The 57671-nt window shown below is 29.6% G+C and carries 63 protein-coding genes (2 of these 63 only partly in view); 5 read left to right on the top strand and 58 right to left on the bottom strand.

Going from position 1 to position 57671, the window contains the following annotated elements; all coding sequences use genetic code 11:
* From B5X81_RS12650 to B5X81_RS12630, 5 genes are all read right to left on the bottom strand, one after another.
* Window positions 1-523, bottom strand: the 5' portion of a protein-coding gene (locus B5X81_RS12650) for an ABC transporter ATP-binding protein (RefSeq protein ID WP_079492156.1). Its footprint begins 347 nt before the window's first position; only the first 523 of its 870 coding nucleotides appear in the window; the start codon lies at window positions 521-523; its stop codon lies off the left edge, out of view.
* Window positions 524-525: 2 nt separating this feature from the next.
* Window positions 526-900, bottom strand: coding sequence for a GntR family transcriptional regulator (locus tag B5X81_RS12645; protein ID WP_079492155.1), 375 nt, complete (start codon window positions 898-900; stop codon window positions 526-528).
* A 320-nt stretch (window positions 901-1220) separates the two neighbouring features.
* The gene (locus B5X81_RS12640) at window positions 1221-2687 is read right to left on the bottom strand and encodes an ABC transporter ATP-binding protein (RefSeq protein WP_079492153.1); all 1467 of its coding nucleotides are present in this window, start codon (window positions 2685-2687) and stop codon (window positions 1221-1223) included.
* 12 nt (window positions 2688-2699) lie between these two features.
* The gene (locus tag B5X81_RS12635) at window positions 2700-3425 is read right to left on the bottom strand and encodes an energy-coupling factor transporter transmembrane component T (RefSeq protein WP_244282084.1); all 726 of its coding nucleotides are present in this window, start codon (window positions 3423-3425) and stop codon (window positions 2700-2702) included.
* On the bottom strand, window positions 3426-4022 hold the full coding sequence (locus B5X81_RS12630) for an MptD family putative ECF transporter S component (protein ID WP_079492152.1): 597 nt from the start codon (window positions 4020-4022) through the stop codon (window positions 3426-3428). It lies immediately after the preceding gene.
* Window positions 4023-4268: 246 nt separating this feature from the next.
* Here B5X81_RS12630 and B5X81_RS12625 point away from each other — a divergent pair, with 246 nt between their 5' ends.
* Both B5X81_RS12625 and B5X81_RS12620 read left to right on the top strand, forming a co-directional pair.
* Window positions 4269-4580, top strand: a complete 312-nt coding sequence (locus B5X81_RS12625) for a hypothetical protein (protein ID WP_079492150.1) — start codon at window positions 4269-4271, stop codon at window positions 4578-4580.
* A 92-nt stretch (window positions 4581-4672) separates the two neighbouring features.
* Complete coding sequence (locus tag B5X81_RS12620; protein ID WP_079492149.1) at window positions 4673-5254, top strand: helix-turn-helix transcriptional regulator; 582 nt, start codon at window positions 4673-4675, stop codon at window positions 5252-5254.
* 61 nt (window positions 5255-5315) lie between these two features.
* Here B5X81_RS12620 and B5X81_RS12615 read toward each other — a convergent pair whose 3' ends face one another.
* The 12 genes from B5X81_RS12615 to B5X81_RS27480 form a co-directional block, all read right to left on the bottom strand.
* Window positions 5316-6128 (bottom strand): class I SAM-dependent methyltransferase, encoded by an 813-nt coding sequence (locus B5X81_RS12615; RefSeq protein WP_079492147.1) that lies wholly within the window; start codon window positions 6126-6128, stop codon window positions 5316-5318.
* A 352-nt stretch (window positions 6129-6480) separates the two neighbouring features.
* Complete coding sequence (locus tag B5X81_RS12610; RefSeq protein ID WP_079492146.1) at window positions 6481-7650, bottom strand: phosphopentomutase; 1170 nt, start codon at window positions 7648-7650, stop codon at window positions 6481-6483.
* Between the two features lie 214 nt (window positions 7651-7864).
* Window positions 7865-8749, bottom strand: coding sequence for a site-specific tyrosine recombinase XerD (gene xerD, locus B5X81_RS12605; RefSeq protein WP_079492144.1), 885 nt, complete (start codon window positions 8747-8749; stop codon window positions 7865-7867).
* Between the two features lie 697 nt (window positions 8750-9446).
* Window positions 9447-10079 (bottom strand): stage II sporulation protein M, encoded by a 633-nt coding sequence (gene spoIIM, locus B5X81_RS12600; RefSeq protein WP_079492143.1) that lies wholly within the window; start codon window positions 10077-10079, stop codon window positions 9447-9449.
* Window positions 10080-10513: 434 nt separating this feature from the next.
* Window positions 10514-11047 carry an NUDIX hydrolase gene (locus B5X81_RS12595; protein WP_079492141.1) on the bottom strand — a complete coding sequence of 178 codons (534 nt, stop codon included), beginning with the start codon at window positions 11045-11047 and terminating at the stop codon, window positions 10514-10516.
* Window positions 11048-11220: 173 nt separating this feature from the next.
* Window positions 11221-12294 (bottom strand): DUF3866 family protein, encoded by a 1074-nt coding sequence (locus B5X81_RS12590; protein WP_079492140.1) that lies wholly within the window; start codon window positions 12292-12294, stop codon window positions 11221-11223.
* Between the two features lie 131 nt (window positions 12295-12425).
* Window positions 12426-13229 (bottom strand): MraY family glycosyltransferase, encoded by an 804-nt coding sequence (locus tag B5X81_RS12585; protein ID WP_079492138.1) that lies wholly within the window; start codon window positions 13227-13229, stop codon window positions 12426-12428.
* On the bottom strand, window positions 13226-13909 hold the full coding sequence (locus B5X81_RS12580) for a glycosyltransferase family 2 protein (RefSeq protein WP_079492137.1): 684 nt from the start codon (window positions 13907-13909) through the stop codon (window positions 13226-13228). The genes B5X81_RS12585 and B5X81_RS12580 overlap by 4 nt, the downstream gene beginning before the upstream one ends.
* Window positions 13910-14207: 298 nt before the next feature.
* On the bottom strand, window positions 14208-15104 hold the full coding sequence (locus tag B5X81_RS12575; protein WP_208985055.1) for a copper transporter: 897 nt from the start codon (window positions 15102-15104) through the stop codon (window positions 14208-14210).
* On the bottom strand, window positions 15104-16240 hold the full coding sequence (gene steA / locus B5X81_RS12570; protein ID WP_079492134.1) for a putative cytokinetic ring protein SteA: 1137 nt from the start codon (window positions 16238-16240) through the stop codon (window positions 15104-15106). Before steA ends, B5X81_RS12575 begins: the two co-directional genes overlap by 1 nt.
* A 385-nt stretch (window positions 16241-16625) precedes the next feature.
* The gene (locus B5X81_RS12565; RefSeq protein WP_170917404.1) at window positions 16626-17777 is read right to left on the bottom strand and encodes a leucine-rich repeat domain-containing protein; all 1152 of its coding nucleotides are present in this window, start codon (window positions 17775-17777) and stop codon (window positions 16626-16628) included.
* A gap of 193 nt (window positions 17778-17970) precedes the next feature.
* The gene (locus tag B5X81_RS27480) at window positions 17971-18147 is read right to left on the bottom strand and encodes a hypothetical protein (RefSeq protein WP_170917403.1); all 177 of its coding nucleotides are present in this window, start codon (window positions 18145-18147) and stop codon (window positions 17971-17973) included.
* 316 nt (window positions 18148-18463) lie between these two features.
* Here B5X81_RS27480 and B5X81_RS12560 point away from each other — a divergent pair, with 316 nt between their 5' ends.
* Both B5X81_RS12560 and B5X81_RS27475 read left to right on the top strand, forming a co-directional pair.
* Window positions 18464-18922 (top strand): YbaK/EbsC family protein, encoded by a 459-nt coding sequence (locus B5X81_RS12560; RefSeq protein WP_079492131.1) that lies wholly within the window; start codon window positions 18464-18466, stop codon window positions 18920-18922.
* A 277-nt stretch (window positions 18923-19199) separates the two neighbouring features.
* Window positions 19200-19355 (top strand): hypothetical protein, encoded by a 156-nt coding sequence (locus B5X81_RS27475; RefSeq protein ID WP_170917402.1) that lies wholly within the window; start codon window positions 19200-19202, stop codon window positions 19353-19355.
* A 238-nt stretch (window positions 19356-19593) separates the two neighbouring features.
* Here the strand turns inward: B5X81_RS27475 and spo0A are convergent, their stop codons facing one another.
* The 28 genes from spo0A to B5X81_RS12420 form a co-directional block, all read right to left on the bottom strand.
* Window positions 19594-20400, bottom strand: coding sequence for a sporulation transcription factor Spo0A (gene spo0A, locus B5X81_RS12555; RefSeq protein ID WP_079492129.1), 807 nt, complete (start codon window positions 20398-20400; stop codon window positions 19594-19596).
* Between the two features lie 236 nt (window positions 20401-20636).
* A complete protein-coding gene (gene spoIVB, locus B5X81_RS12550; RefSeq protein WP_079492128.1) occupies window positions 20637-21941 on the bottom strand; it encodes a SpoIVB peptidase in 1305 nt (434 codons plus the stop codon).
* Between the two features lie 480 nt (window positions 21942-22421).
* Window positions 22422-24140, bottom strand: a complete 1719-nt coding sequence (gene recN / locus B5X81_RS12545; protein ID WP_079492126.1) for a DNA repair protein RecN — start codon at window positions 24138-24140, stop codon at window positions 22422-22424.
* Window positions 24141-24159: 19 nt separating this feature from the next.
* Window positions 24160-24609: an arginine repressor gene (locus tag B5X81_RS12540; RefSeq protein ID WP_079492124.1), complete on the bottom strand. Its 450-nt coding sequence runs from the start codon at window positions 24607-24609 to the stop codon at window positions 24160-24162.
* A 144-nt stretch (window positions 24610-24753) separates the two neighbouring features.
* Window positions 24754-25563 (bottom strand): TlyA family RNA methyltransferase, encoded by an 810-nt coding sequence (locus B5X81_RS12535; protein WP_079492123.1) that lies wholly within the window; start codon window positions 25561-25563, stop codon window positions 24754-24756.
* Between the two features lie 10 nt (window positions 25564-25573).
* Complete coding sequence (gene dxs, locus B5X81_RS12530) at window positions 25574-27448, bottom strand: 1-deoxy-D-xylulose-5-phosphate synthase (RefSeq protein WP_079492121.1); 1875 nt, start codon at window positions 27446-27448, stop codon at window positions 25574-25576.
* Between the two features lie 44 nt (window positions 27449-27492).
* On the bottom strand, window positions 27493-28095 hold the full coding sequence (locus tag B5X81_RS12525; protein ID WP_208985054.1) for a hypothetical protein: 603 nt from the start codon (window positions 28093-28095) through the stop codon (window positions 27493-27495).
* A 97-nt stretch (window positions 28096-28192) separates the two neighbouring features.
* Entirely contained in the window at window positions 28193-28351 is a 159-nt protein-coding gene (locus tag B5X81_RS27845) for a hypothetical protein (RefSeq protein WP_208985053.1), read from the bottom strand.
* 576 nt (window positions 28352-28927) lie between these two features.
* Complete coding sequence (locus B5X81_RS12520) at window positions 28928-29371, bottom strand: divergent PAP2 family protein (RefSeq protein WP_079492120.1); 444 nt, start codon at window positions 29369-29371, stop codon at window positions 28928-28930.
* A 15-nt stretch (window positions 29372-29386) separates the two neighbouring features.
* Entirely contained in the window at window positions 29387-30277 is an 891-nt protein-coding gene (locus B5X81_RS12515) for a polyprenyl synthetase family protein (RefSeq protein WP_079492118.1), read from the bottom strand.
* A gap of 1 nt (window position 30278) precedes the next feature.
* On the bottom strand, window positions 30279-30530 hold the full coding sequence (locus B5X81_RS12510) for an exodeoxyribonuclease VII small subunit (protein WP_244282082.1): 252 nt from the start codon (window positions 30528-30530) through the stop codon (window positions 30279-30281).
* The gene (xseA, locus tag B5X81_RS12505) at window positions 30517-31746 is read right to left on the bottom strand and encodes an exodeoxyribonuclease VII large subunit (protein WP_079492117.1); all 1230 of its coding nucleotides are present in this window, start codon (window positions 31744-31746) and stop codon (window positions 30517-30519) included. The genes B5X81_RS12510 and xseA overlap by 14 nt, the downstream gene beginning before the upstream one ends.
* Window positions 31747-31777: 31 nt before the next feature.
* Window positions 31778-32716 carry a Kae1-like domain-containing protein gene (locus B5X81_RS12500; RefSeq protein ID WP_079492115.1) on the bottom strand — a complete coding sequence of 313 codons (939 nt, stop codon included), beginning with the start codon at window positions 32714-32716 and terminating at the stop codon, window positions 31778-31780.
* Entirely contained in the window at window positions 32709-33119 is a 411-nt protein-coding gene (nusB, locus tag B5X81_RS12495; RefSeq protein WP_079492114.1) for a transcription antitermination factor NusB, read from the bottom strand. The genes B5X81_RS12500 and nusB overlap by 8 nt, the downstream gene beginning before the upstream one ends.
* A 338-nt stretch (window positions 33120-33457) precedes the next feature.
* Window positions 33458-33847 (bottom strand): Asp23/Gls24 family envelope stress response protein, encoded by a 390-nt coding sequence (locus tag B5X81_RS12490; protein WP_079492112.1) that lies wholly within the window; start codon window positions 33845-33847, stop codon window positions 33458-33460.
* 103 nt (window positions 33848-33950) lie between these two features.
* Window positions 33951-34661, bottom strand: coding sequence for a SpoIIIAH-like family protein (locus tag B5X81_RS12485; RefSeq protein ID WP_079492111.1), 711 nt, complete (start codon window positions 34659-34661; stop codon window positions 33951-33953).
* Window positions 34662-34698: 37 nt separating this feature from the next.
* The gene (gene spoIIIAG, locus B5X81_RS12480) at window positions 34699-35301 is read right to left on the bottom strand and encodes a stage III sporulation protein AG (RefSeq protein WP_079492109.1); all 603 of its coding nucleotides are present in this window, start codon (window positions 35299-35301) and stop codon (window positions 34699-34701) included.
* A gap of 73 nt (window positions 35302-35374) precedes the next feature.
* Complete coding sequence (spoIIIAF, locus tag B5X81_RS12475; protein ID WP_208985052.1) at window positions 35375-35971, bottom strand: stage III sporulation protein AF; 597 nt, start codon at window positions 35969-35971, stop codon at window positions 35375-35377.
* 21 nt (window positions 35972-35992) lie between these two features.
* Window positions 35993-37189, bottom strand: coding sequence for a stage III sporulation protein AE (gene spoIIIAE, locus B5X81_RS12470; protein WP_079492106.1), 1197 nt, complete (start codon window positions 37187-37189; stop codon window positions 35993-35995).
* 11 nt (window positions 37190-37200) lie between these two features.
* Window positions 37201-37587 carry a stage III sporulation protein AD gene (gene spoIIIAD / locus B5X81_RS12465; protein ID WP_079492105.1) on the bottom strand — a complete coding sequence of 129 codons (387 nt, stop codon included), beginning with the start codon at window positions 37585-37587 and terminating at the stop codon, window positions 37201-37203.
* 11 nt (window positions 37588-37598) lie between these two features.
* Entirely contained in the window at window positions 37599-37802 is a 204-nt protein-coding gene (gene spoIIIAC / locus B5X81_RS12460) for a stage III sporulation protein AC (protein WP_330397376.1), read from the bottom strand.
* A 16-nt stretch (window positions 37803-37818) separates the two neighbouring features.
* A complete protein-coding gene (gene spoIIIAB / locus B5X81_RS12455; protein WP_280175280.1) occupies window positions 37819-38325 on the bottom strand; it encodes a stage III sporulation protein SpoIIIAB in 507 nt (168 codons plus the stop codon).
* 4 nt (window positions 38326-38329) lie between these two features.
* Window positions 38330-39388 (bottom strand): stage III sporulation protein AA, encoded by a 1059-nt coding sequence (gene spoIIIAA / locus B5X81_RS12450; protein ID WP_079492100.1) that lies wholly within the window; start codon window positions 39386-39388, stop codon window positions 38330-38332.
* A gap of 129 nt (window positions 39389-39517) precedes the next feature.
* A complete protein-coding gene (locus B5X81_RS12445; RefSeq protein ID WP_079492098.1) occupies window positions 39518-39943 on the bottom strand; it encodes a CD1247 N-terminal domain-containing protein in 426 nt (141 codons plus the stop codon).
* Window positions 39944-39985: 42 nt separating this feature from the next.
* A complete protein-coding gene (gene efp / locus B5X81_RS12440) occupies window positions 39986-40543 on the bottom strand; it encodes an elongation factor P (RefSeq protein ID WP_079492097.1) in 558 nt (185 codons plus the stop codon).
* Between the two features lie 156 nt (window positions 40544-40699).
* Window positions 40700-41761 carry a M24 family metallopeptidase gene (locus B5X81_RS12435; RefSeq protein WP_244282081.1) on the bottom strand — a complete coding sequence of 354 codons (1062 nt, stop codon included), beginning with the start codon at window positions 41759-41761 and terminating at the stop codon, window positions 40700-40702.
* A gap of 237 nt (window positions 41762-41998) precedes the next feature.
* On the bottom strand, window positions 41999-42262 hold the full coding sequence (locus B5X81_RS12430; RefSeq protein ID WP_079492094.1) for a late competence development ComFB family protein: 264 nt from the start codon (window positions 42260-42262) through the stop codon (window positions 41999-42001).
* Window positions 42263-42858: 596 nt separating this feature from the next.
* The gene (locus B5X81_RS12420; protein WP_079492091.1) at window positions 42859-43317 is read right to left on the bottom strand and encodes a D-Ala-D-Ala carboxypeptidase family metallohydrolase; all 459 of its coding nucleotides are present in this window, start codon (window positions 43315-43317) and stop codon (window positions 42859-42861) included.
* Between the two features lie 233 nt (window positions 43318-43550).
* Here B5X81_RS12420 and B5X81_RS12415 point away from each other — a divergent pair, with 233 nt between their 5' ends.
* On the top strand, window positions 43551-43721 hold the full coding sequence (locus B5X81_RS12415; RefSeq protein WP_079492090.1) for an aspartyl-phosphate phosphatase Spo0E family protein: 171 nt from the start codon (window positions 43551-43553) through the stop codon (window positions 43719-43721).
* A 36-nt stretch (window positions 43722-43757) separates the two neighbouring features.
* Here B5X81_RS12415 and B5X81_RS12410 read toward each other — a convergent pair whose 3' ends face one another.
* The 13 genes from B5X81_RS12410 to B5X81_RS12350 form a co-directional block, all read right to left on the bottom strand.
* Window positions 43758-45509: a stalk domain-containing protein gene (locus B5X81_RS12410; protein ID WP_079492089.1), complete on the bottom strand. Its 1752-nt coding sequence runs from the start codon at window positions 45507-45509 to the stop codon at window positions 43758-43760.
* A 386-nt stretch (window positions 45510-45895) separates the two neighbouring features.
* Window positions 45896-46093, bottom strand: coding sequence for a cold shock domain-containing protein (locus B5X81_RS12405; RefSeq protein WP_079492087.1), 198 nt, complete (start codon window positions 46091-46093; stop codon window positions 45896-45898).
* Window positions 46094-46489: 396 nt separating this feature from the next.
* Window positions 46490-47908: a sodium:solute symporter family protein gene (locus B5X81_RS12400; protein WP_079492086.1), complete on the bottom strand. Its 1419-nt coding sequence runs from the start codon at window positions 47906-47908 to the stop codon at window positions 46490-46492.
* 227 nt (window positions 47909-48135) lie between these two features.
* A complete protein-coding gene (locus B5X81_RS12395) occupies window positions 48136-49599 on the bottom strand; it encodes a Na+/H+ antiporter NhaC family protein (protein ID WP_170917401.1) in 1464 nt (487 codons plus the stop codon).
* Between the two features lie 154 nt (window positions 49600-49753).
* Window positions 49754-50740, bottom strand: a complete 987-nt coding sequence (locus B5X81_RS12390) for an ornithine cyclodeaminase family protein (protein ID WP_079492083.1) — start codon at window positions 50738-50740, stop codon at window positions 49754-49756.
* Between the two features lie 159 nt (window positions 50741-50899).
* Entirely contained in the window at window positions 50900-51559 is a 660-nt protein-coding gene (locus B5X81_RS12385) for a GntR family transcriptional regulator (RefSeq protein WP_079492081.1), read from the bottom strand.
* Between the two features lie 457 nt (window positions 51560-52016).
* Window positions 52017-52727, bottom strand: coding sequence for a glutamine amidotransferase (locus B5X81_RS12380; RefSeq protein ID WP_079492080.1), 711 nt, complete (start codon window positions 52725-52727; stop codon window positions 52017-52019).
* A 16-nt stretch (window positions 52728-52743) separates the two neighbouring features.
* Window positions 52744-53526 carry a CPBP family intramembrane glutamic endopeptidase gene (locus B5X81_RS12375; protein ID WP_170917400.1) on the bottom strand — a complete coding sequence of 261 codons (783 nt, stop codon included), beginning with the start codon at window positions 53524-53526 and terminating at the stop codon, window positions 52744-52746.
* A 30-nt stretch (window positions 53527-53556) separates the two neighbouring features.
* Complete coding sequence (locus tag B5X81_RS12370; protein ID WP_079492077.1) at window positions 53557-54249, bottom strand: aspartate/glutamate racemase family protein; 693 nt, start codon at window positions 54247-54249, stop codon at window positions 53557-53559.
* Between the two features lie 322 nt (window positions 54250-54571).
* Complete coding sequence (locus B5X81_RS12365) at window positions 54572-54883, bottom strand: DUF2087 domain-containing protein (RefSeq protein ID WP_079492075.1); 312 nt, start codon at window positions 54881-54883, stop codon at window positions 54572-54574.
* Window positions 54884-54900: 17 nt separating this feature from the next.
* Complete coding sequence (locus tag B5X81_RS12360) at window positions 54901-55245, bottom strand: GIY-YIG nuclease family protein (protein ID WP_079492074.1); 345 nt, start codon at window positions 55243-55245, stop codon at window positions 54901-54903.
* 48 nt (window positions 55246-55293) lie between these two features.
* The gene (locus B5X81_RS12355; protein ID WP_244282080.1) at window positions 55294-56079 is read right to left on the bottom strand and encodes a CGNR zinc finger domain-containing protein; all 786 of its coding nucleotides are present in this window, start codon (window positions 56077-56079) and stop codon (window positions 55294-55296) included.
* A 408-nt stretch (window positions 56080-56487) separates the two neighbouring features.
* On the bottom strand, window positions 56488-57671 hold the 3' portion of the coding sequence (locus B5X81_RS12350; protein WP_079492071.1) for a glycoside hydrolase family 10 protein. The gene runs 97 nt beyond the window's last position; only the last 1184 of its 1281 coding nucleotides appear in the window; its start codon lies beyond the right edge, outside the window; the stop codon is at window positions 56488-56490.

Genomic DNA, 57671 nt, shown 5'->3' with positions numbered 1-57671 from the left:
ATTCCATTAAAATGTCCAGTATCTCATTTCTAAAAATCGGGTCAATTCCTGATGTAGGCTCATCCATCATAATAAGCTCAGCATCATGGGATAAAGCAAGGGCTAAACTAAATTTCATCTGCATTCCCTTAGACAATTCTTTGATTTTTTTATTTTCCTTTAGATTAAAAATCTCCATATATTTATAAAACTGATTATCATTCCAATTAGTGTAAAAGTTAGAAATGATTTTTTTCATATTTTTTAATGTTATTTCATCATAAAAGTAATTCCTATCATATATAAAACCTATTCTTTGCTTAATTTCTTTTTCATGCTTTATATTATCTAATCCAAATACCTTTATTTCTCCACTATCTCTTTTTAAAAGGTTCATTATTAATTTTATAGTTGTACTTTTTCCAGCCCCATTTGGTCCTATAAATCCCATAATATAGCCTCTATCTAATTTAAATGATATATTATTCAATTTAAAATCATCATATTTCTTTGTAAGATTCTTTATTTCTAAAATGCTTTCCATCTTTACTCCTCCTTAAAAAGTATCTCAAGTATCCTTTGAAGCTCCTCCAGGCTTAAGCCTAGGGCTTTACTTTCCTCAACTGCTTCTAAAAGCTTGTCTTCTATTATTCTCATTCTTTTTTCCCTTAATAATTCCTTATTTTGACTGGCTACATAGGTTCCCTTTCCCGAAACGGTGTTAACAAAACCCTCCCGTTCCAGCTCTTCATAGGCCCTCTTGGTTGTAATAACACTTATTTGCAGTTCCCTTGCAAGGCCTCTGATAGAAGGGAGCATCTGACCTTCATTTAAATTTCCATTAATTATTTCGCTTTTTATTTGATTGATTATCTGCAAATATATAGGGTCTTTACTTGAATTAGAGATAATAATATTCATATTGCTCTCTCCTCTTGGAACAATTTTAAGTTAGGCTAATTTAAAACCATGTATATCGTATATACTGTATATATAATACATATACAGTATATACACACTTTTCTATATTGTCAACTTAAATATAAAAAAATACCTATTATATAAAATTCTAGACAAATCATATAATAGGTATTTTTTTATCCTATTCACAGCTAATTTACTCTATCCTTAAATTTCAATTATATAGATTTCCAATAGTAAAACTTAATTTATGCATATCAAAATATCCAGTTCTTTTAAGGATTTTTGAAATATATAAATTAACTGTTTTACTGGAATATCTATATAGTTTTCTCACCTATAAAAATTTCCTTAAGCTCTTCAAGTGGTTTTTCTATAATTTCAAAGTTTTCTCCTTTTCTATTATCATTAAAATACAAAGTCCTATTGCAGATCTTCATTATGAATTCATAATCATGGGTCACAACAAATATAATCTTTTGCCTTCTTGATAATTCTTTAATGAGTTTCCCAACCCTAAGCATACCATCTAAATCAAGTCCACTTGTAGGCTCATCAAATATAATTATTTTCTTACTGCACAGCATGCTAACAGCAACAGCAGTTCGCTGCTTCTGTCCCCCTGACAAGGACATGGGATGACGTTTACGGCATTCATAAAGGGAAAGTTCTTTTAAAGTATCTTCTATCCTCTCCTTATTTGGATTTTTACATCCCAAAAAGCACTCTTCTTCTACAGTTTCTGCAAAGAGCTGATAATTTACATCCTGCATAACCATATAAGAAAGCTTTAGTCTTTCCTTTGAACTTATTTTTCTCCCATTCCATAAAAATGTACCGTAATAATCTTTATGTAATCCACAAATTGTCTTTGAAAGGGTTGATTTACCAGCTCCGTTATTGCCTATAATTCCAATAATATCACCAGGAGCTGCATTAATATTTATATTCTTTCTAATAGTTTTTTTACCATACTTTAAGGATAAATTTTTAATTTCAAAAATGGGTTTTTCATTTATAAGTTCCTTATTTCCTACTTTAACATTTTTAAGGTCCATTGTTCTAAGTCCCTTTTTAACCTTTTCTTCTCTGCTGATTTTTAGAAATTCATTCATTCTATATGCCTTAGAAATTCTCCCTTTTTCCATATAAATTATCCTATCAACAATATCCTTAAGATAATAAAGCCTATGTTCAGCTATTACAAGTGTTTTTCCCTGTTTCTTTAATAGAAATAAGATTGATCGCAGTTCATCAATAGCATAAGCATCTAAATTAGACGAGGGCTCGTCGAGGACATATACATCGGGTGACAAAGCATATACCGAAGCAAAGGCCACTTTCTGCTTCTCTCCACCAGATAATTTAAAAATACTTTTCCCCATAAGATTTTGAATTTTTAAATCATAAATTGTTTTGTTAACACGATTAATAACTTCATGGGGAGGATAAGCCAAATTTTCAACTCCAAAGGCTATTTCACTATTGGTATCTACATTGAAAAATTGGGAACGGGGATTTTGAAATACAGAACCTACTTTTTCTGCAATTTTATACATAGGAGTATCTAATATATCCATATCTCCTATCGTGACATCTCCCTTTAATTCCCCTTTATAAAAGTGAGGAATTAAGCCATTTATAAGTCTAGTAAGGGTTGTTTTCCCACATCCGCTTTTACCACATAATAAAACAAATTCACCTTTATTTATTTTTAAATTTATATCTTTAATTCCTTCATTTCCACTACTGTTATAGATATAAGTAACTTCCTTAATGTCAATCAAAAAATCACCTCTTTATATAAAAAATCCAGCTATTAGCAGGGTTAAAAAAATAAGGGCCCATAGTAAATCTGCAAAGCCAAAGCTTATTCTTTGCATACATGTTCGAGGTCTTGGATTATCTATCCCCCTTGTAATAGCCGCAGCAGAAAGCTCATCGGCAATTTTTGAGGCAGAAATCATCATTGGTACATAAATATATTCTATAGTCATTATTGGATGTACTAAAAAACCTAAAAAGGATGAGGATATTCCCCTGATATTCATGGCATCTTTAATATGATTCCACTCTTCTCCTGCCATTGGAAAATATCTAAGGGTTACCGCCAGAGGAATTACAATCTTCTTTGGCATATGTAATTTATTCATAGCTGCCATAAATTCATTAACCCTTGTTGTTAAAATAATAATCCCCCCAAGCATGGCACAGGGAAAAATTTTTCTGACAAATACGGCAAAGGTCACTATTATAAGTCTTAAAATGCCATCTAAAAACAACGGCCCCAATATTTGTACTGCCACAAGGAATAAATATATTCCACTAATTTTAATAGAATATTTATATTGCCCATGAAAAATACCAAAAGCTACAATGATGGCAGCAAGAAAAAGCTCATAAATAAGGCTTGGAGCAATAAGAACTCCTATATTACCTGCCAAGAGAATAAAAAGCTTTGTTCTAGGGTCTAGATTAATAAATCCTTCTCTTTTTCTTTCTTCATATACCATAGATAAGCTCATTTAAACAATACCTGCTCTTTCAAAATGTTTCTTTAATAGTTTCTTTCCAACAAATCCCCCTAGTAAAGCTGAAAAAATAGTCCCTATAATCATAGCAGGTAAAACCCAATCCTGGGCAGTTTGAAGCATAGTTTCCATATAAGCAGTTTCTGTTCCCTTTGAAACTAAATAATCAATATATGCTTCTTTATTAATCCAAACCATAGCATAGGAGGCTATAGGATTGAGGGAAAATATAACAAAGCTCATCATATTCATTTTAAGGCTTTTATACTTTCCTATAGCTGCAATTTCACCGGCAATAATTCCTAAAACAATATAAGCCACTGACCAAAGCCAAAACATCCCCGTTACAAAAATCAAAATTCCCATGATTACACCTAATATAATGGTAGGTCCTCTTTTTGGAACCTTTGCGAGAAGGAGCATATACACAGTCCCTGTAAAAAATGCAACAACCACAGGTAATAAAAATGTAGTAACAGGATTAGGGGCAACAAACATACCCGATACCATTGTTACTATAAAAAATATAGCAGAAAATATCCCAGTAGTTATTAAATCCTTGGAATTTAATGATCTTTTTTCTGATAACATATTATTTCTCCTTTCTTAATCCCTATAATAATTTGATATTTTTCTAAATCAATGATAAACTATAATCATTCTATATGATATTAATTATCATTGTCAACTGTCTGCGAGAAGTAATATCTTAATCTTAAATATGCTCTATAATGGCTACATCAACAATTTACATAGATCTTTAAATTAACTTTTGCGTCCTGTTGGGCAAAAAATATGTCTTTTTGGAACTTAAATTATAAGAAAGGAAAGATTAAAATGCCTACTAATGAATATATTGAAGGTAGTGGCTTAATTGCATCCCAGCTTGGCTTTAAAAACAGCCTAATTGCAAGGGAAAATTATTATGAGCTGCCTCCAGAAAGGGGAAAGGGCTATATTTATCAGCTCCACTACAGCCAGGGCTTTTTTATTGCTTTAGGAGATTATATATTATATAAACCCTCTGAAAGATTTTATCATATTGAGGAAATGTTTATGGAAATATATTATTTCCAATCGGGAAATGTACTGAATATAGAAGAGGGAAAAAAACTCATAAAATTAAAACTGGAATTAATATTTATTTAAATAGAAAAAAACCAGGAAAAGTATACTATAAGGCAAATACACCAATTAAATATATTAGTATAATTCTTTTTGATAAATACCTTAAAAACTACATGAAAACTAAGTTTCCTAAGGTAAACTTTCATCAGTCCCAGGCTTTTGATTGGAAAAATGAAAATTATAATACTCATGAATTAACTCTTATATTTTTGCAATTACAGCACAGTCTTAAATCAAATAAAAAAAACTCCATGTATTATGAAAGTAAGATTGGAGAAATTCTTGCACTTATTATAGATAATCATAAAAATGGAAATCAAAAACAAAGGCAAGAAGAAAAGGCCCTTCTTTCTGACGACATTAAATACCTTCAGCTTGTTAAAAAAGAGCTGGATATAAATTTTTTAAATCCCCCTACCATGGAAAAACTTTGCAGTATTTCAAATATGGGAGCTACTAAATTAAAAAAATCCTTTAAAATTAATTTCGGTACAACTATTTACAATTATTTAAGAAATGTTAGAATGAAAAAAGCTATTTTCCTATTATCAGAAAATGAATTAAATATTTATAATATTGCACAGTCTGTGGGGTATAAAAGCTCAAGTAAATTTTCTAAGACCTTTAAAAAAATCTACGGTATGACCCCTAGTGAATACAGAAACAGTCTAAAATTTAATACATTACCAAAATAATGAGTATATATTTCTATATTCAAAGGTGAATAAAGGAGAAGACAAATAAGCCTTCTCCCTATTATTTCTCAAAATATATTAATGCATTTTTTCTTTCCATATTAATGGAAACCTTACCCCCTACTCCACGTTTTTCAATGGATTTTCTTAAGATAGACAATTCTTCTTTACTTGGATTTTGAGGAAAAATCCTGTTAACATATCTATATAGAGCTTCATCAATTGTCAGCTCCATCCTTTTCTTTTTATTCATTATCTTAACACTTGGATAAAATCCTTCTAAATAAAGAATATTATAGATATACCAAAATTTATCCCTACTAAACTCATATTCTTTTCCGTGGATTTCCCTATAAAGCTCAGCTAATAAATCTTCCTTCATATTAATATGGGTAGAACAAAATACACTTTTCCTTGATGCTGAAATAAGCTTTTGAATAGATTCATAGGAATCTAAGACAGGACTCATGGATGCAAAAACCAAATCAAATTTATTTCTCCAATTTAATTCATCGATATCAATTTCTTCCCAAGGAATATTAAAGAGTTCAATTTTTCCCATATCAATACCATTTTCTATACAATTGCTCTTAGCATATTCCATCATTTTATGGGATAATTCAACCCCCTTTAATTTTGCTCCTTGATTCCATAGAAGCACCAGATATTTACCAGCACCAAATCCAACATCTAAAACTGATTTTCCGTTAAGGTCCATAAATTGCTTTAAGAATTTAATTGTATTATCTTCTTTTTCCTTTATGTCCTTTGAATAGGAATAAAATTCCTCGGCCCTTTTGTCCCATCGAGCCTTTGATTCTTGTAAATCAATCTTTCTTTCCTCTAATTTTTTTATAAAATAATTTTTATCCATTTATATATATTCTCCTTTATGTAAGCAAATTGCATAATATATTGTATGACTCTGGAGGTTATAAAGCTTTGTTTTTAAAACAAATTTAAGAAAAGAAGATTATATCCTATATTTAAAAAGATATTTTTTAATAGCTTAAACCTTAAATTGTTAGTAAGATAAATTACTATAGAATTGACATTTATGATTATAACATGTTAGATAAGTAATATAGTATTAGTATTGATTATTAATAACAGCCAATCCTTCAGTTATATTTTAAGAAAAGATATATTAATTTGTTTTAAAGGATTGACTGTGATTGCTTTTTATTCTTCAAATATCTTAATTGCTTATACCAAAGATGCAGATTCTATATTATTAAATCTTTAAAGCTCTTGCCATATTGGGGTTTTTCTATATTTAATATATCTGATATAGTTGCAGCTATATCAGCAAAAGTTTCTCTTGTGCCAAGGTTTACTCCTGCCTTTATATTTTTTCCATAGACTAATATAGGAATATACTCCCTTGTATGGTCAGTTCCCTTGTAGGTTGGATCATTTCCATGGTCGGCAGTAACAATAAGCATATCATCATCCTTTAAGCTTTCAAGAATTTCCGGTATTCTTGAGTCAAGCTCTTCTAATGCTTCCTTATAGCCCTTAACATTTCTTCTATGTCCAAATTTTGCGTCAAAGTCAACTAAATTTGTAAAAATTATTCCCTTAGAATCCTTTTTCAAAAACTCTATTGTCTTATCTACGCCATCCATATTACTTTTAGTATGTACATCCTTTGATATACCTTTGCCATTAAAAATATCTACTATTTTACCTACTGCTATAACTTCATAGCCCCCTTCTATGGCCTTATCCAATACAGTTTTTCCAAATGGATCTAAAGAATAATCCCTCCTATTTGGTGTACGGGTAAAACTACCGGGGCTGCCAATAAAGGGTCTGGCTATTACCCGGGCAACTTGATCTTCACCCATTAAAATCTCTCTAGCTATCCTACACATTTCATATAATTCATCTAAAGGTATTACATCTTCATGGGCTGCAATTTGAAATACACTATCTGCTGAAGTATAGACAATGGGATTGCCAGTTTCCATATGTTCCTTCCCAAGTCTTTCTATTATTTCTGTCCCGGAAGCAGGTTTATTGCATAGAATTTTTCTTCCAGTACGTTCTTCAAATTTAGATATTATATGTTCTGGGAACCCATTAGGATAGGTCTTAAATGGCTCTTCTATATATAAACCTGCAATTTCCCAATGACCTGTTGTTGTATCTTTACCATTCGAAGTCTCCTTTGATTTTCCAAAGGAGCCTATTGGCTTTAAGCTTTTCTTTACACCTTCTATTTTATCAATATTTCCAAGGCCTAAATTTACTAAATTAGGTAAATTTATTCCACCCATTTCCTTTGAAATATTACCTAAAGTATTTACACCTACATCTCCAAACTTTTCAGAATCAGGTAGTTCACCTATTCCAACACTATCCATAACTAATATAGTTACTCTATTAATCATATTTTTCCTCCTTATAATTTCCTAAAGTTTAGACCTTTTTTACAAAAACTAATATTAAACTAAGAATTGTGTAACCGATAACATATATAAAATAACAACTTTCTATTTTAATACCCTAAAGTGGTCTTTATAACCACTCACCTTCAATAGCATTATATATTTATTATTTCTACTGATATAAAATTTATCATATAAATTTTATAAGAGCCTTTTTTCAGGCTCTTGGATGGGCTTTATTATAAACATCTTTAATTTTATTTTTTGTTAACTGCATATATATTTGAGTCGTAGAAATATCTGAATGTCCAAGCATCTCCTGAACAGATTTCAAATCAGCTCCATTTTGTATTAAATGGGTAGCAAAAGAATGCCTAAGTGTATGGGGAGTTATTTTTTTGTTTATCTTAGCTGCTTTAGTATATCTCTTTACTATTTTCCAAAATCCTTGTCTAGTTAATCTCTTTCCATAATAGTTAACAAACAAAGCTTTTTCATCGCCTTTAGCTAATTTATCTCTATATATAGACGAATAATTTTCAATTGCTTTTTTTGCCATAGATCCTAATGGAACAATTCTTTCTTTATCATGGTTTCCTCTACATTTTATGAAATCCATATCCAATTTTACATCTATTATATCCAGTCTAACTAACTCAGAAACGCGAATTCCAGTTGCATATAATAGCTCAAGCATAGCTTTATCCCTAGCCCCCATTGCACTGTCAGGATCTGGCTGATTAATTAGCCTTTCAACTTCACTTAAGCTCAATACACAAGGTAATTTTTTCTCAGATTTTGGAGACTCAAGATTTATAGTAGGATCATTTTCAATTATCCCATTATTTAGCAGATATTGATACAAAGCTCTTATTGAAGCCAAATTTCTAGAAATAGTAGATGTGGCTCGTCCTTTTTTTTGGAGATATAGAAGATAAGTTATAATAGTTGTCTTATTTACATCTGTATAAGATAACCTATTCCTTTCTTTTAAAAATTCTCCAAATTGTCTAAGATCTCTTCCATAGGATTCCAAAGTATTGCTAGATAGTTTTTTTTCATCTTTTAAGTATGTAACAAAATTTTCTACAATGTTATTCATTTCATTAACCCCTTTATTCTCTTTTGCTATAGAGATTCAAGTAAAACTATTAATTTATACAGAAGTAGACTTTGAGGTTTTTTTGTAGGCACTCTTCATAAAAATACAAAACCATAAACTTACCCGTTTTTAAAACAAATATAATTTCCGTTAGGTGCTTTAAAAAAGTCTATCTTCAAAAGTTTTAATGTCAATTATGTATATACGGTTCACATATTCTTAATAATTCAACATTTATAAATAAAATCCTTTTAATTTTTTATGAAAGTATATTATTTATTAAAATTATTTATAAAGATAAGAAAATTAAAACTTAAGAAAGTAAGTAGCCTCTAAGGTTTTCTCCCCCGCGATTTTTATAACACATAGGAAATTATAAACTTACTAATTCTTCAAATGAATATAATTTCCCTTATGTGTTTCAAAAAAGTCTACATTTAAAAACTTTATAAGAGACTTTTTTATAAACCTGTTTATCCTTTTGATTATTCAATCTAAAACTTATTTTTACATGAGCCAAAAGGATTCTCAGTGGCTACTGAAGTAAATTAAATTTCTTAATCACATATCTATATAGATTTCCCATAGTAAAACTTAATTTATACGTATCAAAATATCCAGTGTTTCTAAGGATTTTTGAGATGTATAAATTAACTATTTTACTGGAATATCTATATATTGAATTAATAGTGAAATCTTACATATATGTAGACAAATATTTAATGAAGAATGGCGAAATATATGCTTCTACTAAACATCCTACAGTTATAACAATATGAACTACAGCAATAACAGTACTATATAAAAAAAATTGATTAACTATATTATATTGCTTATTTTTCCTTGTCTTACTCCTAATTAACATAAGAGAAAAACTAATACCTAAAACTCCAATAAATATAGTCGCCGGAACTATCAATATATTTTGAGGTAGTATAGATACTAATGAAAAAATTACTCCCTTTAAGCCCATTTGTTTAACAAAAAAACCCACTGTAAATCCTATTATAAAGCCTCTTAAACCAATAAGCAATAAAATAAATGGAATACCAATAACTGTCACACCTAAAACCCAAATTATTATCCCAGTTTGAAAATTATTCAACAAGGATTGCTTTAATATTGAAAAATTATCAATGGCTTTGGAATCAACAATACTAAAAAAATCTCTTAGATAACCAATTAATTCCTTATTTTCGGTCTCTGTCAAAGCTTTAGACATAAAAGCACCTGCAGATATTCCAATCATGAAAAATAGTAATACAAAAAAATATGTCATTAGATTTCCCTGTATATGCTTTATAACTGTATCATTAATTCTTCTAATCAAAAAAATCCCCCCATCTTTAGATAAGCAAAATTAAAACTTAATATTAATTTCATAGAAAATAATTAAAGTTCTAAATTTTTCTTAGAAATTTATTAGCTTTAAAGTTATTTATCTTTAGTACATGCTATTAAATATTATGCATGAATTGGGGATTATATGTCTTTTTTATATTATAAAAAATTAGATAGGGCAAAGGAAATAGGGAATAAGTTATCTTAGGTAATCTATCAAGGTTTCTCATTTGACCTTTAAGATAATATCGATAACCTTTTTCCTTTTTCATTTACCCTATCTTTTATATTCTTATTATAATTACTTGAGGAAATTGCATAATTAAGATTTGGCAGAATTGCATAATATATATGGTACGATTTTGAAGATTTTAAAACTATATATAGTAGATGGTTTTTGCAGAAAGTAATTATGCAATTTGCTTACTTAAGCAAATTTTTTATGTATAATATACATGTAATAGTCTTTGCATCCTTTATTTCTTCTTTACTAATTTTTTCTACTAATTCATCAATTCCATATTTTTCAATTTCAATATATTCATCTTCGTCGGGCTGTGCCACATCTTTAATCAAATCCTTGGCAACAAATACACTTATTTCTTCATTGCAAAACCCGGGGGAAGTATAAAACTTAAATAGATACTCTAGGTTATCACTTTTATAGCCAGTTTCCTCTAAGAGTTCTCTTTTTGCACAATCTAAAGGCTCTTCACCAATTTCTAATTTGCCAGCTGGAACTTCTAAGAGACAATCTTCTACTGCTTTTCTAAATTGTTTTACCATAACAATCTTATTATCTTCAGCTATAGGAACTACAGCAACAGCTCCTGGGTGTTCAATTATTTCCCTCTTTGAGTATTTTTGATCCGGCAATTCTACTGTATCAATTCTCAAATTTATTATTTTACCCTGATAAACTTTATCGGATTTAATGGTTCTCTCTACGTTTTTCATCGTAACTCCCCTTTTTAAAAATTAAATCATTTAGTCTAAATACTATTTATCTAGCACATAGGACTCCAGTTCCTTCTCTTAAGTTGGAACTTAAATTTTATTTAGATAGAGTAAAATCTCTTCCATCTATAGCTTCAATATTCTGATTTAACAAAACGAGTTCACTTATAAATTTAAGATATAAAGTATGTAGCAACTTTAGCATTTACGCCTGCAGTTACAAAATAATCTGTATCATCTTCTAAAGTTCTTCCCATGGTTTTCATATTAATATCTGATTTTTTCAATATATTTATTATATCACTAAATTCAACAAATAACACATCATGTTTTTTATCAATACCATTTGTTTCTATTTGTTTTTTTATATAAGCTTCCCTTTCATTTTGAAACTTTGGAACTGCCACATAGGCCTTAGTTTTTGATATATCATTAAGCACTGTAATAGTATGGTGACTGATTCCATAATGCCTCTCTCTTTTATCCCTAAAACTTATTCTTGGTATGCAAATAGGAACTCCTCCCAAATCATTTACTGCATCTATAATATTTCCCTGTTCAATACCTGTAAAACCATATTTTGTTCCTGTTCCAACTATCCCTGGTCCCATTGCAACAATACATACATCACATTTTAATATTTCCTTGGCAGCTATCAATCCATTATATATATTTATACATTCATGGTCTCCTCCAAATGCATTTCCTATAGTTATGGTTCCCTTTATAATTCCTTTTTTCTTTAAATTATAAACTGTTTCACTGAAATCTATAGGTAAAGCTCCTCCATCAGTCATTATATATCCAATATTCAAATTACTATTTAAGCCTTTTAATACAACTGACAAAGGGGCTAACATACTATGAAGCCCTCCAATTAAAACAGGCATATTATTAAGAGTTGAAAAACTATTGAAAATATCATGGTATATACTTTTTTGTTCCTCAGCTGAATTTACTTTTACTTGTATTGGTGTATATCTAAGTTTCATAATATGACCATACCCATTACTTTGCTTATTAGAGTTACTTAAAACTGCCAGTACAAAATGAAATCCTCCACTGCCAAGCTTTAAATCCACAGCAGTTGTATTTAAGACGACTTTATTACCTTCTTTAATATCATTTGCAAGACTCATATATGCTATAGCCTTTTCTAAATTACCATCTATATTAACCAATACCTCAACAAAATTTCCTCTAATAGCTATTATTTTTTCAACTATTCCATTTTTTAAATTTAACATTTAAAGCCTCCCGTATAAAAGCGTTTTTGACGCTTTTATGGTTGTAAATTCAAGTTTTTAAATATATATAATCAATATTATAATTTAATATAAATTTTTCAAAAAATAATAAACACTTCTACACTTGATTATCATCTTCCAAATTCATCTAAAAAGTTTAGTATTTTGCTATTCTGTATTAAAGTTGAAATGGAATGTTTTTCTGAATACAGATTTGTTAAAACTAGAAATATTGCTAATGATATCTTTATATTGATATTAAAAGATGTTGCAATAATTCCTAATACTATCCCAAGACAATTTGATCCAATATCCCCCATCATGCATCTTCCTTTTATATCATAGGGAAGATAAGCCAATGAAACTCCAATAAAGCTTAATAATAAAATCTCAAATATTCCACTAATAAGAAACAGTGACGAAATACTAAAGGTTAAAAAGCCTTTTAAAGCTCTTCCAGGTCTTAAGTCAAGTAAATTTAAAAAATTTGTAAATAATGAAATAATAATAATATTTATAAAAAAATCAGCTATATCTGAAGAAAGAATTAAACTTATAAAAATTGAAACTACTCCTCCAGCAACGGCTTTTATTCCACCAGTAGTAACTTTAAAATTCAATAGCATATTCATATGCCCCTTAAAACCTTTTGAATTATCATCTCCCATAAAGTCATCTAGAAGTCCAGTAAATCCCATAGTCAGAACTCCTATTGTAAATACCAGTATATTCATAAAATTATTTTCTCCTATAAAACTTAATAATCCTAGTGAAATAAGTAGAATATTAAAAACAAATATTATTCCCATACTATTGGGAATTAGATCTCCTTTATAATTCTTTCTTAAAAAACCACAATTTGTATAAAATTCCTTTATCAAAGGAATAACAAATCGCCAAAAAAAATAAGATAAAATCAATATAAGATATTTCATTGAAATCCCCCTAATCTCTGTAAAATTAAAGTCCAAAGTATTTGATAAAATTGTTTTCCTCTATGAATGAATCCCTTTAAATCTCTTCCTGTTTCCCGATGTCCCATATCCACTTCTATCTCTTTAATGACAAAGCCTAATTTTAAAATATTAATTGTCATACCAACCTCAACACCATACCGTGAAGGCATATTGTGTATACTTCGAAGCACCTCTGCTTTAAAGGCTCTCTGGCCTGAGAGTGAGCAATCTATTTCTTTATTAGTAAAATGTTTAACTCCTTTTTTAGCTAATGTTTTTACTAGTCCAAATCCACCTTTTTTCTTAGATTTTGGAAATTTTGCTATTGTTACATCACATTTGTTTTCCAGAACCGGCTTAATCAATCTATCAATATCTCTTTGAGATCCTTCTAAATCTCCATCCAAAAAAATAATTATTTCATTTCTATCAATAATCTTCTTTATCCCATATTTCAAGGCATAACCTTTCCCTCTATTTTTATCAAGCTTAAATACCTTTGCCCCAGCTTCACTTGCCACTGAAGCTGTATTGTCCCTAGAACCATCATCTATAACATAAATATCTCTTATATATTTAGATTTTTTTATTGTTTCAATGGTTTTTTCTATTTTATCCCCTTCATTGTAGGCTGGAACAAGTGCGCTTATATTTAACATTTATATTACACTCCCATTATAATTCCTTAAATTAATACCACTATAAGAATTTAACTCGTTGTTCTAGTTTTTGTATAGGGGGTTTTAATATTTCATTTGAGTGATTTTTATAAACTTGTTTTTTCCTTCACAGTCATATATAAAAACTGGTTTATTACATGAACGAAAAAGAAATATTAAACCCCCCTAAATTGTACCTAAAGCAAAATATTTAATTTATTAGCACAACAGGTAAATTTAAGTAAAAATTTTAATTTATCCATTAAAATATCGCAAAGACATTAATAATTTAATTTGCTTAATTAATTTGTTTTACATTAATATTAAAGAATTCCTCCGGAATTAAATTTTCAGCGGTTACTTTTCCTCCAAAATGCCCTTTTTCACCCTTTAAAACCGCTAGCATTGCAATCTTTCCAAGCTTAGTATCAATATTATCTACAGTTGATATACCTAGCTCCTTATAAAAGGATATACTTGAAGTTTTTCCTTTAGATTTTTCAACTGCAACTATAGGAACATCATCCTTATTTATTAAATCAATCAATTTATTTCTTGCATTTTTATAATATTTATTATTAATATTGAATCCGTTGTCAATTAATATAACATAATCTATATTAGTATACATATTCCCTTTGTAATCAATATCCTCAATACTTCTAAAATAAAATGGAAGCATACTATATTTTTCCCCAACAACTCTTGAGTACAACTTTTCAAATTTCATTTTTTCAATCTCACCATTATTTGTTTCTTCACTTTCAAATTCATTATCTATATATTTAAACATATGTTTTACTTCTTCTTCAGTCTTATTAAATATATTAATTTCTATAATTTCATTTGTTCCTCCATTATCTAAAGTTTCCTTAATATCTAAATAGCTATTGTCAGAAAAAAGATTTATAATCATGATATTTAAACCCGTTAAACTTTCATCAATTAACTTATAATAAATTAAATCTAAAAATTTATCTTTTCTATTGTTTTCACCTTTATATTCTTCAAGTTTACTCATAAGCTCGTAATTTTTTTGTTTGAATCCATCAAATTCATCTTCAATTTGAGATACTAAAATTTTTTGTTGCTCAATAAATAATTGTTGACTATCAATTATTACTCCAACAAAAATTCCTATTCCAAGGGATAAAAAAATTGCAATTATTGTTATAATGAAATGTTTAATATTCATTACCATAATATTCTCCTCAATTCATATAATAATTTTAGTCTAATTTGAAACAACTTAATTATTTGATTACTTAATGGTGAGCACATCCCAATAATTATTATTGGAATTAAAGACGAAATAAATACACTGAATAAATGTATAGGTTTAATTCTTTCTTTATATAGCTTATTAACGCCTTTTGCATCAATGAGCTTTGACCCTATCTTAAGTCTTACTAAAAAAGTACTTGCCATCCCCTTCCTTCCCTTTTCTAAAAAATCTATCATATTTGTATGGCTACCAACAGCAACAATAAAATCTGCCCCTTTTTCAAATGCCAAAAGCATGGCGATATCTTCGCTTGTCCCAGGAGCGGGAAATAATTTATATTTCAACCCCTGTTCTTTTATTCTTCTAACCCCAGGAGCCCTTCCATCACTATAAGCATGTACTACGATTTCCTTGCATTTTTTCAAGCAATTATCTGAAACACTGTCCATATCTCCAATAACTATATCAGGAGTATATCCAAACTCTAATAGGGCATCCCCACCGCCATCTACGCCAATTAGCACTGGTTTTACTTCATTTATATATGTTTTTATTGCTAAAAGATCTTCTTTATAATCCTTTCCTCTTACTACTATTAATACATGGCGGTTTTTAATTTTAAAATTAATATCAGGTATACTGAGATTCCCTAAAATAAGATTTTTTTCCCTTTTGGCATATTTCAATGTATTTTCAATGAAGTCCTCCAGTACAATACCTAAATTCTTTTTTGCTTCATTTGTCTTTTTTTCTATTATTTCTTTAGTTAAAATCTCACCTTTACCAATATATTTATTATCTATATAAATCTCATTATTTAATAATTTTATTGTATTATTTTCACTTATCAAATCAAAAACTTCCTCATTATCTATATCAATTATTGCAATTCCCGCCTTAAGTAATATATCAGGCCCTCTATTTGGATACTTTCCACTTATGGATTTAGATGTATTAATAATAGCCTTTGGTCTTTTTTCAACTAAAGATCTGGCAGCCACTTCATCTATATCTCTATGCTTTATTAAAGCCACTTCTCCTGGATTTAACCTCTTAACAAGATTTTTTGTTTTAATATCCTTTTTAACAATAGCTTCGATAAACATTTTGACCTCCAAAAAATTATATTTAAAAATCTTTCTATTGATTATAAATATATTATTTCCTAATTAGGTAAAATTAACAAAAAAATATTAGGAACAATTTTATATAGAGGTTTTTTACAAAATATTTATTGAATCTACTTTTTATTTACTCTTTTTAGAAAAACATAAGATAAATTGTTATATTATAACTATTACCTCGGAAATATATAGTATAGTTTATATTTTTCATTTCAGTTGGAAAAATCGCATCACTATAATCTAATAAAATTGCATAATATATTCTAAATACAATTTAGGGGATTTTAATATTTCCTTTTATCTCCCTTTATATCACTTAAAAAACTCCTCCAAAAAACCTATGTTTTGGGGAGGAGTTTTTATCAACTTAGTTTTCACTTGTTTTCAATTCAAAATCTTTGTCTATTAATTGACTAAATATTTCATTAGCAGGAGATAAATCCTTAATATTATTACCTCTAAGATATAAGATTTTTAAATCTTTTAAATCTGATAAAATACTTATACTTGAAATTTTATTGTTCTTAATTACTAGTTTTTCCAAATTTGTTAGCTCTCCCAATACCTTAATATCACTAATATCATTATTATTTAATGATAGATTTCTAAGCTTTTTCAAATTTCCTACAGGAGTAATATCGGTAAGCTTATTGTGATACAAATATAAAACCTGTAAATTAATTAATTTTTCTAGATTAGAAATATCTTTAATTGCATTTTCAGATAAAAATAACTTTTGTAATCCATTTAAATTTTCTATTCCTTTTAAATCAATTATTTTATTGCCATTTAGGGCTAAAACCTTTAATTCCTTAAGCCCCTCTAGATCACTAATGTTTTCTATTTTATTTCTACTCAGATGCAATTCTTGCAATTTAATTAAATTTTTTAAAGAAGCGATGTCCTTTATATTATTAGAGTTTAAAGATAATTTTTCTAAATTCTTAAGATCCTTAAGTGGTGTTATATCAAAAATCTTATGATTATTTAGCTCTATTTCCTTTAAGTCAGTAAAATGCTTTAACGGTTCTATATCTGATATTACATCTTCTTCATTTTCAGGATTGGGAAATACTATCTTTGTTATTTCCTTGACATCCCCTGCATATATTTTACCACTTGGTTTATTAATCATTTTTCTAACTATATTTTCCAAACCTTTTTCATTAAATTTTATTTCATTTGGGTCTTCTTCAGTTTTATTAATTTTACTACTTACTGCTTTACTATTTTCCACTTTATCATCGTTTTTGCTTTCATTTATACTGACAGTACGTGTTTTACTATCCCATTTAACTTCTTTTCCCACCATTTTTGCAACTTTTCTAATAGGTATATATGTGGTTCCATCATATAGTATATTATCTATTTTGATTTTTTCTCCATTTACTTCTAAATTTACTGAGTTAAATACTACTTCTATAGTATCCTTTAAGTCTTCTGAAAAAACTAATATTGAACTTAAAATAAAGGTCATCATTATACCTAAAATCAAACCATTAAGGAAATGTTTATTCATAATACTCCCTCCAGATAGTTGTAATTTTATTATAAGTATTTCCATTTAGTAGCATTTTAATACATTATGGTTTGTTTTGAAGTTTTATGATGATAATATTTGTAATAAGATTAATTCAGAGTTAATTACAACTCGGAACTATTGTCAAAGTAATATTGTGCTAGGTATTAGTTTAAATTTAAATCACATATTTTTAGGATTTACCTTTATTTAAATTCTCGACCTTTAAAACGATATCCCTTGCTGTTTTTAAGCCTTGTCGATACCAATATTCACTTTCTTTTAATCTTTTGCCCTTTATTTCTCTTTCTGTTATTCTTCCAATTGAAAAATTTAATTCATCTAAAATTATTTTAGTTTCCTTACTCATTAGAAACACCTCTCCTTATATTATATATTTATATTATTATATAATCATTAGAAATTAAACCCCTCTCATAGAGTAAATTTAACATTTTTATCTAATAATGTTATAATAAATATGTTTAAAATAGAATTATACAGAATTGATGTATATTTACTTACTTTAGAAACTTGCATAATCAACATTATCAATTTTTAAATACAATATGTAAATAACTTGCCTGACTATCTATACTACATTTTGTATTTAAAAATTCTTTACATGTATTATGCAATTTCCCCACTTATATATACATATGAAAAAAACAAGGAGATGATTTAGAATGGCTTTAGAGGATGTCAAAAGATTTTTTAAAGACAATAATTTGGAATATGAAATTTTTGAATTGGATGAAAGCACAGCAACTGTTGAACTAGCAGCTAAAGCCCATGGAGTAAAACCTGAGCTCATTGCTAAGACCATGGCTTTTAAGCTGAAGGATCGAGATATTCTAATTGTAACAAAGGGAGATGCCAGAATAGACAATAGAAAGTATAAAGATACTTTCAAAACAAAATGTAAAATGCTTAAACCTGATGAAGTTTTAGAAATAACTGGTCACCCAGTAGGAGGAGTATGTCCCTTTGGTTTAAGAAATCCTTTAGAAGTCTATTTGGATATTTCATTAAAAAATTATGAATATGTCTATCCTGCTGCTGGGGCAACAAACTCATCAATTAAAATCACCCCTGCTGATTTATCAAAAATAACTGTTGCTCAGTGGGTAGATGTGTGTAAATAAGGAAAAAGCAAAGGAGTCGGTATATTTTCATCTAATAATACTGACTCCTTTCTATTTCTATCAATAGCTACTTTATTGTATTAAAAAATACATTTTTCCTCTTAATAGTAAGATATTATTTACTCATATATGTTTGTTAATTAACTATTGAGATAATATATTATTATGCAGCATTATTTATTATGATGGAAACTCTAGATGGTTATAAAATATAATATTAATATAAAGTTGGAATATTCAGAATTTTTGAACTCGTATTTTCAAAGGGGGGGATATGATGGTTACAAAAAAAAATAATAACATTTGTAAAGATCATAAGTTAATTGATACTGAAAATATTTTGTATTGGATGAATACTGATTATATTTTTTACTATTCTTGTGAAAACTGTACAAAATGTACTAAATGTAATAGATGTAATAAAGTTCATTAATTCTATTCATTATATAAATATGGAATATCTATATATGGATAACAAACATTAAAACTTAATATAAATTTCATAGGAAATAATGAATGCTTCTACATTTTTTCTATGAAATTTATTATACTTTATAGTTAGTTATCCTTAGGTCTAATGGATATATATTTTATTAAAAGCTAGTAAAAAATTCTCCCTTCCTTTTCTATATTTTGAATGGGAGAATTTCTATTATTTAAACTTATTCTATTTAACTTATCCTCTGCTCTATCCTAAGCTTATCAGCAACCATAGCTATGAATTCACTATTGGTTGGTTTTCCTTTGCCATTATGTACTGTGTATCCAAATAATTTGTTTATAGTATCTATCTTTCCCCTACCCCAAGCAACTTCTATGGCATGTCTTATTGCCCTTTCTACTCTACTTGGTGTAGTGTTGAATTTTTCTGCTATATTAGGATATAATTCCTTTGTTACCGCACTAAGATATTCAATATTCTCAACAACCATTCCTATGGCTTCTCTTAAGTATAAATATCCTTTTATGTGAGCAGGAACGCCAATTTCATGAATAATATTTGTAATTTCCGCTTCTATCGATATAGTCTTAGGCTGTTTTTCTACATTTGAAAAACTGTAGTCTCTTAATGGCTTTTTCCTTTCAAAATTCTCATTAGAATTTCCCATTAATTGTCTAATTCTCTTAATAAACACTTCAAAATCAAAGGGTTTTACAACATAATAATCTGCACCAAGATTTATAGCCTTTTGTGTAATTCTATCTTGTCCTACAGCCGATAAAATTATTATCTTTGGAGTCTCTGGTATATCCAAAGAATGCATTTTTTCTAAAACGCCTAATCCATCAAGATGAGGCATAATAATATCCAAAATCATAACATCTGGTGTGTTTTGAGAAAGTATTTCTATGGCTTCTATACCATCCTTAGCCACACCAATTATTTCCAAATCTTCTTGCTTGCTCAAATATTCATACAAAATGTCGCAGAAATCTTTATTATCATCTGCTATTAAAATCTTTATTCTATCTTTCACAAAAAAACCTCCTTATATAATATGTTATAACACGCATAATACTTGAATTCGACATAAATGAAAAATATCCTTCTCTTTTTTAAAATTTTTAAAAACAATGTAATTTATATCCATTTTAAAGCTGTTTTTTTATATATTTGATAAAATTATATATAAAAGTGAAAGCATTATCATTAATTGGTGTATCTAAGAATAAAAAGACACTTCAAATCATAATGACTTGAAGTGTTATATCTTTAGCCTGCTTTATGAAATATATTTTTCTTGTTGGCCTTTATACCTGATTCTTTGAGCATCCATTCAATAAATATCCCATATCCCTTTGTCGGGTCATTAACAAAAACGTGAGTAACTGCCCCAACTATTTTTCCATTTTGTATTATAGGGCTTCCACTCATACCTTGAACAATTCCTCCAGTTTTTTCTAGAAGTTCTTTATCTACAATTCTAACCACCATGCTTTTATTGCTCACTTTTCTCTGCATATTGATTTTTTCTATTACTATATCATACTCTTTTATGTGATTGTCATCAGTGGTAGTGAGTATTTTCGCCGGCCCTAATTCAATCTCATGCTGTAGTGCAATATCAATAGGTTTTCTATATATTGGGTTTTTATATTGTTGATACATTGTCCCATATATTCCATAATTAGTGTTTTTTTCTAAGGAACCTAAAGGGTCTGTAGTTTCTAAGAAAATTCCTCTTATTTCTCCTGCTTTTCCTCTTTTTCCCTGTTTAATGGAAACTACCTTTGACTTTAGAATCTCACCATTGCCAACAGGCAATATTCTGCCCGTTTCAGCATCTGATATTGCATGACCTAATGCACCATATATCTTTGAATTAGGGTCAAAAAAAGTCAGGGTTCCAACTCCAGCTGTCTTATCCTTAACCCAAAGGCCAATTTTATAATCATTATAGACCTTGCTTTTAACAGGCATGATTTTAAAATTTAAAACTCTTTCTCTTCTTTTAGCCTTTACTCTTATTTCTTTACCTTTATTTGAATTTATAAGCTCTACTACATGGTCAGCGTTTTTTACCTTTTCTCCTTCTATTTCAATTATACAATCCCCTATTCTAAGTCCACCATCATATCCAGGATTATATCTTTTATTATCTTGGCCTTCTATTTCTTCTAACCCTACTATTAAAACGCCTTTCGTATTCAATTTTACTCCTATAGAATTTCCGCCGGGAATTATTTTCATCTTTGGAAATACATCGATTGCTAATTTTTTTATTGGCAATACTCCAAGAAGTTTTATCTCTAAATTAGTTTTCCCTTTTCTAAGTGGTATTATTTTAATCTTGTTCCCTTTATCCTCACCATCTTCTTCAACGGAGATTTCTACTATCTTATCATCTTGACTGTTTGTAACTTTAAAAGGGTACTTTATATTTAAAACCTGTCCTTCACCTTCAAATATATTTATCTCAGTTGGATAGTACAAAAATGTGGCTATATTAAAAAACACTAAACCAAAAAAAACAAATAGTATTGAAAAGGTTATAATTTTTTTTCGTTTAGATTTCAAAAAAACCCACTCCCTAAATTAATCACTCCCCATATAAATAGTTCTTTTATAGATTTCCCATAGCAAAACTTAATTTATGCATATCAAAATACCCGGTGTTTCTGAGGAGCTTTGATCTGTATAAATCAACTGTTTTGCTGGAATATCTTTAAATATAGTGAAACACTTTTAAAATCTAATTTAGAGATCCTAAAATATCGATATTTGTGGAATTCTTTGTTTCACTATAGACTTAAAAATTAAATCTTAAGTTCTATTTATAATTTAGCCTATTTCTAGACTCATTATTCTTTTCATGTAAGATTTAATATCTCTCAATTTTTGGCTTAACATTATAGATATTATTATAATTTTTAAATATAAAAAAAGCTGCAATGTTTTTGCAGCTTTTACAGTTTAAATTTAAATAAATGAAATAATTTCATAATTCAAATTTAGATAAATTACATAATATGTAAAAGGATTATACAATTCTCTAAATTATGAAATCAATGTCTTTTTTGTATTATGAGCCATATTTAACATCTCTTTTGCATTTTTTAAGGTTAAATCAGTAATTATATTTCCTCCAATTAATCTACTTATCTCATTTATTCTATCCTCATCATTGAGCTTTTGTATAACTGTAGTAGTTTGACTTTCTGAAGTAATCTTTTCAATGAATAAATGATTATCAGCCATTACTGCAATTTGAGGTAAATGAGTAATACATATGGTTTGGTGAGTTCTTGATATTAGTGCTATCTTTTCTCCAACAACATTTGCAGTTTTTCCACTTATTCCAGTATCTATCTCATCAAAGATTAATGTTGATATATTATCTATTTTAGCCAAAATAACCTTCATTGCCAGCATTATTCTAGATATTTCACCACCGGAAGCAACTTTGGACAACGATTTAAGCGGCTCACCAGGATTAGTTGAAATCAAAAACTCAACTTTATCAATTCCATTTTTCTTAAAAACCAAATTATTATTTTTATCTGTATTTGGAGTTATACTAACCTTAAACTCAGCATTTTTAAAATTTAAATCCTTGAGCTCTTTCATCATCTTATTCTCAAAATTTTTTGATATCTCTTTTCTTTGTTTACTTAATGACTTGCTTAATTTTAGATATTCTCCTTTACATATTTCTATATCTTTTTTTAGTATTTTTATCCTATTTGCGCTATCCTCTAATTCTTCCAGTTCGTTTTGCATTTTATCACGATACTGTAATATTTCTTCTATAGTATTCCCGTATTTTCTTTTGAGATTATTAATTGTATCAAGTCTTTTTTCCACTTCAAATAAAGCCTCTGAATCATAAGTAATATTTTCTCCATAATGTCTCATATCAGTTGCAATATCCTGCAATCTATAGAATATATCCTGAAGTTCATCATTAAAATTTTTTATATTTTCATCAAGAACAGATATGTCTTCAAAGCCTCCTAGAATATCTGATAATGTTCCTAAAATTGACTCTTGATCATCTAAGCTAGAAGAAATTTTATCATGGCTTTCATGTATAATTGCAAATATTTTTTCACTGTTTTTCAATAGATCAAATTGTTTTGACAAATCAGTATCTTCACTTGGTTTAATTGAACAGGAATCAATTTCTTCAATCTGAAACTTAATAAGATCTATTCTTCTTTCTCGCTCTTTGTCGTTTTGATCAATCTTTTGAAGTTCCTTTTCAATTTTTCTTAATTGATCATATTTTTCATTTACTTTTTCTAAATTTCTTATCAACATTTCATTTCCAAACAAGTCCAGCATATTTAGATGATTATCAGTATATAGAAGAGATTGATGCTCATGTTGTCCATGAATATCTATTAACATTTTTGCCACCTTTTTAGCAAAGGCCAATTGTACTATTCTTCCATTAATCCTAGAAATACTTTTTCCTGTTCCAAATATTTCTCTATTTAGAATAATAATATTATCCTCACAGTCAATACCATATTCATAAAGAAGCTTTTTTAATTCTTCATCTTCAAAGGTAAAAACTATTTGAATTACGGCTTTTTCTTTACCTGTTCTAACATAGTTCTTACTGGATTTTCCACCCAAGACCAAGCTTATTGCATCTATTATAATAGATTTTCCAGCCCCTGTTTCCCCTGATAATACATTAAATCCTTGGGTAAAGCTGATATTAATATTTTCAATTAAAACAAAATTTTCAATATTTAGTTCAAGGAGCATAGAAATTCCTCCCCATTCCCTATCTCATCAATTTCTTAAATTCCTCAATTATTTCATACTTGTCTACACTTTCACTAATTAATATAAAAATAGTATTATCTCCTGCTATTGTGCCTGTTATCCCCTTTAGGTCCAATACATCAATAGCTTCAGCAGCAGCATTGGCAGCACCACTTAAAGTCTTTAATACAATCATTTGTCCAGAATGATCGATTGCCAAAACTGAATCCTTGAATATTTTTATTAGACGATCAGATATAATATTATCCTGTTGCTGAATTGCCGCATATTTATATTTACCATTTTTCGTTAAAACTTTAATAAGCCTAAGTTCTTTAATATCCCTTGAAACTGTGGCTTGGGTAACATTAAAACCATTTCTCTTTAAAAATTCAGCTAATTCCTCTTGAGTCTCAATCTCATAATCTTCAATTATTTCAAGAATTTTCGCATGTCTTGAATATTTCATGAAAAACCTCCCGGAAAAAAATTTTTTTATAGGAAAACCTTTTTTTATGCTCATTATTATTATACTACATCGACTTACAATTTCCTCTTTTTTATTCTATTTTTATACTGAAATTTGGATAAAAATAATGAATTTTAAAATAGTCTAATTCAACTCTCCATGGGCCTTTTCTACAATATCATAGGCTATTTTGTCAATATCAAACTCTTGAACTGGAGGCTCATTTGAGACATACACTAAAAATTCTATATTTCCCTTTGGCCCTTTAATTGGGGAATAGGTTATATTTTTAATTGTTAAACCAATTTCCTTAGAAAAATTTAGTATATCTTCAATAACATCCTTATGAACGCTTTTATCTCGCACCACCCCTTTTTTGCCAACCCTGCTTCTTCCTGCTTCAAATTGAGGCTTTATAAGGAATATTATATTCCCCTTTTCCTTAACTAATTTTTTTACAACAGGTAGCACAATCTTTAGTGAAATAAAAGCCACGTCTATTGAAGCAAAATCTATTTTTTCATCAATATCTTCAGGTTTAACATACCTGATATTTGTCCTCTCCATAGATATTACTCTATCATCTTGCCTTAATTTCCAATCTAATTGTCCATATCCCACATCTATGGAATAAACCTTCTTTGCTCCATTTTGAAGCATGCAATCAGTAAATCCTCCTGTTGAAGCTCCTACATCCATACAAATCATATTGCTCAAATCTATATTATATTCCTTCACAGCCTTCTCAAGCTTTAGTCCACCTCTACTTACATAGGGTATTGTTTTTCCTTTTATTTCAATATCAGCATCATGATCTACCTTCATGCCAGCCTTATCTATTAATTGATTATTTACATACACAATTCCTGCCATAAGGGCCTTTTTTGCCTTTTCACGTGAACTAAAATGTTTTTTTTCTACTAATAGGGCGTCGATTCTTACCTTTTTTTCCATATTTTTCTCCTTATTCTTTGATCATATCAAGTATTTCTTTGTATATACTTTCTGTATCCAATTTATGGTGTTTAAAAAGCAGCTCAGTATCTCCATGTTCAACAAATTCATCTGGGAATGCTAAAACTTTGATATTCTTGTTTTTTATACCATTAGTATTTAACATATTTGAAATCTGACTTCCAAAACCACCTATTGCCACATTATCTTCTAAGGTAATTATATTATCAATATCTTTTATATTAGATAAAATTGTTTCCTTATCAATGGGTTTTACAAACCTTGCATTTATAACAGTACTACTTATATCGCTTTTTTCCAATAGCTTTGCCACTTCTAATGCAGTTTTAACCATTTTACCTACAGCTATAAAACAAAAATCCTTACCTTTTTGAATTACCTCTGCCTTTTCATTATATATATCATCACTATCGTTTTTTACATCTATATCTTTGCTTATACCCCTTGGGTATCTTATTGCAATAGGACTATTTTGATTAAAGGCATATCTGATCATTATCTCAAGTTCATTTCCATCCCTAGGAGCTAGAACTTTTAAATTGGGAATATTGCTTAGGTATGAAAAATCAAAAACTCCGTGATGGGTTTCTCCATCCTGTCCAACTATTCCTGCTCTATCAATACAAAAAACTACAGGTAAATTTTGAAGACATACATCATGCAACACTTGATCATATCCTCTTTGAAGAAAGGTTGAATATACTGCAAATACAGGTCTAAGTCCATTTGAAGCAAGACCGGCAGCAAAGGTTACTGCATGTTGCTCAGCTATTCCAACATCAAAAAATCTTTCTGGATATTTATTTTCAAACTTGTTAAGCCCGGTCCCCGATGGCATAGCCGCAGTAATAGCAACAATATCCGGATTGGATTCAGCTATATCAACTAATGTATCCCCAAGAATTTCAGAATAGGTCTTGTCCTCTGCTTTTTTAATTTTTTTTCCTGTTTTAATATCAAAGGCACTAATGCCATGATATTTATCTGGATACTTTTCTGCAAACCTATATCCCTTTCCTTTTTTCGTTATTGTATGAATTATAATGGGTCCCTTCATTTTTTTGGCTCTTTCTAAAACCTTTGTAAGCTCTCCAATATCATGACCATTAACTGGACCAATATATGTAAAGCCCAATTCTTCAAACAATACTCCAGGAACAAAAAAATATTTAATAGTTTCCTTTGCTTTTTGAGCAGTTTTAACAACGGATTTGCCTATGGCTGGAATTTTACTCAATATTTGTTCAACATCATCCTTAACTTTATAATATGTAGGATCTGTTCTTAATCTATTCAGATATTTAGATAGTCCACCTACATTTTCTGAAATTGACATTTCATTGTCATTTAAGATTACAATAAAATCTGTTTCAGAATGTCCTGCATGATTTAATGCTTCAAAGGCCATTCCCCCAGTCAAAGCACCATCACCTATAATCGACAATACCGAATATTTTTCACCCTTTATATCTCTAGCCATAGCCATACCCAATCCTGCAGAAATTGAAGTACTGCTGTGTCCGGTTTCAAAGGAATCATGAACACTTTCTTTGGATTTTGGAAAACCACTTATTCCTTTATATTGCCTAAGTGTGTCAAATTTATCCTTTCTTCCAGTTATTATTTTATGGACATATGCCTGATGCCCAACATCCCAAATTATTTTATCCCTTGGACTATTGAAAACCTTATGTACAGCAAGGCTTAATTCTACAATTCCTAAATTTGAGGCTAAGTGACCTCCAGTTTTAGAAATTGACGACAGTAAAAAGTTTCTAATTTCTTTACTTAGCTTATTAAGATCATCGTAACTTAACTTTTTTAAGTCCTTTGGTGAGTTAATTTTATCAATAAGCTTATACAAAACTCTTCATCTCACTTTCTCTCAATTTAAAAAATATGCAGATCTTATTTGTTATTCTCAGGTAAAAAGTCAATTTTAAATTTATTTTTTATCCAGTAAAGGATTTTAGCAACACCAAAAACTATTTCCTTGGATTTTCTAAGAGCAATTTCTTTGCCCAATGCCTTTCCTCCCACTGTGACTGCCGCAACAATTCCACTTAAAATCACACTATAAACTGCTGTATTTACTAGATTATAAATCTTACTAATTTCAATTAATATTATTGCACCAGCAGCACCACTAATTATTCCTGCAATATCCCCTATAACATCATTACAAAAATTAGAAACTGGGCCTGCATTCTTTATAAGTTTAATTGCAAACTTAGCTCCATGAATTTTTTTAGCCGCCATTGAATGAAATGGTTTCTCATCTGCAATAGCCACAGCAATACCTATTAAATCCGATGTTATTCCAAGAAAAACAATTACAATTAATATAAGAAAGGCTATATAAACCTCAGTATTTCTAAGTATTGCCTCCGAAGCAAAACTTAGAAATACAGCTAAAATAAAAGTAACTATTGTAATATTTAATACCCATTTTATGTTATATCCTCTCAAAATTATAGATTTTTTATTTTTATCTTTATTATTTTTATCCAATTTATACCCACCTTTTATCTATAGGTTAAGTTTTAAACTATAAAATCATCACTAAACTCAAAAAAACTGATAGCTAATGCCATCAGTTATATAGAGCTTACTTAGTAAAACTTAATTTATGCATATCAAAATATCCACACTCTCTAGAAACTTTTGATATGTATAAATTAATAGCTTTACTTGAATCTCTATAGATACCACTTGAGGGCGATATATTCAGTAAACTTTGCAGCTTAGGTCCAGTAGGATTTCCCATATGGGCACTGTTCCGTTGCCGGATCAGCGGTTTCCCTTTAAGCCCATATTTATATTGTCGCCAAATATAAAACTAGATCACCACTAAGTCTGCACTATAATCCCTAATATATCTCCACTAAGGGAACAGTCTAGGAGTTTTCCTCGACAGGCACGCTAATTCCTAGCCTCTTTTGCAGTATAGGTTTAGAATACGGAAGCATTTATTTTATGGGCCCATAAAATAAATGTCTTAAAAATATTCATCTACCTATTCCACTCAAGGCAGGCTACACTGCACGTAGCAGACGAACTACCACATTGCAGGTTCATCCTAAATCATTGCAATAATTTAGGTCTCCACGGATAGAGGGTCAACGCCCACATGCCTTTGTGGATCGCCCCCAAATCCTTACTCCCAGCATAGACCCCCGACTGGGCGTCGAAAGCCCATACCAGGAACTTCATCGATGTGCCCTTTGACGGATTTTTAGCCCCGCCTTCAGAATTAACAGCTCTGACTAGAATACTGCACCACTCAAGCATGAAGGACATTATAACATAAAATACGATTATTTACAAGTATCAATTTATCTCTTTAAATCATTAAATTAGCAATTAATATTCCTAAAAGAGCTCCCGCAAAAACCTCAATAGGGGTGTGTCCTATCAGCTCTTTTAACCTTTTTTCCTCTATTTGCTTATTTTTTTGTTTATCCAAAAGCATCTTATTCAATATTATGGCTTGTTTGCCAACAGCTCGTCTAACTCCTGCTGCATCATACATCACTATTAAAGCAAATACTAAGGATAGAGCATATAAAGTAGAATCCCATCCATTTTTAAGCCCCACTGCAGTAGATAAGCCCATAACAATTGATGAATGTGAACTAGGCATTCCTCCTGACCCAACAAATCTATACAAATCAATTCTTTTCTGAGTCAGCAGGGTAATCATAACCTTTAAGGCTTGTGCAATAAACCAGGAGGTAATGGATACATTAAATACTTCATTCTTAAATAACCCTTGAAAAAATGTCACTTATTCTCCTCCCAACTAATACTCTCTAACTTCCAAATACTTAGCTAAACTCCTTAAGAATTCAGCCTTTTCATCAAAAATTTCCAATGATTCAATAGCATCTTCAATTAGTTTTGATGCTATTTGTTTAGATTTATCTATACCATATATCGATGGATAAGTTGATTTTTTATTATATTCATCGCTACCAATCCTTTTACCCAGCTTTTTTTCATCTCCAACAATATCAAGGATATCATCAACTATTTGAAAGGCCACACCAATACTTCTGCCATAAGTTTTAAGATTTTCATACTCCCTTTCATTTGCACCACCAATAACTGCTCCAGCATTAATTGAAGCTTCTATTAATGCTGAAGTTTTATGATTATGAATAAAATCAAGGGTATCTATATCTATTTCTTTTCCTTCACTTTCAAGATCAACTACTTGTCCACCTATCATTCCATTAATACCAGATGCTTTAGAAATTAAATGCATTGCCCTAATTCCTCTATCAAAAAAATTAGGATTAGAGTTTACCTTTTCAAGCATTGTTTCAAAGGCCAGGTTTAAAAGACCATCTCCAGCTAAAATAGCAATTCCATCTCCATAAATCTTATGATTAGTAGGCTTTCCCCTTCTATAGTCATCATTGTCCATTGCAGGTAGGTCATCATGGATCAAAGAATAAGTATGTATCATTTCCATCCCTAGGGCAAAGGGCATTGCATCCTTTATATTCCCACCAACCATTTTGCATGCCTCTAATAATAAAACTGGTCTAAGTCTCTTTCCTCCTGCCTTCATACTGTACTCCATTGATTCAACAACAATCCTTTGAAGTCCTTTCTTATCTTTAAAAAGCTCTTCTATGGCATCATCAACTATTTTTTTTCTTTCTCTTAAATCAGATTTAAAATCCATATTATTCCTCCTCAATAACTTCAAAAGGTCTTTCTTTTATCTCATTATCATCTTCTATTAGTAAAGAAATCCTCTGCTCAGCATTATTTAAAACCTCATTGCAAAATCTATAGAGCCCTATTCCCTCTTCAAAACATTTCAAAGATTCTTCAAGGGACAAATTGCCTTCCTCAAGCAGCTTTACAACTTCCTTTAACCTAGTCATATTTTCTTCAAAATCTTTCTTATTCTCTCTATTCTTACCTTCTTTCAAAAATATTTTCCCCTTTCATTTTATCATCAACTGTGCACTTAATTGTACCATCCTTCAATAGTACATTAACTATATCACCAGTTTTTACATTATCGGTACTTGAAACTATTTTATTGTTTTCTTCATCTAAAACTATACCATATCCTCTTTTAATTGTAGCTAAAGGACTTAAATTATTCAAGTTGCTCCCAACTGAAATAAGATTATCTCTAGATAGGGTTAGTTTTTTATCAATATTACTTCTTATATTAGTATACAGGTGATCCAGGGTTTGCTGACCATCCCTTATCTTGAAGGATAAATAATGCTTAATTCTATCACTGCTATAGTTTTCTAGAACATCTCTTGCACTAGAAAACTTATTTAATATATTTCTTTTAAGATTATTATATAAGTAATCGATTGTATTATTTACTTCATTTATCGATGGAACGGCTAATTCACCTGCTGCCGAAGGAGTGGGTGCCCTCATATCAGAAACAAAGTCCGATATTGTAAAATCCGTTTCATGTCCTACTGCTGAAATTATGGGTTTTTTAGAATGATATATACTATGGGCAACAATTTCTTCATTAAATGCCCAAAGTTCTTCTATAGATCCCCCACCCCTCGTTAAAATAATAAGGTCCAAATCCTCTATATCATTTAGCTTTTCTATTGCTTTAGATATCTGAAGTGGAGCCTTCTCCCCTTGAACCAAAACTGGATAGACAAGAATATCTGCATAATTATTTCTTCTAGTTATAACAGAAATAACATCCCTAATGGCAGCCCCTGTAGGTGAAGTAATTACAGCTATTTTTTTAGACATAAATGGTATCCTTTGTTTCCTATCCTCATCAAAATATCCCTCTTTTGATAATTTTTCCTTTAATTTTTCGAATTCCAAATAAAGGTCTCCCAGACCAACCTGCTCTATGCTGTTAACATACAGCTGATATTCTCCATTTCTTTCATATATTGAAATATAACCTTTTATTATTACATTCATCCCATCTTCTGGCATAAATTTGAGTCTCTTAAAATCGCTGCGAAACATTACACATTTTAATTTACTTTTTGAATCCTTAAGGGAAAAATAACAATGTCCACTGTTATGCAGCTTAAAATTTGATATTTCACCTTTAATCATAAGATTATTTAAGATAGGATCGTACATCAGTATTCTCTTTAAATAATTATTCAACTCAGATACAGTTAAAGTCTTAAGTCCCATTGTTTCTAAAACTCCCCCATCCCTTTTGCAATTATATACCCAACAATGCCGTGCCTACTGCATTATCAGTACAAAATTTTCTCTTGCCAAAATGTATAACTACACCTTTATTTTCAAAATCTCTATATAAATTATCTCTTAAAAATCTATTTGATGCAACTCCTCCTGCAATTAAAATTTCATTTATGCCATATGTTTTTGAAGCTTCATATATAGCTTTGTATAAAGATTTTGATATAGCATAAAATAAACCAATTGCAATATCACAGTTTTTTTCAATACCTCTTTGTATAATCCTTTTAGTAAAAGTTTCCACTCCAGAATAATTAATATATGTGCCCTTTGTACTTACAGGAAGCTTTATCTTACCCAATATACCCTTTTCTGATATTTTATCAAGCTCTTTACCTGCCGGAAAATTTAATCCCATTTCGACTCCAATTCTATCAATAAGTTGACCAGTACTTATATCTTTTGTTCCACCTATTATTTCACAATTATATCTTTTATTATACTTCTCTACTTTTAATATTTCTGTTGTGCCTCCTGAAATATGAACAGCAATAAACTTATCATTCTTTAGAGATTTTGAGGACCACTTGGCAGCTTCTATATGTCCTTCCTGATGACTGAATTCTTCATAATCAATTTTTAATGTTTCTGAAATTGTTTTTGCCATGGATACACCCGACAAAAACACTGGCATATATGACTCCTCTAAATTTCTTGGCTTACTGCTGCAGCAGATCTTTATAATATCCTTAGTATCAATTTTCTGTAGTACATCTTTGTACAGCATTGGAAAATTTTTAATGTGCTGAAACACTGCTTCTGACTGTCTTAAACCTCTTTTTCCCCTTTTAACTTCTAATATTCTTCTCTTATCATATAAAAGTCTACCATTAATATCTATAAGGGCTATTGACGTAGTATAGCAGCTAGTATCAATTCCTAATATGTATTTATTCATTAATTTCCTTCTCTTTGACAGCAAAGCCCAAGAGTCCACTTATAAAACCAGCAGAGTCATCGGTACCAAATTTTTTCCCAAGCTCAATAGCCTCATTTATAGAAACCTTTATAGGAATATCATCTCTATACATTATTTCAGCTAATCCAATTCTAAGTATTGATAAATCAATTTTCGATATTCTATCTATACTCCAACCCTTTAAATTATCTTTTATAGTTTGATCGATTGTTTCCCTGTTTTTTATAAATATATCAACTAAATCCTCTATATATTTTTTATCATCTTTATCATCTATTGTTTCATCAATGTATATCTTAGATATATCAAATTTATATTCATTATGTATTTCCATTTGATAATATACATGCATAGCAGTTTCTCTAGCACTTCTTCTACTCATTTTCAGTCTCCTTTTTCTATATTTTATTAATATGCAGCATATGACTAATAACTTATATATTCTCTTCTCTTTTATTTTTCACTAATATTATTATAAGATACATTTTGTTCCCAATGTTAATATTTTATTATTTTTTAATAAAAATATTTATAAATATGAAGAAATTGCATAATACATGTGAAGAATTTTAAAACACAAAATGTTGTAAAGATAGTGAAGCGAGTTATCTGCATATTGTATTTTAAAATTGACAATGTTAATTATGCAAGTTTCTCAGATAAATAAAACAAACTAACTCTCTATTTTTATAGAGAGTCAGTTTATAAAATAAATTTAATTTATTCCTCTTGTTCCACTTCTTTTTCTTTTTTCGGTATGTTAACTCCTTGAACATGGATATTTACTTCAACAACTTTAAGTCCTGTCATAGTTTCTATTGCATTTTTCACATTTTCTTGCACCTGCCAAGCAACATCTGGTATTTTTACTCCATAGTCAACTACAAGATATAAATCTATTGCAGCTTCTTCTTCACCCACTTCAACCTTTACTCCCTTTGAAAGGTTTTTCTTGCCAAAGAGATCAGTTATATTACCTGCAATACCTCCACTCATTGACCATATGCCTTCAACTTCACCTGCTGCAAGTCCTGCAATAGTAGCAACAACATCATCGGAAATCTTTACCTGCCCATATTGCAAATTATCTATTTGAGAATTATTTTCCATAAAATTACCTCCATTTTCCTCTTTTATACTGATTATTATATCAAAATCTTATTTTCATTACAATTAAAGATGCAGAACTTTAAGGCTTAATAAATTTTAAGTTTTATTTATTTTGAACTATTATATTATCAATAGAATATTGTGTTTCCCTTGTAACTATATCTAAAACCTTTGCTAAATCAGACTTTTTAAGTTTATCAGTTTGAACGGTTACATATATATTTTCATCAGTAATAAATACCACCGAATCTTCAAACCCCTTAGTTTTAATTAGACTTTCTACAACCTTTTCTTTATTCATAATCTCTACTAATTTTAACTTTTTATTTACAGCATTTTTTCTTGATTCTTCGTCAACCTTATCGTTATCAATTATTTCTTCAAATCTTTCTATAGTTTTTTCCCTCTCCATCTCAATATCTATCTTCGCCTGTAAAAAATAATTGGAATCATTAAGATTATTACTTTCTAATGAGTTTTCAATATTTGTATTTGACACAGCTATTATGTCTTCCACATCATTTTTTGAACTGTCAATAATATTATTACCATCTTCTATAGTAGTTATTGATGAAGTTGCAGTTTCCCCATCAAATGGTACTTCATGGGTAATCGTATCTTTAAAAGACTCATCATCATAGGAAGCATCTTCACTCATTTCAGACATCTGTTTTTCTTCATATTCCCTTAGATCCGTTGAAATTTCCATCAAGGACCTCTTATTAATCATATAATTTAAATAGCTAATCGAAATTAATACAAAAACTAAAGATAATACTATCAGCTTTCTCTTCTCAAATTTAAAATTAAACATATTTTATCCCCCTTCATATATTGTATTTCACTATTAATTAATTTTGATTATAGACTTTAACCTTATGACTTTTAATCTGAAATACCGTTGTAACTGCCTCTATAAGGTTGTTTTTCACCCTGGGATCATCTGCTCCTGTAGCCACTACTATTACTCCTCTAATTATTGGTTTTATTTCTTTTATTACTATTGGAGAATTATTATAATCCTTATTACTTACAGTAACAATATCTTCTGAAATATTCTCCTGTTTTATAACTCTATTTCCCCCTTGAGTATCGGTTTCCTGGGTAGTTTGCTCAGATTTTGTAACATTAGCCGCAGGAACAACCTCTGAAGTAGTTTCATAGGTAATCATTACCTTAACTTCTCCAACTCCATTGATCTTGCTTAAAATTTTTTCCAAACGGCTTTCCATACTATCACTATATGCAGTTTCAGGTATATTAGCATCTTCTAGCTCTCCCTTGACAACATCAATATTACTATTGCTTGTTTCAATTGAGTCATCTTTAGGAAAAAATGTACTTAAAAAAATTAGAATTATTATACAAGCTATAACTACTATAGCTAAATTATGTATAATTTTCTTTGTATTACCGGTGTCTAATATCTCTTTGAATTTCTTGAAAAAACCCATCCCTCATCCCCCTCGCTACGAAACTCTTTTATATTAAATTTAAAATCCCTCATATAAGAACTAGCACAACAAGTTAATTTGTGATAATTATATTAGAATCTTTTAAGTTATATATATCTGATATATCTTCTTTTATTTTTTCTTTTAAACCTATATTAATATCACTGTCTTCTTTTATATCCTTGCTGTTTTCATTGTCTGAAATATCTATCTTAACGATAGGTACTGTATCTTCTTTAAGTTCTTCCCCTGGGCTGTTAACTATTAATTCCAATTTTTTTATTTTACCAGCGCTATCCTCAGTAATCTCTTCTATTTCCATATTGACCTTGTCAATCTTCACATCATATTTACTCTCTATCCTATAAACAATATCCTGCTTGATTCTATTTTTGTATAATTCTTCAAGCTGGTTCTTTTGCTTTTTCTCGATATTTGAACTGCTGAATGCATATTCTTTCCTGCTTATTTCACTTGATAATTTAAACACCTCATTTTCTAAATTTTTACTGGTATTTAAAATACTAATTATTGGATTCAATATTATCAGCATAATGATAAATCCTAATATTAGATTTAAATATTTTTTCATTTTTCCCTCAGGCATTAACATTTCTAAAAAACTTACTAAAATTATCACCGTTACAATAGTTTTAATCCAAATTTTCATCCCCTCAATCATATAAATCACCTACCTTATCATAGCAGTAATATTTCCTGCTCCAACTATAGCTGTTATAGCAATAAAAAACATGATAGCAACCGAAATTACTGTAGCAAAAATTATTACAAGGGAATTACTCATATCATTTAGACAGTTTACAATTTTCTCATCACTTACGGGTTCAATTAATACAGCAGTAATCTTATATATAATAATAAGGGATACTATCTTTAGCATAGGAAATGTTACTATTGTCAGTATTATAATTAATCCCACAACACCAACAGCGTTTTTTATCAATAATGAACAGCCAAGGACTGTATCTATTGCCTCGGACATAAATCCCCCAACTATAGGTATAAACCTGTCCATGGCAAACCTAGCAGTTCTCAGTGTCACACCATCTGTACTGGAAGCTAGAACCCCTTCTATAGTAATTATTCCAAAGAATATTGTAAGCACAAGCCCTATCAAAGTCAGACATATCTGTTTTATTAGTGAAGCGAGCTTAGATATCTGTATTTTAGAGGGAAGATTATTAACTATAGCTAATATGGCTGAAAAAAATATCAAAGGTAATATAATATCCTTCATTATAGTGCTGGTAATACCTATTGATCCTACAATAATGGGTTTAAAAATTGTTGATGCCGTTATGCTGCCAGCCGCCATAAGCAATGTTAATATTACCGGCATTAAAGCCTGCATAAAGCTAACCATATTATCTATAGCCTGATATCCAACATTCATAGCCGCTATAAATGCTTTAATAACTATTCCTGCAATAATTAGATAGCAGCTATAAAAGGCTATTTGTCCAGTGGCATTATTTCCAATTGAACTGGTGAGATTTTTCAAAAAACCACATAATATTGAAATAATAACTAATTGAGATAGCAATTTTGTATTTATAAGAATCTCCTTAAAAAGCTTTTTGAAAAATCCTATTAAAATTCCATCAATTGAGAGATTTAATTCTCCCTTTAAAGCCTTTGTTATAAAAGTCTTTATATCTATATCTGGTACGCTTAGTGGATATTCTTCATTCATACTTTTAATCAATTCTTCCATTTCCGATAAATCAATAGTTTCTAATTGTTCTATTATTAATTTTTCTGTAAGTCCAGAACTCTTTTCTTCATCATTAGTCCCATAAGCCACATTAAAAAAGAATATTATCAATATTAGTAATATTAGTATTGTAATAACTAATCTTCTCTTCATTTGCTCACATCCTAGGGCATTAGTTTTATTATCAAATTTAAAACTGACAGTAATATTGGTAATGCCAAAACCATTATTAAAATTTTTCCTGCAAATTCCACCTTAGAAGCAATTGATGATTCTCCGCCATCTCTACAAACTTCAGCTCCAAACTCTGTAATATATGCGATTCCAATGATTTTAATAATTGATTTTAAATATACAACTTCAATATCCAATTTGCTTGAAAGCTCATAAATAACATCTAGTATAGAAGCTAGCTTGCCAACCAAAAGTAAAAATATAATAGCTCCTGCACCCAAGCTTATTTGCAACGCATATTCAGGTCTATCCTGCTTTACTGTTATTGCCAGTATTGAAGCAATAATTGCAAAGGCCACTATTTTAAAAATCTCCATACAATCACACCTCAATAAATTTCAAACATTGTTTTTACCGTTGTAAATAATTTGTTAACAAGATTTATTATCATCAATAAAACAACTATTAGACCAGCTATAGTTGTCATCATAGCTGTTTCCTCTCTACCTGAATGTATCAATAATTGATTTAATATTGCCACCAAAATCCCAATAGCAGCTATTTTAATAATTAAACCTATATCTATTACCACAGTACCCCTCCTTAATTTATATTAGAATTATTACTATGGCTAAACCCAATAAAACACCCAATCTATTAAACATTTTCCCATTTTTTTCTTTTTCTTTGACTGCCTTATTTTTTTGTTCCTTTAAAAGAAGTTTAGTATATTCAAAATGCTTTTCCTGGGTTTCTTTATTTCCAAATCCAAGTTCTTTAGCAAAATCAATAATTACTTCAATATCTTTTTTATCCAAAGATAAATTATCTATATTATTGTTTATTATCCTTTTCCATGTATCATCTATCTCATAGCCGTTTCTATTACATAATTCCTTCCACGTATCTTCAAAAATCCATGATATACTCTTATGACTTTTCCTCGCCACCCTTTTCATTGCCACTGGCAAGGGAGTAGAATAGTAAAGTATATCATTTTCCAGGCTGTTAAGGGCACTTATGAAATAATCAAGCTGTCTTACTCTAAGCCCATATCTTAGAGAAATAAGATATCCCATTGTTGATGATGAAATCACTAAAATTAAACCAACAATAAACTTAAGTAATATAGGAATCCCTCCTATCCATTAGTATATTGTTGTTTAAAACTTCATTGGTATTCAAATCAATAACTTCCTTTACAGTTCCTACTCGAGGTTGATTTGTCAAAATTATCATTCTTTCGAACACTTTATTTTCAACTAGATTAAAAATATTGCTTCTTCTACTTATTTCCTCAATACTATCGCCATGAACTGTTGTTATAAACTTTACTCCCGCATTCATTGCTTCCTTTAAAGCATAAATATCCTCGTCTTTTCCTATTTCATCGGTGGCTATCACCATAGGAGACATCGCTCTTATGAGCATTATCATGCCTTCAGCCTTCGGACAACCATCCAAAACATCAGTTCTAATCCCAACATCCTTTTGAGGAATACCATTGTAGCATCCAGCAATTTCAGATCTTTCATCTACAACTGAAACCTTTATTCCCTTAAAGTCACTTTTTGAAATTCCACTACTAATAAGTCTTATAATATCCCTTAAAATCGTTGTCTTACCACATCCTGGTGGAGATACTATAAGGGTATTAAATATTGAATTTGTATCTTTAATTATGTAATTTATTACCTTTTTACCACAGCCTATTTTTTCCTTTGATATACGAATATTTAAACCCGATATATTTTTAATGGTTTTCACCCTGTTATTCTCAATAATTGCCTTTCCACAAATTCCAATTCTATGACCACCCTTAATTGTTATAAATCCATTTTTGATTTCTTCTTCAAGTGCATATATAGAATAGTCGGTTATTAAACGGAAACTGGTTTTTATATCTTCTGTATTAACCACAAATATATTATGTAAAACTTTTGTAGGCCATCCATTTTCCGTTAAAAAGTAATCCTCTCCATTGGAATATATAATTAATGGTTTATTAGCTCTTAATCTAAACTCTTCAACATCCTTTAGAAAGCTATTTGGCATATTACTAAACAAGTTTCTTAGCCTTCTTGGTAATATTTCTAGAATTTCCTTGTGATTTACATCTATGGTTTTTTTTCCGTTATTTCTTATAACAATATCTTTTTTATTCTTTAGTTCCTCCATAACATGTCCCTCCTTTTTATTTAATAATATTTTTATATTTGGAATTTATGCTTGTTTTTTTAACAAAAAAAAATAAAAACTCGATGCATTTTGCATCGAGTTTTGGTAACACCGTTTATTAAATTTTATTTAATGATCACAGCAGCAATCACATTCATCTTCATCAGTTATATGTAATGTTTCATTACATTCAGGACAAGTTACTTCTATTTCACCATTTTCATCTTCATCAAGCAACTCTTCATCTACATAGATTATTTCACCACATGCTGGGCATCTAACTTCATCAAAATCAACATATTCTTCTTCATCGTCTTCAAACTCATCGAAATCTTCATAAAAATCGTCTTCTAGATCGGTTAAATCTTCATCTATTGCATCTACATATTCATTAACTTCTGCCAAATTATCATCTAATTCATCAATTGAATCTGCAAAATCTTCAAGTACATCAATAATATGAAGCATTAGCTTGCCTTCCTTAGTATTAGCATCTAGTTCCATTCCATCAGCCAAACCTTTAAGATATGAAACTCTTTCATTTAGATAACTCATAGTAAAGCCTCCTTTATTTTTAATATATTTGTATTATTACCTTTATGCCCTTGATAAATACTCTCCTGTTCTTGTATCAATTTTTATTTTATCACCTTCATTAATAAATAAAGGCACCTGAACTTCTGCTCCAGTTTCAACCTTAGAACGTTTTGTAACATTAGTTGCCGTATCACCCTTTACACTTGGCTCAGTTTCAACAACAACTAGTTCAACAAAATTAGGTGGGGCAACGTCAAAACACTTGCCTTTATAGAATTTCAAAGTAGCATTGTCATTTTCTTTTATATATTTTATTGCATCTTCCACCTCTGCTTCAGTTAGGGGCATCTGTTCATAAGTTTCATTATCCATAAAATAGTATAATTCTCCATCATTATATAAATACTGCATTTCCTTAGTTTCAATATGGGCTCTAGGAAATTTGTCATTTGGATTAAAGGCTTCCTCCCTTGTTGCTCCTGTAACTATATTTTTATACTTAGTTCTAACAAAGGCTGCACCTTTCCCTGGCTTAACGTGTTGAAAATCAATTACCACATAAGGCTGACCATTAATTTCAAATGTCATACCCTTTCTAAAATCTCCTGCTGAAATCATTTTTACATCCCTCCATATTATTTAGTTTTATTAATTGAGCAAATTGCATAATTACCTTCTGTAAAAACTATCTACTACACATAGTTTAAAAATCTCCAAAGGCATACCATATATATTATGCAACTTAGCCAAGTTAGAATTATGCAATTTCTTCAATTATAACTCAATCAAATGTTTTGGTGATTTAGATAAGACTTTGCATCCCTCTTCAGTAACTACTACTAAATCTTCAATCCTAACTCCACCAAAATCAGGCAAATATATACCTGGTTCATCAGTAACTACCATATTTCTACATAAAGTCTCTTTACCTAATGGAGATAATCTTGGCTCTTCATGGACTTCTAATCCTACACCATGACCCAATCCATGGCCAAAGTAATCTCCATAACCTTTTTCCTTAATTATATCCCGAGCAATCTTATCAACATTATATCCTGTAACCCCAGGTTTTATATGCTTTAAAGCCTCTTTTTGAGCCTCTAAAACCGTATTATATATATCCTTTTGTTTATCAGTTGCACTACCTACTACAACTGTTCTAGTCATATCTGAACAATATCCATTATACACACATCCAAAATCCAGGGTTACAAAATCTCCATCTTCTATTACCTTATGGGATGCAACACCATGGGGTAATGAAGAACGTTTACCAGAAGCAACTATACTCTCAAATGACGTACCTGAGGCTCCCTTTTTCTTCATAAAATGTTCTAATTCTAAGGCCACTTCCCATTCAGTAATTCCAGGCTTTATTACACTACATATGTACTCAAATGCTTTGTCTGCTATCTGGGCAGCTTTTTCTATCTCTTTTATTTCATCTTCATCTTTTATAGTTCTAAGTCTATTTAACATGTCCTTTAATGGATACAATTCAATATTATTTAATTTCTCATTAAAATCATTATACTGGCTAACTGTTACAAATTTATCTTCAAACCCTAATTTTTTTAAATTAAGTTCATTTAATATATCATATATAGTCTTCTTATCAGTATGTTTAATTATCTCAAAGCCTTGACACTGATTAGAAGCTTGCTGTACATATCTAAAATCCGTAACAAAAAGCTCTTTATCTTCAGTAATAATTACATACCCTGATGTCCCAGTAAATCCAGATAGATACCTTCTATTTTCAGGCTTAAATACTATGGCAGAATCTAAATTTTTCTCCTTTAGGTATTCTTTGAATCTTTTAACCCTTTTATTCACTTGTACCTCCCCCATTATAATATAATAATGTTAAACTACTGTAAATACAGCGAAACAATTTAATATATAAGGCTTTTCCACTTCCTACTAAATAATAATACCATAAAAAAAGCTCTTTGAACATCTATTCTATAGTTTATTATGCACAAAAGATTTGAATTATAAACAGTTACAGCTAGAATAAGCACCTTGTTTACTAAGGTGCTCATTTTAACCCTGAAGTTTTACTTTGATTAATTAATGTCTTGGATTTTTTGAAACTATGTCTATAGCGTCAATCAATGCTTTCATCACATCAGTTTCAAACTGTCCACTCATTTCTTCAACCTTTGAGTAAAGCTCTCCCTTCTCGGTAACAACATAATGGGGTTTTAGATTATTAAGAGCAATCGCCTTCATATCTAATTTGCATTTTTTACAGGTACATACATCATCAAAGGCCCTAAGCAAATTAGGGAGAACATGATCTACTGCTATTTCCATATAATTTTTTAAAAGCATAGAGTACCTCCTTAATTTTTATTAAAATGCCAATAAATAATTAACTTAATACAAAAGTTTTCAATAAATTGAGATAACTATATAATTCTAACTTATGAAAATTTCATGATACATATCTTTATCAACTCCTCTACATATATTATAACTGTAATTGTAGATATGGATAAATATATTCCATTGCAAATCACTAAATTTACCTGCTATGCTATAAAAATAGACAAGTTGAATTTTAAGATTATTTATCTTTAATAATGTACTCATATTCTTTGTTTTTTTGAATATATATTAAAACTATACTATACTGGAAAGGATGATTTTATTGTTGGGATGCAATTTCATAAATGAATGCTCTTATATTAATAATACTATAAAAAATGAAAAGGGATATAAAGATGTATTTAAGTCAAATTTCTGTATGTATTATTACAGAAAATGTTCTATTTGGATAATTGCAAATAACATTGGAATAGAAAATACTCCTAAAAACCTTCTGCCTTTTCAACATCTTTTATTTCATGACAGAAGTAAATAATATTTAAAATCTCGAATAAAGCCCTAGCAATTATATGCTAGAGCCTTATTTGAACTTTGAAATTTTATTTTTTTGTCCTATTATCCCAAAATGCATATGAACCATTTTGATAATTACCCTTCTGTCTGCTGTCTAGATGAAAAAATGTATCATAAAAGCCTATTCCTCCACCTAATCCGTCTTCTTCACATAATCGTATCCATTTATTTTTCACATTATTTAAGAAGCCTTCTTGCCTTTGTATTGAAAATTTATAAAATTCATCTGGCAATATTATATCGCTTGCAATACCAAGCTTGTGCATGCTATTTGGACTACCGCCTATTCTTTTATTATATTCTTCAGTTCTGTATCCTGAAGTAACCACCATTGGTCTATTATACCATTCTCTAAATCTCTGTAATCTTTGAATATGATCTATTACTGAACTATTTAATAATACTTCTCCATTATCCTTACATTTGAACTCGGAAATATTGAAATTTTTTACAATTTGTCCATCAAAAACTTGTATATTGAGCATCCTTTTTCACCCCTTATTATAATACTCATAAATATTACTTTCGACACTTTTAAAAGTCAAAAACAGATCCAAAATACCTTTCTTTTTTAACAATAATAGACAAATAACGATAATAATCAATATCATTTTTCTACATATTGCATCCTGTTATATAATTCCAGTAGTACAACAGGTTAAATCAGTTTTGTTTAACAAATACTAAAGAAAAATATTATTATAAAGGGGTATGTAAAATGAAAAATCATAATGAATTAAGAAATCTAATTATTAAAATTGATGAAACTAAAGCTAAACTATATGAGTTAATACAAAAAAAACAATGGGATTTACTGGACTCAGAAGTAATTAAATTAAGCCAATTACTTGATGAGCTGCTTTCTGAATACTATCATATAAAAAAATAACAATTAGCTAAATAGGATTTAACCTGTTGTACCTTTTTAAAAACATATGAATTTTAAAATATCAGGATAAAAAAATATCAGGGGTTCTATTTTATATTTTCTATCGGCTCTATATTTATTCCAATTAATTATATCTTTATACTGATTAACTGGCCCTGCATCAATTTTAATGGCCTTTATTATTCCCCAGTCTACTTCTTTTCCTAAGCAATTTGCAATAAAATCTATAGGTACAAATATATGTCCTCCTAAAACAATTGTAGATTGCTTCATTTCTATTTTCTCATTGTTTTTAGTAACTACTTTATCATTAATAGGTATTTCAATATTTGTATTATTGCCATATAATGTGACCCTTTTATTAGTATCATTCCAGCTTAATCTTAAATTGAATTCATTTGCTATTTCCTTTACGGAAACCATCGATTTTCCCTTATATATAATGGGCTTAATTTCTCTAAAATTCATTTGTTTTTTATCAATAAATACTTTAATTGATTTCTCTATAAATGAAATCTTATTTTCTTTAAAAATATTATTAATATTATCTAAAGAAGTGTATATTTCATCATAAGCCATAAATGTATCTCTATTTAACTTAACTTTCATATTATTTATTTTAATTATCGGATGAATATTAATTTTTTTAATTATCCTTCTTTTTTTAAGTTCTTCCTTTGCTCTAAGATCATATGAATTCTCCAATAATTTTTTTGTGTCTCTGTACCTTTGGTTAGGTGAATCCTTTAATGTTACACAATAATAATTATGCCCATTGTATTTACTTAAAGTTACAAGATTATGTCGAGAAGCTGATGTATATCCTGTTTTTCCTCCTATTATTCCTTTTAGTACAAAATCATAATCCTTTCTTAAAAATAAATTTGTTGTTTTCCAATCTTTTTCCTTTGTTTCTCCATTTCTATTTTTAAATACCGCTTTATAATAGGGGGTTTTAATTATTTTTATAAATTCAGGATATTTTGAAGCTTCTATAGTTATAAGTGCTAGATCCCGAGGCGTTGTATATTGATTTGAGTCATGATAACCGTGGGAATTGACAAAATTAGTATCTAATGCACCTATTTCCTTCGCCTTTTTGTTCATCATATCTGCAAAATTTGCTTCTGATTTTCCTATATGTTCTGCAATAGCTAGTGCACAATCATTACCAGAATACAGGAGCATTCCATAGAGCAATTGCTCCAGTGTTAGTCTATCTCCTGGCATAATATGAGCTTTTCTGCTGTCTGCTGGAAGCTTAGTTACATTACTTGATACTGTAATTTCATCTTGCAGATTTCCCTTTTCCAAAGCTAATAATGCGGTCATAATTTTTACTGTACTTGCAGGATATAATTTAGAATAACCGTTTTTTTCAAACATAATATTATCTATGGTATCTTCTATTACTATTGCTCCTTCAGCAAATACATCATCATGAAAAGTGATTAATTCTCCTTTTATATCTAATTTACTATCAGATACAACTACATTATTCCCCTTTTCCAAATCATGTTGACTAAAATCTATAATATCTATTGTATTTGATTTTTTGTCCCAAATAACATTTTTATTAAGCTTATTAGATATTTCTATTAATGAAAAATATAAATTATTATTATAGGAAATTGCAGTTACATTAGATATGGCTTTGCCACTAGCATCTTCAATTACGAGATTTTCAAATGTCCCTTCTAGTACATTCATACTACTTTCATTTGCATATGCAGTAACATTAAAAATTAATATGAAACATACTATACTACTAAAGAAATTTTTTTTCATAGGCTATGTCACTCCATTCTATTATTTTATTTAAAATAAATTCATGTATTAGTTATTATTAATTCTAAATAAAAATAGTAAATCCTTTTTCTTTATAATTCACATGAGGAAATTGCATAATTCTAACTTGGCTAAGTTACATAATATATGTGGTATGCCTTTGCAGATTTTAAAACTATATATAGTAGATAGTTTTTGCTAAAGGTAATTATGCAATTTGCTCACATAATAAAATTTTATTTATACATGTATAAATAATCATTGGTTTCTACAAGCTTTAGGCATGTGTTTTTAAATCAAAAAAATCAAAAGAAACCCTAAAACATATAAGGGTTTCTTATAGTAGTCTATATATTAAAATATGTAATATCTAATTTATATTCTAATTATAGCTTTACTACATTAGCAGCTTGAGGTCCTTTTTCTCCTTGAACAACTTCAAATTCAACCTCTTGCTCTTCTTCTAAAGATTTAAATCCAGATCCTTCTATAGAAGAATAATGTACAAACACATCGTTTCCGTCTTCTCCTGTGATGAATCCATAACCTTTTTCACCATTAAACCATTTTACTTTACCTTTCATTTAACCAATCCTCCAAAATTTTACTTATAGTAACTTTTTATCCCAATTTGGAACTTACCTTACTATTCTCAAAGATTATCATGTTTTTCCATCAATGTCAAGTAAAAGAAGCATAGTAGAAATTAATTTCTTTAAAATAGCAATTATTACTGAAAAAACTATAATTCCTATTATGGTTTTTGAATTGTTCACAATTCGTTCATATTTTATACACATTCTATTGATATTATATACTTGTAAATGTACAAAGGTGTTCTCCTTTTATATATAGGGCTTTTGCTTTATGCAGAAGCCTGTTGTGATTTATACAGAAATTTTTCCATTTGATAAAATTGTATAATTACCAATTGTAAAAACTAACTATTCTATTATACAATTGTCCCAAATTTAAATTTGTTAATATATAACAGGGAAAGACGATGTCCGCCCCTTTTCATTAGTTATCAGGGATACAATAACAATTAAAATGAGACAAGCAAGAGAACCAACAATAGATTCACTTAGATTAAAGGGCTTCCCTAAAATATTCCACGATACACTACATAAAAATCCAGCTATAACTCCAGAACAAATACCTGCTGTTGTTGCTTTTTTCCAGTAAAGTGCTACAAAGGCAGGGATACCTATTGATGCGGCATAAAAAGTCCATGCAAACATAAGTACATTATAAACGCCCTTTATATATAAAGAAATTACAAGGGCACATATGCCTGCAAAAACTGTAAATAATTTAGAATAAAATAGCTCTTTACGGTCTGCCAATTTGCCTGTAAGAGGCTTTATAATATCAGCTACAATCGTCTGTGTGGCTATCAATAGATATGTATCTGCAGTAGACATAATAACTGATATCAAACCTGCAACTGCAACCCCCATAAGCCCCTTTGGCAATAAACCTACAACCAACACAGGAATTACAGAATCTGCAGTTCCATATTTTTGTACTATATCTGGATATAGTACAAGGGCACTTAATGACAGTAGAAGAGTTATTAATATTGTACAAGCATAAATAGTGTTACCAAGGAAAATACCTTTTGTTGCAGCTTGAGGGCTTTTAGCAGAGAAGGCTCTCTGCCACATTTCAGCACCTGCAAATGTAAATATTAATGATGTAAATATCCAATTAAGAATGTCAGAACTAACATTGAATTCAAGAATTTCTGGAGGCACACTGGAAAGTATCGATGAAAGCCCTCCAGCTGTAGAGACACACTTTATAGGTAATAATAAATATATCAAAAGGATAATTACTACAAATTGGATTACATCAGTATATACAACTCCATACAATCCCGAAACAGAAGTATAGGCCACAATAATTATTAGAGCTATCCATGCTCCAGCTTCAAAGGAAATCCCCCCTATTATTTTTAAAACAGTGGCAAATGCTGCAATCTGACTGGCAACCGTTGCCATCATAGTAAAAGCAATAAACCCAGCCACTAAAAGTCTTGTTTTTTTGCCAAACCTATATTCCATAAGATCAGGAATTGATTTTATTTTGTTTAATTCTCCTATTCGCTGAATTCTGCCAGCCATATATGTAAAAACATACATTCCTAGAAGATATGGCAGGCCTAATAATACACCGACAACTCCTTGTGAATATATGATCCCACTTCTTCCAATCATGGCTGAGCCCCCTAAAATGGATGCACAAACAGTGGCAGCAATTACAAACATGTTCAGACTCCGAGATGCTATATAATAGTCTTCAGTATTGTTAACCTTGCTTCGCCCCCATAAACCAACACCTGTTACTATAAGTATATAAACAATTATGACTGCCATATCGACACTACTAATCCCCACATTAATTTCTCCTTTCCACCTATTTAGTCCCAGAATATTGTAAAGAAGTGATGTTTAAAACTAAAAAATAAATTAAAATTATAATTTACACTTTAATTATTTTAAAGAAATTGCATAATTCAAATTTAAAACATTGCATAATATATCTAATATACCTGTGAAGATTTCAAAAAATATACAAAAAGAAGTTTTAAAATATGGTAATTATGCAATTCCCTCACTTTATATTAGCTTATTACAGGATCAAATTGATCAATATTAATTAAATTTCCATCCTCATCATATTCTGCTTTAGGCAAATACTTACCAGTATACCCCCAAAGAACTGTAAAGAAAAGTGATCCCCAACAACCGAAGACAAATGGCAAATATGACCATGGCGCTACTCCAAGTGATGAAATTACTAAAAGAGCACCACCACTCCAAGGGCAAATAGCTCCAAAATATGCACTGCCTTCAGTTATTGTTCTGGAAAGATTAATTATATCAAGCCCTTTATTTTTATAAGCCTTTTCATACATTCTACCGTTTAGAATAATAGATACATAAACACTTGAACTTAAAAATACAGTGGCTATTGATGTAATGAGAGAACATAATATAAGAGAACCAGTACTCTTAATGAGTTTTAACAATTTTTCCATGATGGCATCAAGTACACCAATTTTTTCTATAAGTCCTGCAAAGGTAAAGGCTGCAAACAATAGCATAACAAGACCTGCTATCGACATTGCACCTCCCCTAGATAGTAGAGAATCAATAACCTGAATTCCAGTCTCTGAAACATAGCCATTCCAAACTATACCTGTAAGCTGCGCAAATGTTTTTCCTTGGAATATCATTGCTTCTACCATGCCTATACCAACCCCTATTGAAAGTATAGGAAGTATAGAAAATTTTAAGGCAGCCATTACGAATACAAAAATAACTGGAATCAGTAATAAAATATTAAAATTGAAATTTGATGAAAGACCATTCATTAATTCAACAACAGCCCTTGTATCAGCACTATTATTTGTTGAAGTTATGAGTCCCATTACTAGAAATCCAATACCTGCAAGTATTGAACCAAAGCCTGATGTAGGAATCATACTAGTAAATAATTTTATAATATTTTGCCCTGTAGATGCAGCAGAAAGATTGGGAGTATCAGAAAGGGGAGACCATTTATCACCTAAGAAGCATCCAGATACTATAGCTCCTGCGGCAATTTGTAAGGGAATGCCCAAACCTGTAGATATACCTCCAAGAGCAAGACCTAGTGATGTAACAATAGCCCAGCTAGATCCAGTAACCATAGCTGCAATTGCTGTCAATAGAAAAGCTGCAAATAAGAATATAGACGGATGAATAATCTTTAAACCAAGGTAAATCATGTATGGAATTGTACCACTTGCTATCCATGATGCACTAACAAAACCAACTAGCATAAGAAAATATAAAGCAGGCATTGCTGTTTTAACAACATTTAATACACTTGCAAACATATCATCCCATTTAAATCCCATTAGTATACCATAAACCCCACATACTATAGCACAGTATAAAACACCCATGGCTGTTGGAGCTTTAGCAATAAGTGCAGTCCAAATCATTATAGCAACAATAATAAGTAGTAATACCATAGCTTCAGTGAAAGTAACTTTTCTTGGTATACTCGAAGTTTCTGATTTGTTTTTATTTTTAAACATACAGTTATTCTCCTTTTTAGTTTTAATCATTTTTACTGCAGTCATGTAACTGAGAAACTAAAGCGACGAAGCAGATTTTCAGTGGCTATTAAAATATAGTACACACTTAATAGAGGCTAGGAATAATTTCACTAGCCCCCACTATCTTAATTATCTAAAAATCTTTTTCCATAAGAGGCAAGATAATACCAATATTTTTTTCTACAGCCCTTTCATATATGTACTGTCCTAAAGATATATCTTCAGCCGCAATGCCAACATTAAAGGCTAAAATAGTTTCCTTATCATTTTCTCTACCGATTTTTCCATCGACTAATTCCCCAAGCTCACAGTAAAATGATGGTAGACCACCAGCAAATGCACCGGTTGTTGCATAAGATGATGTTTGATTAATGTCATCGGTAATAACCTTATCACATCCATGTATAATCTCCTCAGGCCATGCACGACCTGCCTCAAGACCGGCTCCAAGCATTCCAGGCTTTAATGCATCGGCTGGAATAATAGGTTTATGTAATTTTTGTGTACAAGTAACAATAATATCTACCCCTTCTACTGCTTCAGATATAGACATAAATTTTTTCACCTTGACATTAGATTTTTCTGGCATTCTCTCCACATAATCATCAAGCACATCTTCCTTAATATCGCATATATGACATTCTTCCAGTGAGGGCAATACATGCTTAATAGCAAGTAAATGCATTTTGCCTTGTACACCTGCACCTATTATAGCAATTTTCTTGGAATTTTTTTTAGAGCAATATTTTACTGTTACTGCTGTAGCAGCAGCAGTTCTAACAGCAGTAATCCAGCGACAATCCATAACAGCCGTTGGCACACCTGTTTCTGGGCAATTCATTATTTGAACACCTAATATTTGTGGTAAATCATACTTGTAATTTCCTGGATATCCACTTACCCATTTGATTCCACATGCATCCATATCCTTTAAAAATACAGGCATTTCATGAATAAAAGCGTCTTGTCGGGTATGAATACCCCGCTTAGGAGGATTTTCAATAGTTCTATTAGCTTGTTCACTAAGGGCCATTTCTACCCTCTTAATGATTTCCTCCCAGCCAATGTTTAAAGATAAGATGTCCTCTTGTGATAGATAAAGCAGTTCTACTTTTTTCATAGTTTTACCTCCAATAGATTAATATTTTTATGCATAATGCAAAAAAGTATTGATATATATGAAGGCATAATATATAATAAAAAGATGAATCACCGAAGATGATCTTTTTCTGTATGTCTGCCGCCAAGCTAAATACAGATTAAGGTCATTTTCTTTTTATTACAATACTATACCATTCAAACTTAACTGATCTAATGTTATTTGATTATGTCTTTCAATGGCCTTAGCACTATCTTCAATATCTCTTGCTTTTAATGCATTTAGAATTTCCCTGTGTTCTTTTAAAGCATTTGATTCATCTGTTGATGTAAACATAAAATTGTCGTAAAAGATAAGATATACATTGCTTTTTTGAATCAGCTCATAAATATATTTTTCATAAACCATATTCTTTGAAGCTGATGCAATTATCATATGAATTTCATCATTTATTTTTATAAATCTATATAAATCATTACGTTTATGCACCTCAATTTCCTGATATTCAAGTTCCTCTAACCTTTCTAATTGTTCATCTGTAATATTGACACAAGCCAATTTTATCGCAGCTGATTCAAGGAGTTTCTTACACTCATACACAGCTTTTATTTCTTCAAGAGTAGGGTTTGATATAAAAGCTCCGTGATTAGGAATAATAGTAACAATTCCTTCATAATTCAATCTCTTGATCGCTGCCCTAATAGGAGTTCTACTTATACCAGTGCTCTCCGCCAATTTAGATTCAACTATAGGAGAATTTGGAAACAGTTTTTTTCTAACAATCTTATCCTTTATTAATTTATAAATATAATCTTCAGGTCTTATTTGTTCTTCACTCATTAAATCACATCCTATATATAAAATCTCACTTTGAAAAATTTTTATAACTATAGTTAATTGAGAAATTTTCGTAATTTCCCATTGTAAAAGCTACATACCACATGCAATTTTAAAACCTCTAAAAAACTACCATATGTACTATTCAATTATCTTAATCAGAAATATATTATTTTTTTAAATTTGTTTTTCTTTTGGTAATATTCTAAAAATTATTACTATTGATACAATTATAGCATATGTATACAATATTGTATATAGTATTGTATTATATATTTAAAACATTTTAACTATATAATCAAAACTATAAGGTATTGCTTTATTCTCTATAGATGTCTCCTTACAAAACTTTAGAAAAAACTAGACAATGAGACTCCCTGCAAAAACATAAAAAGAGATTCAAATAAAATATAATTATTTAAATCTCTTTAAATCATTTAAAAATCACTAATTTTGCTTTCTATGAATTTGAAAGCTCCCAAAACCTCTTTATCAATATCTCTCCAGTAGAATTTTCTTTAATTGACCTGTGTATTGCATCTATATCATATTCTCTATCCTTTTTTTCTTTAAGACCTTCGACAACTTCATGCATAATATCTCCGGTAAATTCTGGATGAAACTGTACTCCCCAAATTTTATCATCAACAACAAAGGCATGATGACTTTCGAAATCATTCCCGGCTAAGAGCTTTGCTTTTTGCGGAAGAGTAACAACAGTCTGTGAATGAACAACATGGGCCAAAAACTCATCTTCTAAAACACCCATCAAAGGATCCTTCTTGCCATTCTCAGTAAGCTTTATATTAACAGTACCTACTTCCATTCCCTCTGGATGATAATCCACCACTCCTCCCATAGCATGGGCAAGCAGCTGATGACCATAACAAACACCTAAAATTGGTATGGGCTTATCAAATACACCTTGAAGCCAATTTGTCAGGTTAATACTCCATTGATTATTCTCCGTAACATTGGATATAGAGCCAGTTAAAATAATGGCCTTAATACATTCAATATCAGGGAATGGTTCCTGAAGATAGGCACCGCAAATTAAAACCTCATCCTTCCTAAGTCCTAAGCCCTTAAGAAAATAATCTTCAAAATCACCATATTTTTCTATAATTCCAGGGTTAAAGCTTCCATTTTTAATAATAAGAAGTTTTTTCATTTTTACACCTCCAAACTTAAAAAAGTATAAGAGACACAATTAATATAGTAGCATTAGAAATCATATGAAGTAAAATACTATGTTCTATGTCTTTTTTGTACATAATGTATCCGAATATTAATCCTACAGGAAGTATCTGAATATACTTAACCCAATAATTAACCATTACACTTGAGTGCAAAAACACCCACATTAACGTAGGAATTAAAATCGCAAAGAATATTGATATTTTATTTTTTTTACCGAACCATTGTAAAAATACATTTATTGTCATAAAACGAAAAGTTAATTCCTCTGTTATTGGGGCTAAAAAAACTACAGCAATTATAGTGTTTATTATATCCAATATATATTCTATAGAAGATATATTGGATATATCATTAATTAAATTTGGATTTATTCTAGGCTTCCAGATAGAGAATATTAAAAACGACCAAATAATAAATATTAAATTAATTTTTATAATTAATCTCCAATCTATATTTTTCCAACTGAAAGATCCTTTAAGTATACTACTTCCAATTAAATTTTTTCTCTCGGATAATACTTGCCCGATTCTCAATTGTCCTTTATAAACAGCATATGCTAGAAATAATCCAATAAATTCCCCAATAGCAAAGCCTTCTATTTTATCAGTAATTTCAAATAGAATTAAATTTATTGTCTTTAGCAATATAACTATTCTAGCTATTTGTCTTGATTTATTTATATACAATTCTGATTCTATCTTAGTTTTATCGAAATAAATTAAGGTTAAAAATAGTATAATAACAGCTATTACTATAACCAATACCCCCAAAATATCTCCCCCTTAAAATTTTACACCCTTTTACTCTAAAGCTATCTCTATAGCTTTTTTAACATGGAGCATTGTGGTATCAAAAACAGGTATGGAACTATCCTTTTCTTTAATTAAAAGAGGTATTTCTGTACATCCTAAAATTACTCCTTCAGCCCCCCGATTTTGCAAATTATTTATTATAGCTTTAAATTTTTCCCTTGATTCATTTTTGATATTACCTAATATAAGTTCTTTATATATAATTTTATGAATAACTTCTCTTTCAATCTCTTCTGGTATAATTACATCAATATCATGCTTTGTTTTTAATCTTTTCTTATAAAAATCTTCCTCCATTGTGAATTTAGTCCCCAAAAGCCCCACCTTATTTATTCTTCTTTTTCTAATTTCTTCAGCAGCAGCATCTGCAATATGTAATAAGGGAACTTTTATATTTTGTTCTATTTCTTCAGCCATTTTATGCATAGTATTAGTACATATTAATATTAGCTCAGCCCCTAATTTTTCTAGTTTTTTTGCAATATTAATCATTTTAATAGTTAACTGATCCCACTGACCCTCATGTTGTAACTTTTCAAACTCTTCAAAATCAACTGAATACATTATGCTTTCACATGAATGGGATCCTCCTAATCTTTTTTTAACCAACTCATTAGAAATTCGATAATACTCAAGGGACGATTCCCAGCTCATGCCCCCTATTAATCCTATAGTTTTCATTTTACTATCCCCCTAAATTTATTTTCAAATTTATTGCCACTATAAATGTTATTGGTTCTATATCAATTGGGGAAATTGCATAATTCTATCTTGGCTAAATTGCATAATATATGTGGTATATCTTTGCAGATTTTAAAGATATATAGTAGATAGTTTTTGCTGAAGGTAATTATGCAATTTCCTCAATTATAAAACTAGCAAAAATATTTTATTTCATTTCTATCATACCATATTTTTCCCATTATATAATTATATTGTATATTCTTCTATTTTTTATATCTTAGATGATTATTCTTTTTGTCATATTTACTCAATTATCATTTTATTCTTTCCAATACCTGGAACCATCTCTTGTTCTTCTAATAAATTTATATTCCACAAGCTCACGGCGCAGAATAAAATAGTCATTAAAAGTATGCCAATCCTTTATAATACTATTTACTTCTTTTTCGGTATAATCTTTATCATTCACAAACTTATTAGCAAGGTAACTTAAAACTAAATATCTTAGCTTCTTTTTTGATGGTAACTGTTTAATCTTACCATGAGTATCTAAAAATCTAGCAATACTTTCCCTAGAATCTTTATTAAATAAGAAATCATCCTTGTTTATATCGTCAAAATTTCTACACATATCCAATCTCCTCCTAATCAGTATAACTTGTGGGAGCCAAGCTTTTCGAGCCAAATCTCTTCAAGAACTTTTATATCCTCTTTAAATTCTTTTGGTGTTTGTGTGTCCTTTTTTTCAAGTTTTTCTAATATTTCAAAGGTAAATGCTTCTCCCCCAAGCTTCTTCCAATCACTTTGAAGCTTCATATATACACATGATCCTGTCTTTTGGGAAAATTCAAACCTATTCTTACAGCCATATAAATCAGTTGATGTTAATATAAGCATTTTTCCATTTATAATATTTTTTATTATAAATACACCACCAACAATCTTTCGCTCCTTATATGCCACAATCTTTTCTTTCCTATCTTTTTTTTCCATTTAATATCACTCATTTCCTTTAATTAAATTTGCTATTCTCAATATCTATTAATTGGTTTTTCTTTCTCTACTTTTTTGAACATTAGCACGGTTTCTACATGATAAACTACAATATTTAGTTCTAATATTATTAGCAATAAAAACTTTAGCACAGTGCTTACATCTATTAATTACTATAGATTCATCTGTAACTGCAAATGCATATACAGTTTCAACTGCCGTTTTAAGAGAATCAAACTGCCATGCAATAATTGTTTTATCTAATTGATTTATTGTAAAACCAATCTTTTGAGGATGAAATTTACCAGCCATAATTGTAACATCTCCAGTTAGATTACCACCTGTTTTTTTATATATCAAAAGTTGGTTAAAATGCAATGCCATCATTTTGGCAAAATCTATGATCCAGTTAATTTTTTCAGAGTAAAATTTTGAAAACACAAGGTCTAATACAACTGGACGCTTTCCATAAAACTTAGGTGAATCTTCTCTCTTAACAATATCTACACAGTTTTTATATTTTCTAATTATAATATCATCTTCCTGAGCAAAGGGTATAAACTGACTTATATACTCTCTTTCATTCATTATTTTTTCCTTTGTAATATGGTTATTATCAATCAATAAAACTTTTTCATCTCCTATAATATTTCTATTATATACACTTGCACCAATCAATCCTAATAATCCATACTTCTTTGCAAATACCAAAAGTTCACTATTAATTTTTTCTTTCTTCTTTTCAGTCATCTCTTTTTCCAGTCTTAATGCTTCATCTCCTATACTTATTAAATCTATAATTAAATCTTCTGCCACATTAAAGGGATTATACATACTAAAGCTAGCTTCCTCGGAAGGTGTTATATAATCTTCTCCTGCTGAAGTTACTTTAATATCATAGTCACTATACTTAATCCAATCAGTGGCAAAACTGCCTATTAAGGTTATTTTTCCGTTAATAAGAATTCCTCCTTTTATTTCATTATTTTAGTTGTAATAGTTGTAATATAATATACTATTACATTATGTGATTTTATTGTATTCCTAAGTAATTATTTTGTCAACTGTCTTCAATAAATTTTCAAAAAAATAAACACCTATAAAAATTTATTTTTTATAGATGTTCAAATTATTTGATAAATTTGCATAATTATCTTTTGTAAAAACTCCATACCATATCTAGTTTTAAAGTCTCTAAAGGACTACTATATATATTATGCAATTATTTCATCTTTTTATGTATTATAAAACTAACCTATTCAAATATTTCATTAAGTTAACCAGTTCAGGTTTTCCTAATAGAGATTTGTATCTAAACATTACATATCCTTTTACATTATTTGTTCTACGATTAAGATCTACTTGATCTTTAATTTGATTAATTCCATACCAAGGACTATTGGGATCAGGATTACCTGCTCGATAAGCAGCTTGTCCAACATACAGGTCTACATCAGTATCTGCCACAACATCAGCCCACCAATTCAATAATTTTTCATAATCAGCTATCTCATAACCAATATTCCAGTATATTTGAGGTATAATATAATCTAGATATCCTGCTTTAACCCATCCCCTTGTATCGGCATACATGGTATAATAAGCTTCTTTTCCCTTTGTATCAGAGCCCAGGGGATTAGAGCTTTTGTTAGCCCATATTGCAAAGGGACTTACTCCAAAGGATAGGTTCTCATCTTTTGCTTTTATTAGGTGATACATCTTTTCTATTAGACTATTTATATTACTACGTCTCCAATCACCTATATTGTCATACTTGCTGCCGTATTTAGCATATGTATCATGATCATTGAAATTTGTTCCTGGATAAAAATAATCATCCAAGTGAATTCCATCAACATTATAGTTTTCAATAATTTCAGAAACACCCTCTAAAATCATTTGTTCAACCTCAGGGATTCCTGGGTTAAAGTAATGCTTAGTATTATCACCACTCCCATGGGCCACAACCCATTCTGGATGAAGAAGGGCTGGATGATTAGGAGCTAATTCATCTAAATCACTTTTTTGCATGGTAATTCGATATGGATTAATCCATGCATGAACCTCAATATTTCTTTCATGTCCCTGTTTGACAATAAACTCCAATGGATCAAAATTATCTTGAGGCGAAATAGTCTGATCTCCAGTTAAGTATTTAGACCAGGGAAAAATTTTTGAAGAATAAAAAGCATCTGCTGCCGGTCGAACTTGAAAATAAATAGTGTTAAAACCCATTTCTTCAACATTGTCAATTATCTCAATCATTTCCTTTTTAAGAAGGCTAACATCTTTAATGGCTTCCTTTGAAGGATAGTCCAATCCATAAATTGTGGCCACCCAAATAGCTCGAAGTTCCTTTTTTTGACTATTATTATTTTGAATATTACCATCAGCTGAAATTTCATTATAACTCTCTTTCGCCATAT

The organism is Maledivibacter halophilus (assembly GCF_900167445.1).
Lineage (GTDB): Bacteria > Bacillota > Clostridia > Peptostreptococcales > Caminicellaceae > Maledivibacter > Maledivibacter halophilus.
Note: the sequence above shows the minus strand (reverse complement) of the source record. Positions and strands in the feature narration are given on the sequence as shown.

Coding starts and splice junctions, on each gene's coding strand:
- recN (WP_079492126.1), bottom strand. CDS start 24,140: ATGCTCCTTGAACTAAATATTGAAAATTTTGTTTTAATTGAAAATATT.
- xseA (WP_079492117.1), bottom strand. CDS start 31,746: ATGGGACTTAAGACTTTAACTGTATCTGAGTTGAATAATTATTTAAAG.
- spoIIIAE (WP_079492106.1), bottom strand. CDS start 37,189: ATGAAGAGAAGATTAGTTATTACAATACTAATATTACTAATATTGATA.
- spoIIIAA (WP_079492100.1), bottom strand. CDS start 39,388: ATGGAGGAACTAAAGAATAAAAAAGATATTGTTATAAGAAATAACGGA.
- B5X81_RS12515 (WP_079492118.1), bottom strand. CDS start 30,277: ATGGATTTTAAATCTGATTTAAGAGAAAGAAAAAAAATAGTTGATGAT.
- spoIIIAD (WP_079492105.1), bottom strand. CDS start 37,587: ATGGAGATTTTTAAAATAGTGGCCTTTGCAATTATTGCTTCAATACTG.
- B5X81_RS12595 (WP_079492141.1), bottom strand. CDS start 11,047: ATGAAAAACGTAGAGAGAACCATTAAATCCGATAAAGTTTATCAGGGT.
- B5X81_RS12485 (WP_079492111.1), bottom strand. CDS start 34,661: ATGTTTAATTTTAAATTTGAGAAGAGAAAGCTGATAGTATTATCTTTA.
- B5X81_RS27845 (WP_208985053.1), bottom strand. CDS start 28,351: ATGGGAAATCCTACTGGACCTAAGCTGCAAAGTTTACTGAATATATCG.
- B5X81_RS12645 (WP_079492155.1), bottom strand. CDS start 900: ATGAATATTATTATCTCTAATTCAAGTAAAGACCCTATATATTTGCAG.
- B5X81_RS12390 (WP_079492083.1), bottom strand. CDS start 50,740: ATGAAAAAAGTAGAACTGCTTTATCTATCACAAGAGGACATCTTATCT.
- B5X81_RS27480 (WP_170917403.1), bottom strand. CDS start 18,147: ATGAGTAAGGAAACTAAAATAATTTTAGATGAATTAAATTTTTCAATT.
- B5X81_RS12410 (WP_079492089.1), bottom strand. CDS start 45,509: ATGAAAAAAAATTTCTTTAGTAGTATAGTATGTTTCATATTAATTTTT.
- B5X81_RS12590 (WP_079492140.1), bottom strand. CDS start 12,294: ATGTTAAATTTAAAAAATGGAATAGTTGAAAAAATAATAGCTATTAGA.
- B5X81_RS27475 (WP_170917402.1), top strand. CDS start 19,200: ATGGTTACAAAAAAAAATAATAACATTTGTAAAGATCATAAGTTAATT.
- B5X81_RS12395 (WP_170917401.1), bottom strand. CDS start 49,599: ATGTTTAAAAATAAAAACAAATCAGAAACTTCGAGTATACCAAGAAAA.
- B5X81_RS12415 (WP_079492090.1), top strand. CDS start 43,551: ATGAAAAATCATAATGAATTAAGAAATCTAATTATTAAAATTGATGAA.
- B5X81_RS12635 (WP_244282084.1), bottom strand. CDS start 3,425: ATGAGCTTATCTATGGTATATGAAGAAAGAAAAAGAGAAGGATTTATT.
- B5X81_RS12535 (WP_079492123.1), bottom strand. CDS start 25,563: ATGGAAAAAAAGGTAAGAATCGACGCCCTATTAGTAGAAAAAAAACAT.
- nusB (WP_079492114.1), bottom strand. CDS start 33,119: ATGAGTAGAAGAAGTGCTAGAGAAACTGCTATGCATGTATATTATCAA.
- B5X81_RS12540 (WP_079492124.1), bottom strand. CDS start 24,609: ATGAAATATTCAAGACATGCGAAAATTCTTGAAATAATTGAAGATTAT.
- B5X81_RS12385 (WP_079492081.1), bottom strand. CDS start 51,559: ATGAGTGAAGAACAAATAAGACCTGAAGATTATATTTATAAATTAATA.
- B5X81_RS12580 (WP_079492137.1), bottom strand. CDS start 13,909: ATGTTAAATATAAGCGCACTTGTTCCAGCCTACAATGAAGGGGATAAA.
- B5X81_RS12405 (WP_079492087.1), bottom strand. CDS start 46,093: ATGAAAGGTAAAGTAAAATGGTTTAATGGTGAAAAAGGTTATGGATTC.
- spoIIIAF (WP_208985052.1), bottom strand. CDS start 35,971: ATGAAAATTTGGATTAAAACTATTGTAACGGTGATAATTTTAGTAAGT.
- B5X81_RS12365 (WP_079492075.1), bottom strand. CDS start 54,883: ATGTGTAGAAATTTTGACGATATAAACAAGGATGATTTCTTATTTAAT.
- B5X81_RS12625 (WP_079492150.1), top strand. CDS start 4,269: ATGCCTACTAATGAATATATTGAAGGTAGTGGCTTAATTGCATCCCAG.
- B5X81_RS12620 (WP_079492149.1), top strand. CDS start 4,673: ATGAAAACTAAGTTTCCTAAGGTAAACTTTCATCAGTCCCAGGCTTTT.
- xerD (WP_079492144.1), bottom strand. CDS start 8,749: ATGAATAACATTGTAGAAAATTTTGTTACATACTTAAAAGATGAAAAA.
- B5X81_RS12420 (WP_079492091.1), bottom strand. CDS start 43,317: ATGCTCAATATACAAGTTTTTGATGGACAAATTGTAAAAAATTTCAAT.
- B5X81_RS12560 (WP_079492131.1), top strand. CDS start 18,464: ATGGCTTTAGAGGATGTCAAAAGATTTTTTAAAGACAATAATTTGGAA.
- B5X81_RS12610 (WP_079492146.1), bottom strand. CDS start 7,650: ATGATTAATAGAGTAACTATATTAGTTATGGATAGTGTTGGAATAGGT.
- B5X81_RS12575 (WP_208985055.1), bottom strand. CDS start 15,104: ATGAATATTAAACATTTCATTATAACAATAATTGCAATTTTTTTATCC.
- B5X81_RS12370 (WP_079492077.1), bottom strand. CDS start 54,249: ATGAAAACTATAGGATTAATAGGGGGCATGAGCTGGGAATCGTCCCTT.
- B5X81_RS12490 (WP_079492112.1), bottom strand. CDS start 33,847: ATGGAAAATAATTCTCAAATAGATAATTTGCAATATGGGCAGGTAAAG.
- B5X81_RS12630 (WP_079492152.1), bottom strand. CDS start 4,022: ATGTTATCAGAAAAAAGATCATTAAATTCCAAGGATTTAATAACTACT.
- steA (WP_079492134.1), bottom strand. CDS start 16,240: ATGTTTATCGAAGCTATTGTTAAAAAGGATATTAAAACAAAAAATCTT.
- B5X81_RS12380 (WP_079492080.1), bottom strand. CDS start 52,727: ATGAAAAAACTTCTTATTATTAAAAATGGAAGCTTTAACCCTGGAATT.
- B5X81_RS12430 (WP_079492094.1), bottom strand. CDS start 42,262: ATGCTTTTAAAAAATTATATGGAAATAGCAGTAGATCATGTTCTCCCT.
- B5X81_RS12445 (WP_079492098.1), bottom strand. CDS start 39,943: ATGAGTTATCTAAATGAAAGAGTTTCATATCTTAAAGGTTTGGCTGAT.
- B5X81_RS12585 (WP_079492138.1), bottom strand. CDS start 13,229: ATGAAATATCTTATATTGATTTTATCTTATTTTTTTTGGCGATTTGTT.
- B5X81_RS12355 (WP_244282080.1), bottom strand. CDS start 56,079: ATGTATAATCCCTTTAATGTGGCAGAAGATTTAATTATAGATTTAATA.
- efp (WP_079492097.1), bottom strand. CDS start 40,543: ATGATTTCAGCAGGAGATTTTAGAAAGGGTATGACATTTGAAATTAAT.
- B5X81_RS12615 (WP_079492147.1), bottom strand. CDS start 6,128: ATGGATAAAAATTATTTTATAAAAAAATTAGAGGAAAGAAAGATTGAT.
- B5X81_RS12565 (WP_170917404.1), bottom strand. CDS start 17,777: ATGAATAAACATTTCCTTAATGGTTTGATTTTAGGTATAATGATGACC.
- spoIIIAG (WP_079492109.1), bottom strand. CDS start 35,301: ATGGGTTTTTTCAAGAAATTCAAAGAGATATTAGACACCGGTAATACA.
- B5X81_RS12500 (WP_079492115.1), bottom strand. CDS start 32,716: ATGAATAAATACATATTAGGAATTGATACTAGCTGCTATACTACGTCA.
- B5X81_RS12360 (WP_079492074.1), bottom strand. CDS start 55,245: ATGGAAAAAAAAGATAGGAAAGAAAAGATTGTGGCATATAAGGAGCGA.